At 47.0% G+C, this 57,671-nt stretch carries 48 protein-coding genes and 1 other annotated feature (1 of these 49 running past the window's edge); of the genes, 28 read left to right on the forward strand and 20 right to left on the reverse strand.

The window, feature by feature from the left end; genetic code table 11:
* Positions 1–87 precede the first annotated feature (87 nt).
* Genes KFE26_RS13100 through KFE26_RS13110 form a run of 3 tightly spaced genes read left to right on the forward strand, consistent with a single transcriptional unit; the run spans position 88 to position 2,318 of the window.
* Positions 88–1,266: an ATP-NAD kinase family protein gene (locus KFE26_RS13100; protein WP_212600659.1), complete on the forward strand. Its 1,179-nt coding sequence runs from the start codon at positions 88–90 to the stop codon at positions 1,264–1,266.
* A 4-nt stretch (positions 1,267–1,270) separates the two neighbouring features.
* The gene (locus KFE26_RS13105; protein ID WP_011788898.1) at positions 1,271–1,555 is read left to right on the forward strand and encodes a YfcL family protein; all 285 of its coding nucleotides are present in this window, start codon (positions 1,271–1,273) and stop codon (positions 1,553–1,555) included.
* The gene (locus tag KFE26_RS13110; RefSeq protein WP_212600660.1) at positions 1,545–2,318 is read left to right on the forward strand and encodes an RNA methyltransferase; all 774 of its coding nucleotides are present in this window, start codon (positions 1,545–1,547) and stop codon (positions 2,316–2,318) included. The genes KFE26_RS13105 and KFE26_RS13110 overlap by 11 nt, the downstream gene beginning before the upstream one ends.
* Positions 2,319–2,414: 96 nt before the next feature.
* Here the strand turns inward: KFE26_RS13110 and mnmC are convergent, their stop codons facing one another.
* Complete coding sequence (gene mnmC / locus KFE26_RS13115) at positions 2,415–4,448, reverse strand: FAD-dependent 5-carboxymethylaminomethyl-2-thiouridine(34) oxidoreductase MnmC (protein WP_212600661.1); 2,034 nt, start codon at positions 4,446–4,448, stop codon at positions 2,415–2,417.
* Between the two features lie 138 nt (positions 4,449–4,586).
* On the opposite strand from mnmC, the gene fabB reads away from it, so the two are divergent.
* The 9 genes from fabB to purF all read left to right on the forward strand — a co-directional run bounded on the left by fabB (position 4,587) and on the right by purF (position 16,869).
* Complete coding sequence (gene fabB, locus KFE26_RS13120; RefSeq protein WP_212600662.1) at positions 4,587–5,798, forward strand: beta-ketoacyl-ACP synthase I; 1,212 nt, start codon at positions 4,587–4,589, stop codon at positions 5,796–5,798.
* A 160-nt stretch (positions 5,799–5,958) separates the two neighbouring features.
* On the forward strand, positions 5,959–7,089 hold the full coding sequence (locus tag KFE26_RS13125) for a 4-phosphoerythronate dehydrogenase (protein WP_212600663.1): 1,131 nt from the start codon (positions 5,959–5,961) through the stop codon (positions 7,087–7,089).
* Positions 7,090–7,091: 2 nt separating this feature from the next.
* The gene (locus KFE26_RS13130) at positions 7,092–8,108 is read left to right on the forward strand and encodes an aspartate-semialdehyde dehydrogenase (RefSeq protein ID WP_212600664.1); all 1,017 of its coding nucleotides are present in this window, start codon (positions 7,092–7,094) and stop codon (positions 8,106–8,108) included.
* Between the two features lie 177 nt (positions 8,109–8,285).
* Complete coding sequence (locus KFE26_RS13135; protein ID WP_212600665.1) at positions 8,286–11,723, forward strand: FimV/HubP family polar landmark protein; 3,438 nt, start codon at positions 8,286–8,288, stop codon at positions 11,721–11,723.
* A gap of 102 nt (positions 11,724–11,825) precedes the next feature.
* Positions 11,826–12,611, forward strand: coding sequence for a tRNA pseudouridine(38-40) synthase TruA (truA, locus tag KFE26_RS13140; RefSeq protein WP_212600666.1), 786 nt, complete (start codon positions 11,826–11,828; stop codon positions 12,609–12,611).
* Positions 12,612–12,655: 44 nt separating this feature from the next.
* A complete protein-coding gene (gene folC / locus KFE26_RS13145) occupies positions 12,656–13,927 on the forward strand; it encodes a bifunctional tetrahydrofolate synthase/dihydrofolate synthase (protein ID WP_212600667.1) in 1,272 nt (423 codons plus the stop codon).
* Positions 13,920–14,693, forward strand: coding sequence for an SPOR domain-containing protein (locus tag KFE26_RS13150; RefSeq protein ID WP_212600668.1), 774 nt, complete (start codon positions 13,920–13,922; stop codon positions 14,691–14,693). Before folC ends, KFE26_RS13150 begins: the two co-directional genes overlap by 8 nt.
* Positions 14,694–14,808: 115 nt before the next feature.
* Positions 14,809–15,297, forward strand: a complete 489-nt coding sequence (locus KFE26_RS13155) for a CvpA family protein (protein ID WP_028761030.1) — start codon at positions 14,809–14,811, stop codon at positions 15,295–15,297.
* Between the two features lie 57 nt (positions 15,298–15,354).
* Positions 15,355–16,869: an amidophosphoribosyltransferase gene (gene purF, locus KFE26_RS13160; protein WP_028761029.1), complete on the forward strand. Its 1,515-nt coding sequence runs from the start codon at positions 15,355–15,357 to the stop codon at positions 16,867–16,869.
* Between the two features lie 126 nt (positions 16,870–16,995).
* On the opposite strand, the gene KFE26_RS13165 is transcribed toward purF, so the two are convergent.
* On the reverse strand, positions 16,996–18,474 hold the full coding sequence (locus KFE26_RS13165; protein ID WP_212600669.1) for a sodium:alanine symporter family protein: 1,479 nt from the start codon (positions 18,472–18,474) through the stop codon (positions 16,996–16,998).
* Between the two features lie 266 nt (positions 18,475–18,740).
* Positions 18,741–19,028, reverse strand: coding sequence for a hypothetical protein (locus KFE26_RS13170; protein ID WP_113940721.1), 288 nt, complete (start codon positions 19,026–19,028; stop codon positions 18,741–18,743).
* 166 nt (positions 19,029–19,194) lie between these two features.
* Here KFE26_RS13170 and KFE26_RS13175 point away from each other — a divergent pair, with 166 nt between their 5' ends.
* Positions 19,195–21,294, forward strand: a complete 2,100-nt coding sequence (locus KFE26_RS13175) for a DNA topoisomerase III (protein WP_212600670.1) — start codon at positions 19,195–19,197, stop codon at positions 21,292–21,294.
* A 209-nt stretch (positions 21,295–21,503) separates the two neighbouring features.
* On the opposite strand, the gene KFE26_RS13180 is transcribed toward KFE26_RS13175, so the two are convergent.
* Positions 21,504–22,793, reverse strand: a complete 1,290-nt coding sequence (locus KFE26_RS13180) for an alpha/beta fold hydrolase (RefSeq protein ID WP_212600671.1) — start codon at positions 22,791–22,793, stop codon at positions 21,504–21,506.
* Positions 22,794–23,048: 255 nt separating this feature from the next.
* On the opposite strand from KFE26_RS13180, the gene KFE26_RS13185 reads away from it, so the two are divergent.
* From KFE26_RS13185 to KFE26_RS13230, 10 genes are all read left to right on the forward strand, one after another.
* Positions 23,049–23,693, forward strand: coding sequence for an MBL fold metallo-hydrolase (locus KFE26_RS13185; RefSeq protein WP_131523516.1), 645 nt, complete (start codon positions 23,049–23,051; stop codon positions 23,691–23,693).
* Between the two features lie 145 nt (positions 23,694–23,838).
* The gene (locus KFE26_RS13190; protein WP_028761018.1) at positions 23,839–25,578 is read left to right on the forward strand and encodes a methyl-accepting chemotaxis protein; all 1,740 of its coding nucleotides are present in this window, start codon (positions 23,839–23,841) and stop codon (positions 25,576–25,578) included.
* A 322-nt stretch (positions 25,579–25,900) separates the two neighbouring features.
* Entirely contained in the window at positions 25,901–26,917 is a 1,017-nt protein-coding gene (locus tag KFE26_RS13195; RefSeq protein WP_212600672.1) for an XdhC family protein, read from the forward strand.
* Positions 26,917–27,684, forward strand: coding sequence for a nucleotidyltransferase family protein (locus KFE26_RS13200; protein WP_212600673.1), 768 nt, complete (start codon positions 26,917–26,919; stop codon positions 27,682–27,684). Before KFE26_RS13195 ends, KFE26_RS13200 begins: the two co-directional genes overlap by 1 nt.
* 3 nt (positions 27,685–27,687) lie before the next feature.
* Positions 27,688–28,191 (forward strand): (2Fe-2S)-binding protein, encoded by a 504-nt coding sequence (locus KFE26_RS13205; protein WP_212600674.1) that lies wholly within the window; start codon positions 27,688–27,690, stop codon positions 28,189–28,191.
* 1 nt (position 28,192) lies between these two features.
* Positions 28,193–30,439 (forward strand): molybdopterin cofactor-binding domain-containing protein, encoded by a 2,247-nt coding sequence (locus tag KFE26_RS13210; protein WP_212600675.1) that lies wholly within the window; start codon positions 28,193–28,195, stop codon positions 30,437–30,439.
* A gap of 260 nt (positions 30,440–30,699) precedes the next feature.
* Positions 30,700–31,191, forward strand: a complete 492-nt coding sequence (locus tag KFE26_RS13215; protein ID WP_028761013.1) for a DUF1097 domain-containing protein — start codon at positions 30,700–30,702, stop codon at positions 31,189–31,191.
* A gap of 104 nt (positions 31,192–31,295) precedes the next feature.
* Entirely contained in the window at positions 31,296–32,750 is a 1,455-nt protein-coding gene (locus tag KFE26_RS13220) for a methyl-accepting chemotaxis protein (RefSeq protein WP_212600676.1), read from the forward strand.
* A 494-nt stretch (positions 32,751–33,244) separates the two neighbouring features.
* Positions 33,245–33,613: an SMI1/KNR4 family protein gene (locus tag KFE26_RS13225; RefSeq protein WP_212600677.1), complete on the forward strand. Its 369-nt coding sequence runs from the start codon at positions 33,245–33,247 to the stop codon at positions 33,611–33,613.
* 187 nt (positions 33,614–33,800) lie between these two features.
* The gene (locus tag KFE26_RS13230) at positions 33,801–34,226 is read left to right on the forward strand and encodes an SMI1/KNR4 family protein (RefSeq protein WP_131523523.1); all 426 of its coding nucleotides are present in this window, start codon (positions 33,801–33,803) and stop codon (positions 34,224–34,226) included.
* A 992-nt stretch (positions 34,227–35,218) separates the two neighbouring features.
* Here KFE26_RS13230 and xthA read toward each other — a convergent pair.
* From xthA to KFE26_RS13310, 16 genes are all read right to left on the reverse strand, one after another.
* Complete coding sequence (gene xthA, locus KFE26_RS13235; RefSeq protein ID WP_212600678.1) at positions 35,219–36,031, reverse strand: exodeoxyribonuclease III; 813 nt, start codon at positions 36,029–36,031, stop codon at positions 35,219–35,221.
* Positions 36,031–36,330, reverse strand: coding sequence for a YciI family protein (locus tag KFE26_RS13240; protein WP_006082200.1), 300 nt, complete (start codon positions 36,328–36,330; stop codon positions 36,031–36,033). The genes xthA and KFE26_RS13240 overlap by 1 nt, the downstream gene beginning before the upstream one ends.
* Positions 36,330–36,875, reverse strand: coding sequence for a septation protein A (locus KFE26_RS13245; RefSeq protein WP_028761007.1), 546 nt, complete (start codon positions 36,873–36,875; stop codon positions 36,330–36,332). The genes KFE26_RS13240 and KFE26_RS13245 overlap by 1 nt, the downstream gene beginning before the upstream one ends.
* 113 nt (positions 36,876–36,988) lie before the next feature.
* The gene (gene fhuF / locus KFE26_RS13250) at positions 36,989–38,053 is read right to left on the reverse strand and encodes a siderophore-iron reductase FhuF (RefSeq protein ID WP_212600679.1); all 1,065 of its coding nucleotides are present in this window, start codon (positions 38,051–38,053) and stop codon (positions 36,989–36,991) included.
* A gap of 123 nt (positions 38,054–38,176) precedes the next feature.
* Positions 38,177–40,399, reverse strand: coding sequence for a TonB-dependent siderophore receptor (locus KFE26_RS13255; protein WP_212600680.1), 2,223 nt, complete (start codon positions 40,397–40,399; stop codon positions 38,177–38,179).
* Between the two features lie 96 nt (positions 40,400–40,495).
* The gene (locus KFE26_RS13260) at positions 40,496–42,424 is read right to left on the reverse strand and encodes an IucA/IucC family siderophore biosynthesis protein (protein ID WP_212600681.1); all 1,929 of its coding nucleotides are present in this window, start codon (positions 42,422–42,424) and stop codon (positions 40,496–40,498) included.
* 9 nt (positions 42,425–42,433) lie between these two features.
* Positions 42,434–43,144 carry a GNAT family N-acetyltransferase gene (locus tag KFE26_RS13265; RefSeq protein WP_212600682.1) on the reverse strand — a complete coding sequence of 237 codons (711 nt, stop codon included), beginning with the start codon at positions 43,142–43,144 and terminating at the stop codon, positions 42,434–42,436.
* 2 nt (positions 43,145–43,146) lie between these two features.
* Entirely contained in the window at positions 43,147–44,661 is a 1,515-nt protein-coding gene (locus tag KFE26_RS13270) for a lysine N(6)-hydroxylase/L-ornithine N(5)-oxygenase family protein (protein WP_212600683.1), read from the reverse strand.
* 731 nt (positions 44,662–45,392) lie between these two features.
* Positions 45,393–45,677, reverse strand: coding sequence for a DUF2798 domain-containing protein (locus KFE26_RS13275; protein WP_212600684.1), 285 nt, complete (start codon positions 45,675–45,677; stop codon positions 45,393–45,395).
* A gap of 71 nt (positions 45,678–45,748) precedes the next feature.
* Positions 45,749–46,180, reverse strand: a complete 432-nt coding sequence (locus KFE26_RS13280) for a glycerate kinase (RefSeq protein WP_212600685.1) — start codon at positions 46,178–46,180, stop codon at positions 45,749–45,751.
* 246 nt (positions 46,181–46,426) lie between these two features.
* On the reverse strand, positions 46,427–47,248 hold the full coding sequence (gene trpA, locus KFE26_RS13285) for a tryptophan synthase subunit alpha (protein ID WP_212600686.1): 822 nt from the start codon (positions 47,246–47,248) through the stop codon (positions 46,427–46,429).
* Between the two features lie 5 nt (positions 47,249–47,253).
* Positions 47,254–48,444 carry a tryptophan synthase subunit beta gene (trpB, locus tag KFE26_RS13290; RefSeq protein WP_198780365.1) on the reverse strand — a complete coding sequence of 397 codons (1,191 nt, stop codon included), beginning with the start codon at positions 48,442–48,444 and terminating at the stop codon, positions 47,254–47,256.
* 179 nt (positions 48,445–48,623) lie between these two features.
* Positions 48,624–50,102 carry a bifunctional indole-3-glycerol-phosphate synthase TrpC/phosphoribosylanthranilate isomerase TrpF gene (gene trpCF, locus KFE26_RS13295; RefSeq protein WP_212600687.1) on the reverse strand — a complete coding sequence of 493 codons (1,479 nt, stop codon included), beginning with the start codon at positions 50,100–50,102 and terminating at the stop codon, positions 48,624–48,626.
* A 6-nt stretch (positions 50,103–50,108) separates the two neighbouring features.
* A complete protein-coding gene (gene trpD, locus KFE26_RS13300; protein WP_028760998.1) occupies positions 50,109–51,155 on the reverse strand; it encodes an anthranilate phosphoribosyltransferase in 1,047 nt (348 codons plus the stop codon).
* On the reverse strand, positions 51,152–51,775 hold the full coding sequence (locus tag KFE26_RS13305) for an aminodeoxychorismate/anthranilate synthase component II (RefSeq protein ID WP_212600688.1): 624 nt from the start codon (positions 51,773–51,775) through the stop codon (positions 51,152–51,154). The genes trpD and KFE26_RS13305 overlap by 4 nt, the downstream gene beginning before the upstream one ends.
* A gap of 9 nt (positions 51,776–51,784) precedes the next feature.
* On the reverse strand, positions 51,785–53,428 hold the full coding sequence (locus tag KFE26_RS13310) for an anthranilate synthase component 1 (RefSeq protein WP_212600689.1): 1,644 nt from the start codon (positions 53,426–53,428) through the stop codon (positions 51,785–51,787).
* Between the two features lie 97 nt (positions 53,429–53,525).
* Positions 53,526–53,633: a sequence feature (Trp leader region), on the reverse strand.
* Positions 53,634–53,843: 210 nt separating this feature from the next.
* Between KFE26_RS13310 and rnm the strand changes: the two genes are divergently transcribed.
* The 5 genes from rnm to rluB all read left to right on the forward strand — a co-directional run.
* The gene (rnm, locus tag KFE26_RS13315; protein ID WP_105253095.1) at positions 53,844–54,704 is read left to right on the forward strand and encodes an RNase RNM; all 861 of its coding nucleotides are present in this window, start codon (positions 53,844–53,846) and stop codon (positions 54,702–54,704) included.
* On the forward strand, positions 54,701–55,321 hold the full coding sequence (locus tag KFE26_RS13320; protein WP_028760994.1) for an L-threonylcarbamoyladenylate synthase: 621 nt from the start codon (positions 54,701–54,703) through the stop codon (positions 55,319–55,321). Before rnm ends, KFE26_RS13320 begins: the two co-directional genes overlap by 4 nt.
* 159 nt (positions 55,322–55,480) lie before the next feature.
* Positions 55,481–56,269, forward strand: coding sequence for a ScpA family protein (locus tag KFE26_RS13325; protein WP_212600690.1), 789 nt, complete (start codon positions 55,481–55,483; stop codon positions 56,267–56,269).
* 3 nt (positions 56,270–56,272) lie between these two features.
* Positions 56,273–56,869 (forward strand): SMC-Scp complex subunit ScpB, encoded by a 597-nt coding sequence (scpB, locus tag KFE26_RS13330; protein ID WP_011788946.1) that lies wholly within the window; start codon positions 56,273–56,275, stop codon positions 56,867–56,869.
* Positions 56,862–57,671 carry the 5' portion of a 23S rRNA pseudouridine(2605) synthase RluB gene (gene rluB / locus KFE26_RS13335; RefSeq protein WP_028760991.1) on the forward strand. 66 nt of this gene lie beyond the right edge of the window, so only the first 810 of its 876 coding nucleotides appear in the window; it begins with the start codon at positions 56,862–56,864; its stop codon lies beyond the right edge, outside the window. The genes scpB and rluB overlap by 8 nt, the downstream gene beginning before the upstream one ends.

The raw sequence follows: 57,671 nt of genomic DNA on the forward strand, positions 1-57,671 counted from the left end.
TAGCAATATCAATCACGATTAAAAGCATCTATTAAGATACTAAAATATAAAGATAAAATACCAAGATTGCGTTAAGTGAGGTAAAAGGTGATTCGGTTTCGTTTAGGGTTAGTGATCAATCCATTGGCTGGCTTAGGTGGCAGTGTTGGCCTTAAGGGCAGCGATGGCGTTGCCGAAGAGGCGCTTGCCTTAGGCGCTGAACCCAAAGCCGCCTTGCGTATGATGCAGGCCCTCGAGGTTATTCGTGATTATAGTGATGACATTGAAGTCATTACTGCTTCAGGCATCATGGGTGAAGACGCCGCTAAAATACTCGGTTTTACCACGCGAGTGGTGTATCAAACTCCGGATAAAACTCAGGCACTGGATACGCAGGCCGTTGTGCGTGCGCTGCTGGATGAACCGCTGGATTTACTCCTTTTTGCCGGTGGCGATGGCACGGCCCGCGATGTTTACTCCGTATTTGAACAAGCCACTATCGACGACAAACTCCCTGTGCTCGGTGTGCCTGCTGGGGTGAAAATTCATTCCGGCGTTTACGGCATTACGCCCCATGCGTCTGGCATGGTGGTCAAGATGTTACTCGATGGCGAACTTGTCAGTTTGATGTCCGCCGATGTAATGGATATTGATGAAGTGGCTTTTCGCCAAGGCACAGTGCGCGCTAAACGCTTTGGTGAGCTCTTAGTGCCCGCCGAGCCGCGTTATGTGCAAGCGGTGAAGATGGGCGGCAAGGAAGTCGATGAACTCGTGCTGGCCGATATCGCCGCCGATGTGATCAATCAAATGGAAGATGAACTGTACATCATGGGCTCTGGCAGTACGGTTGCCTTTGTGATGGAAGAGTTAGGCCTCGATAATACCCTGCTCGGTGTTGATCTTATTCAAAATAAAAGTTTAGTCGGCAGTGACTTAACCGCGAACAAATTACTCGAACTGACCCAAGATAAGCCGACTAAGTTGGTGATCACTCTGATTGGCGGTCAAGGCCATATCTTAGGGCGCGGTAATCAACAATTGTCGCCCGAGCTCATTCGGCGCATCGGAAAAGACAATATTATTATCCTTGCCACAAAAACTAAGCTAAAAGCACTTGATGGACGACCACTAATTGTGGATAGTGGCGACCCTAAATTAGATAGCGAGCTTGGCGGCTATTATAAAGTGACGACGGGCTACCATGATTACGTCATGTATCAGGTGGCCAATCCAGATTTATTGGTCGCAGCAGATGTGTCGGCCAATCCAGTATTAATGGAGAGTTAGACCCATGTTAGAGCATTACGAAGACGCATTAGAACAGTGGATCGCCAGCGTTGTTAGCCATGGTGATGACGATGCTTTGTTTGCTTGTGGCTACTTACAGGGCCATGTGGCCGTAGTGTTGTCCCAATTGGAAGCGCAGGGTGAAACGGATCTTGATGCTTTAATGCTAAAAATGACCGACTGTCTAGCACTCGCGCGCCAAGAATTAAACGATGCCGATTATGCCTTGGTTGAACAGGCATGGGCACAGCTGCAGGCAAAGATTATAGGCGAATTGGATGTTGCCTAGCTCCCAGCCGATGACTGACAACGAGCACGTGACTAATACCGAAGTAACGAGTGTAGAAATGCCGAGTGCTGAATTAGCCTGTGAGCAAACGCTCGATGCTAGCGCGGTATTTATCGGTTTAGTGAATCCTAAAACGCCCGTTAACGTCGGTGGCATTATGCGCGCATCGGGTTGCTATGGCGTCGATGGCGTATTTTACACTGGCAGGCGCTACGAGTTAGCCGCGCGTTCAGGTGCAGTGCAATACCATGTCGATACTAAAGATGCTGGCGAGCGCATTCCGCTCACGGGCGTCACTTCATTGTTAGCTGCGATTCCGGCGGACACTCAGCTTATCTGTGTCGATTTGGTGGTGGGCGCGACGCCGCTGCCGGATTTTGTTCATCCCGCGAAAGCCTTTTATGTGTTTGGTCCTGAAGATGGCACCATTGGCCAAGAGATTATCGATAAAGCCGATGCCGTAGTGTATGTGCCTACGGTCGGGTGTATGAATCTTGCGGCTTCGGTCAATGTGTTGCTATACGACAGATTGGCTAAATCCCACCGTGAGGCTGCAAGCCTGACATCGAGCCTAGCATCTGGTCTACCTTCGAACTTAAGCGGCGATGCGCTCATCCGTCAGAGTCGTGATAACAACAATCGTACTCGGGTGAAAGGGCCCAGAGCGCCGCGAAAACCTCGACATGTTGAATCCAGTAGTGTCGGGTCTAGCAGCCTTGAACCTAGCAGCATTGATAACGCGATAGCCATCACAGCAGCTTAATTGGTTTAAAAATAATATTTTTAAAAAGGGATTAAGCCATGGCTTAATCCCTTTTTTATAGCGCTAAAAAACGTTATTTTTCTAGCGATTGATTGTCTAGAGCGCTTTGCCCTTGAGCAATTTTCGCAGCCACATGCGATTGGGGTTGAGTTTACACAGAGTCGCTTTATCGAGTGGTATTGGTTCGCCGCAAAGCTGCGCCGCGAGACATTCGGCGGCCAGTGGCCCAGAACTTAACCCCCGTGAGCCTAACCCACCAAGAATATACAGCCCTTGATGCACCGGCGCTGGCGTGGTTTGCCAGTAGTGGCGACTCTCTTTAGTGAGTTGATGTTGCGCATAATCTTTAATAATTTTAGGCACATCGGGCGCGCAGCCCATCATAGGGAAATGATCCCGCGTGACCATACGCACGCCAACGCGAGCATTGTTGCCACTCATGTCGATATCATCAAGCCAGCCTTGGTCAGGATAACTTTCATGCATTTTGGCGAGATTTTCTTGCTGCTCCTGCGGGCAAAAATCTAAATGCTTAGGTTCTTTAACGTAACTCGCGCCAAGACAGTGGAGTCCTTGGTGACTCGGGGTTAAATAACCGTTGGCGCACAGCACAGTCGCGAGTTGACTCAATTGAAACTGAGCGGGCACATGGCTGACTTGGCCGCGAAAAGGGCTAATTTGTAATTTGTTGCTGGCATCAAATTGCGTGAGCGCTGCGCCATTGGCGAGCACAAGTTGTGCAAAGGGGCCAAAGCGATGCTTAGCGGTGATTAAATACCAACCTTCACTTTGATGCTCAATTTCAAGGATCTCAGTCTCCAAATGGAGTTTGACCTCGGTAAGCTGCTGCGCTTTTTGTATTGCGGCTTCGGCATATTCGTACGGACAAACCCAGCCAGCCAGCGGATAGAAAAAGCCTGATTTGTCAATATTAATGTTCGCAAGAGAATTGGCCAGTTTCGCATCGACTCGATAGGCTATTTCACTTGGCCAGTTCTGGCTTTGAATAATTTTATCGAGTCGTAATTGGCTGCGTTCATCGTGGGCAGTTTGCAATACCCCGCAAAAATCATGGGAAATCGGGGTTTGATTTGGGGCGGGGACAGATGTCAGCGCCTGTACTCTACGTCGACTAAATAAAAATGCCTGCTGGAAGAAGCGGCTTAATTCATCATTTTCCGGTGTCAGCAGCGGATAAATCGCCCCTTGGCGATTGCCCGAGGCGCCTTGGCCAAGCTTGGCATCTTTACAAAAGAGCTGCGTACTTTTGCCGCGTTCCGCCAAAGACAGTGCCAAATGCGCCGAGGCTAACCCGCCGCCTATGATGGCAATCGAGCTGGGCGCGTCCGAGGGTAAGATTGCAGCCATAGGATTAAAGGCATAGGCTTTAGCATCTTGCTGGCGTAAGACGTGGCGCTCGTGTAACAAAATGGCATCAGGCTGATGGTTTGTCTGTATTTCAGCGTAGGTAAAATCCCTCACCTCAAAGCCACAGGCTTGGAAACGGCTCACAGGTGTTTCGTTTGATTCGTTTAATCCAATAGCTGCAACAGTGGCGCCATCGTCACTGAGTTTTGCCATCTGCCAATGGATCTGCTGATTTAACCCATTTTGTAGATGGGGCAATACCAGCCAGTGCTGAACGGGGTGAAGCGGAGAATGGATAAGTGAACTGAGCTGGGATTGAATATCACCAAAGTGCAGGTCGATTGTGGTACGACCGTCATCAAAAATTAATCTCTGGCAACCTATAATAGCCGTCGGCTCTGTATGAAGTAAGCGTTGGGCAAGTGGCTCAAGTTCAGGCACTTTGGTTAAACTGGCGGATTGATCCCAAAGTAATTTAAGTTCGTAAGCATTAATCGGATTGGGTTCGAATACGTTAAGGAGTAATCGTTGGTTAGGGTTCGTCTGAGTGCGCCACCAAGATAAGAGTTCAAGCCCGTTGCCTAAACCTATTTGCCCTAATACTAAGAGTTTTTGCTGTGAATGAGCCTCAAATACCCGCTGCTGATAAATGCTCAACTTGCTGAGATAGTGTGCATCAGTGTGAGCTGTTGCGGGATAAAGGTTGATTAATTGCGGGTAATCGCGCTTAATTTGGCAAGGTTTATTGGGCTCTGCAGTCAAAGAAATTTACTCTCGGTCTCATAATTGGCATTATTTTACTCGCCTTTATGGAAAGCTGACCACTTAATTGAGTCAAAACAGATACTATTGGCTCAGCGAAAAGTAGGTACTGACATGTACACAATGGATAGCAATAAAATGAAAAGAGTCGTGATCACCGGAATGGGTGTTGTTTCAAGTATCGGTAATAACAAGCAAGAAGTGACCGAGTCACTGAAAGCGGGCCGCAGTGGTATTACGCATTCAGCTCAGTTTGAAGAGATGCAATTACGTAGCCATGTATGGGGTGACATCAAGTTAAACCCTGCTGAGCATATCGATCGTAAGGCATTGCGTTTTATGGGTGATGCGGCAGCTTATGCCTACATTGCTATGCAAGAAGCGGTTGCCGATGCCAATTTAACTGAAGAACAGTATTCAGATCCGCGCGTAGGGCTGATTGTGGGTACAGGCGGCGCATCATCGTCTAACCAAGTACAATCTGCCGATACATTGCGTGAAAAAGGCGTTAAACGCGTAGGTCCGTATATTGTGCCTCGCATCATGTCGAGCACGGCCAGCGCTTGTTTAGCAACGCCATTTAAAATTAAAGGCATGAATTATTCTATCAGTTCAGCCTGTGCAACTAGCGCCCACTGTATTGGTCATGCCGTTGAACTTATCCAAATGGGTAAGCAAGACATGGTGTTTGCCGGTGGTGCTGAAGAAGTGGATTGGACACTGACCATGGGCTTCGACGCTATGGGCGCACTGTCAACCAAGTACAATGCCACACCCGAAAAAGCCTCTCGTACCTATGATGCAGACCGTGATGGTTTTGTGATTTCTGGTGGCGGCGGTATTTTAGTGGTTGAAGAGTTAGAGCATGCTCTGGCTCGCGGCGCAAAAATTTACGCTGAAGTGATTGGTTATGGCGCGTCTTCAGACGGTTATGACATGGTGGCGCCATCGGGTGAAGGCGCTGTGCGTTGTATGCAAATGGCGATGATTGATGTCGATACCCCAATCGATTACATCAATACTCACGGCACTTCAACGCCAGTGGGCGACGTGCGTGAATTAGAAGCGCTACGTGAAGTTTTCAAAGACAAGTGCCCACCGATTGCATCGACTAAGTCTATGACAGGTCATGCATTAGGCGCCGCAGGCGTACATGAAGCGATTTACAGCTTAATCATGATGGAAAACAGCTTTATTGCCCCAAGCATCAATATCGAAAATCTGGACGAAGCGGCGAAAGATATGCCTATCGTGCGTGAGTATCGTGATGCTGAGCTGACTACAGTCATGAGTAACAGCTTTGGTTTTGGCGGTACAAACGCCACGTTAGTGATGCGCAAATTCAAATAAGTTTGTTTATCAAACACGATAGAAGGGAAGCTTAGGCTTCCCTTTTTTATGGGCGTTTTTTGTAAACCTGTTGCATCGACAAGGATTTATCCCATTAGTCTTGTTAGAATACCGAGCATCTTGATGCCTTCCATTCCCACTTTTTTTAGATCAGGTGCCCATGAAGATTTTAGTCGATGAAAATATGCCCTATGTTGAACCGCTATTTGGCGATCTCGGGGAAATTATTCCTGTTAATGGCCGCACGTTAACCGCAGCGCAAGTGCGCGGTGCCGATGTGTTATTAGTGCGCTCAGTCACCAAAGTGAATGCCGAGTTGCTCTCGGGCAATCATCAACTGAAGTTTGTCGGCAGTGCCACTATAGGCACAGATCATGTGGATTTAGCCTACCTTGCCGAGCGTAATATCCCCTTCTCTAATGCACCAGGTTGCAATGCGACTGCGGTTGGGGAGTTTGCTTTTATCGCTATGCTGGAGTTAGCACAGCGGTTTGATTCGCCGCTTAAGGGTAAGGTCGTCGGCATAGTGGGCGCGGGCAATACCGGTACTGCAACAGCTAAATGCTTGCAAGCCTACGGTATTAACGTGTTGCTTAACGATCCCATCAAAGAGAAACAGGGCGATCCGCGCAGTTTTGTGAGCTTAGAAACTATCATGGCGCAGGCCGATATCATCAGTTTGCATGTTCCCATCACGCGCACGGGCGAGCATAAAACCAAACATTTGTTCGATGAGGTGCGCTTAAAGGCGCTCAAACCCAATACATGGTTAGTTAATTGCTGCCGCGGTGATGTGATAGATAACAAAGCACTTGTCAGAGTTAAACGCCAGCGTGATGATCTCAAACTTGTACTTGATGTGTGGGAAGGCGAGCCAACACCGATGCCTGAACTGGTGCCACTGGCTGAATTTGCCACCCCGCATATTGCAGGTTACAGCTTAGAAGGTAAGGCGCGCGGCACTTTTATGCTCTATCAAAAGCTGTGTCAGTTACTTAATATTGCTGCCGATAAAAGTCTGCTGGATCTCTTGCCAAGCTTTAACATTAAGGCGGTCGAACTTGCGACCGCGCCGAATGAAAAAGCGTTATTACAGCTCGCGCGTTTTGTCTATGATTTGCGCGATGATGACAAGATGTTCAGAAATACATTCTTAAATGAGAATGGCTTCGACACTATGAGAAAAAATCACCAACATAGACGCGAATTTAGTGCATTGGCGCTGGCTTATGACGGTCAATCTGAGGTAGATTGGTTGTCCAATTTAGGTTTTTCAGGAGTCGGTCAGTAGCTATGTCACAGGAATTTAATGTTGTCGTTTTAGGTGCATCGGGCGCAGTGGGTCAAACTATGATAGAGATCCTCGAAGAGCGTAATTTCCCGGTTGCCAATTTGTACCCTTTAGCCAGTAGCCGCAGCGCCGGTGAAACGGTCAGCTTTCATGGCAAACAAATTACCATTCTCGACGTAGAAACCTTCGATTGGACCCAAGCTCAAATTGGTTTCTTCTCTGCAGGTGGTGATGTTTCCGCCAAATGGGCACCGATTGCCGCTGAAGCAGGCTGTGTTGTGATTGATAACACCTCTCACTTTAGATACGACATCGATATTCCTTTGGTTGTACCTGAAGTGAATCCGCATGCTATCGCTGATTTCCGCAATCGCAATATCATTGCTAACCCAAATTGCTCAACCATTCAAATGCTGGTGGCACTTAAGCCAATTTATGATGCCTATGGTATCAGCCGCATTAATGTGGCAACGTACCAGTCAGTATCGGGCACAGGTAAAAAAGCCATTGAAGCATTAGCGCATCAGTGCACTAAATTACTGCAAGGTTTACCTGCTGACGCTGAAGTCTATCCAAAACAAATTGCTTTTAACGTATTGCCACAAATCGATAAATTTATGGATAACGGCTATACCAAAGAAGAAATGAAAATGGTCTGGGAAACCCAGAAGATTTTCGGTGACGATGAGATTTTAGTGAATGCGACTGCCGTACGTGTACCTGTGTTTTATGGTCACTCAGAAGCCATTAATATCGAAACTCGTCAGCCTGTCGATGCCGAAGACGTTAAAGCTTTACTGCGTAATGCCGAAGGAGTGGTATTGTTTGAATCCGATGATGATTATCCAACAGCAGTGACCGATGCCGCAGGAACCGATCCGGTTTATGTGGGGCGCATTCGTAAGGATATTTCTCATTCTCACGGGATTAACTTGTGGGTCGTGTCAGACAATATTCGTAAAGGCGCAGCCTTGAACAGTGTGCAAATTGCCGAGATCTTAGTGAGAGATTATTACTAAGCATTAGATTGCATTTGATGCCCATTGAAAAGCCTGCTGTCAGCAGGCTTTTTTTGTTTTACAATTGTGAACAGTAGCAGGGCGGGGATTTCTGGTTTATAGTAATCTCAATAAATACAATTGCCTAAAGCCTGTTATCAGTGAGATAACTTTATAGCGCTTCAAAGGGAAGGATTGATGAAATTTCGCACTTCGTATCTTGTGGGTCTAATGGCCACTGTTTTAGCTGTTTCTTCTACCGCTTATTTTATTGATCCCGCCGTTGCTGCAGATACACCAAGATTAAAACCCTTAAAAATCATGGGGCCAGACGGACAGATCCGTCAAGTTAACCATCAATATGGTCCAACAACATCGAAAGACACTTTTTGGAGCATAGCGCAAAAAGTCCGTCCTGATGCCAGTGTTAGCGTCTATCAGGTGATGGCCGCCTTATACGATGCTAACCCTCATGCGTTTAACTCTGCCAGTTATAACAGCTTAGAACGCGGTATGATCCTGCTCATTCCGTCTAAAGAAGTCATGCTGTCGATCCCCAATCGTATGGCGATAGCCAGAGCAGAGCAAAGTGATAGACAATCTCGGGCTCCGGCGAAAGCAACATCTAAACCGCCAGCTAAGGTGACGACAGCAAAAGCGCCAGTCACGGCTCCTGCGGTGATTGTTGAAACGAAAGTGACACCACCTAAAGCGGTTGCTGAAACACCTGTTCCAGAAAAGCCCAAGATGCTGAGTTCAGATGTGACAGCACGGTTAGAAGCGGCAGAAAGCAAAAATCTGTCATTAACCGATGAATTAGCCCGCACGCAAGATCAACTCTCAGTGCGCACTTCAGATGTTGAAGCGCTAAAAGTTAAAGTTGAAGAATTAAATCAACGGATTGCTGTGCTGGAAGAAACACTTCAAGCCAGCAAACTACAAAACCAAGCCTTGAAAGCCGAAGTTGAAGCTGCGCAAGTACCAGAGACGACAGCTGTTGAAGCTGAAGTAGAGGCAGAGGCACCTATTGAGCCCGATGACTTGTGGCGCAATATCCTTAACAGTCCTGTGTTATTGATTGCCGCGGCTGTGATCCCTGCCTTGTTCTTACTGCTTGCTGTGTTCTGGTTCCTGCGCCGTAAACGCAATAAAGAACGTCGTGAAATGCAGACACAAGAAGCGGTTATGGCCGCCGGTGCCGCTGGGATTGCGGGTACTGCCATCATGGACATGGATGATGACGACTTAGATGATATGGCGGTACATTTAGATTCTGACCATGCGGATTCCATCGATAGTCTTCTTGATATGGGCAGTGTCGATTTACAACCTGAGCAAGATTTGACTGACTCCCACGATCAGATGGATATGGCTTCTGAAATGTTTGTCGATCCGGGGATCTCTGCCGAACCTGAAGCAGAGGATGAAGGGCAATCTCTTGATGATCTGTGGGCAGAAGCCATGGGCGATCAGGAAGAGGATATTGTTGAGGAGAAACCTAAATCTGGCAATATTCTTGAGGAAGCCGATCTTGATGCACTATTAGCGGGCCTAGGTTCTGACGACAGCACTTCTGAAGACAGCACCGAAGCCGAAGAGGATTTAAGTGAATTAGAGCGTAACTTTGCGAGCGATTTAGCTCAAGAAGATGACAGTAATGATGTTACTTCTAAGCTGAATGATGTTGAAGTCGCAGACACTAAACCTGCCGATGAAGCCATCGCGGATGACGATGATCTTGATGCATTACTTGCCGAGTTTAGTGTTCCTGCAGAAGATACTGAGATTGCACAAGCGCCTGCACCAGACGTTGTTGCGTCTGATGATGAAGATCTCAGTGCTGCCATCGCGGCTGAACTCGGTGATGAGCTAGATGATGAACTTAGCGGAGAAGACGTTGATGATATCGATGCCTTATTAGCTGATTTCGATAAACCAACGCCAGCCGCTGAACCTGAAGTCGAGCCTGATCTTGGCGCTGAAATTGCTGCTGAACTAGATGCGGAGCTTAATGAACTGGGCGTAGAAGACACCGATGACATCGATGCCCTGTTAGCCGATTTCGATAAACCAGCAGAACCTGAAGTTGAACCTGATCTCGGCGCTGAAATTGCCGCAGAGCTAGACGCTGAGCTTAATGAACTGGGCGTAGAAGATACCGACGACATTGATGCCCTGTTAGCCGATTTCGATAAACCAGCAGAACTTGAAGTTGAACCCGACCTCGGCGCTGAAATTGCCGCAGAGTTAGATGCTGAGCTTGATGAGCTGGGTGTGGAAGATACCGATGATATTGATGCTCTGTTAGCGGATTTTGATAAACCGACGCCAGCGGTTGAACCTGAAGTTGAGCCCGATATTCGTGCTGAAATTGCCGCTGAGTTAGACGATGAGCTTAATGAATTAGGCGTAGAAGAATCCGATGATATTGATTCACTACTGGCGAGTTTTAATGCTGAGCCTGAACTCAAAGTCGATGCAGAAGATGATGATATCAGTGCAGAAATCGCCGCAGAATTAGAAGCTTCGTTACCGGAAGACATAAAAGGTGAAGCGTCAGGTGATGATGATTTAGATGCACTCTTAGCTGAGTTTGATGTGCCGGAGCAATTGGATGCCGATGAAGATGAATTCGACTTTGATATGGAAACGGCGCAGCTCGATTCAGAAGACAATTCAGTTGACGAAGATAATTTACTTAAAGGCATAGGTGCGGCTCACTCTATCGACGGCACCGATGATACTTTTACATTAGTCGAGGAACTGAGTGACGATAACGACACTGATGTATTAGCGACGGCCGCAGTCACTTTGGCTGCTGCTGCAGCCGCGGCCAGTGTTAAAGAAAAAGAATCTTCTTTCTTTAATGATTTAAAAGCCAATAAGAGCAAAGATCCCCATGTGCTCGATTGGGACTCAGAGCTAGATTTTGCGCCTAAGGCTAAGCCTGCGGCAACGCAAGCAGATGTAACGGCTAATGATGTTGAGCCTAACAAAGATGCCACAGCGCTCGATTATGCTTCTCAAGAGAAGCCCATTAATGCTACGCGTAACGATATTGATTTTAGTGAAGATTTTAAACTTGATATCAAAGAAGACGCGGATGATTTGGACCTTGAGCAAGGGCTAGACTTAAGTGACGATAACGTGCTCGCCGCTTTTACAGCCAATACAGATTATGACGATGAAGATGTGTTGACGTCGGAAGACAGTTTCTCACTCGTCGATGATCATAATCTTACCGTCGATGAAGCCTTGGCTGCACTCGATGCCCAGGAGTCGCGAAAAGCGCAGAAAAAGTTTGTTCCTGACCATGATTTAACCAGTTTTCAAAATGAAAACGGTTTTATCGACATCGACAAGTTGCTGAATGATGCCGATGAAGAGGGCGCAGATACCGATTTGTATTCGGAAGTTGACGTTGAGATGAGTGATGTCGGTGCCTTAATCGGTGATGCCGCGATGATCGATGTTGATGATGAAGAAAACTCAGTCAACGCTAAGCTGGATTTAGCGCGTGCTTATATCGAAATTGACGACAGCGACAGCGCGAAAGCCCTGCTCAAAGAAGTGCAAATTGACGGTAACGAGCGCCAGCAGGATGAAGCTGGACGTTTGCTCAAAGAGATTAGTTAATCCCGGTTGAGAGTGTTTCAATCTAACGGCGCCTTCAGCGCCGTTTTTTTTATGGGCTGCTGTGATAAAATGCGCCGCTAAATCAATTGTGAGGATAAGTGGATGCGGATTGCATTAGGTATTGAATATGACGGTAATGGTTATTTTGGCTGGCAACGTCAGGCCGAAGTCGATTCAGTACAAGGGCAATTAGAACGGGCGTTATCGATAGTGGCTAATGAGCCTATCGGCGTCTTCTGCGCTGGCCGTACCGATGCGGGCGTGCATGCCACTGGCCAAGTGGTTCATTTTGAAACCAATGCCATTCGTAATGAAGGCGCATGGACCTTAGGGGTGAATGCTAATTTGCCCGACAATATTGCCGTACGTTGGGTCAAAGAAGTCGACGACAGCTTCCATGCGCGCTTTTCGGCGACCGCCAGACGCTACCGCTATGTGATTTATAATCACACTTTTCGCCCTGGGATTTTACGCCATGGTGTAAGCCATTATCACGGCAATATCGATGCTGACAAAATGCACCAAGCGGCACAGGCACTCTTGGGTGAGCAGGATTTTACTAGCTTTCGCGCTGTCCAGTGTCAGTCGAAAACACCGTTTCGTAATGTGCATTGCGTTAATGTCACGCGCCAAGGTATGTATGTGATTGTTGATATCGCCGCGAATGCTTTCTTGCATCACATGGTGCGTAATATTGTCGGTTCATTGTTAGAAATCGGTCTAGGTAATCAGCCACTGACTTGGATGGGCGATTTGCTCGCGTTAAAAGACAGAAACCAAGCCGCAGCAACGGCTAAACCCCATGGACTCTATTTAGTTGATGTGACTTATCCAGAACAATATCAATTACCTAAGCTCGCTCTTGGGCCATTATTCATATTGGATTGAAAAGATCTTATTTGAGAGATAATCGAATACGAGGATATACGGACATGCTTACAGTACCAGCGTCAAATGCAGCATTGGAACAGTGGTTGGATTATTTGCTATCTATACATCCAACCGAAATCGATATGGGGTTAACCCGTGTCTCTAAGGTCGCGCAAACCCTGGGTCTTTTGGATTTAGGTACAACCAAGATAGTGACAGTGGCGGGGACGAACGGCAAAGGCACCACCTGCGCCATGCTCGAAAATATTCTGCGCCTATCGGGTTTGACTGTGGGCGTATACAGTTCGCCACACATGCTGAAGTACAACGAGCGAGTGCGTATCAATGGTAGCGATGTCAGTGATAGTGGTTTTGTTACGGCATTTGAGCAAATTGAAGCCGCGCGCGGCGATATTTCTCTGACCTTTTTTGAGTACGCTACGCTCGCAGGCTTGATACTCTTTAAAACCGCTAAGCTTGATGTGGTTATCTTAGAAGTCGGTTTAGGTGGACGGTTAGATGCTACCAATATTATCGATGCCGACATTAGCGTACTGACGTCGGTCGATTTAGACCATGAAAGTTATCTCGGTAATACCCGTGAGCTTGTGGGCCGTGAGAAGGCGGGCATTTTCCGCCGTGGTAAACCTGCCATTGTAGGTGAACCCAACTTGCCACACACTGTCAATGATGTCGCCAATGAGGTTGGCGCCATCTTGTATCGCGTCGGTAACGAATTCAGTTATCAAGTCCATGGCAATCTGTGGGATTTTCAAGGTCAAGTGCTCAAACTGCACGATTTAGCGTTACCAACTTTGCCATTACCTAATGCGGCGACTGTATTGGCAGTGATTGAACAGGGCTGGCCGGATATCACGCCTTCAATTATTGCTGAGGGTATTAGCACTGCTCGGTTAACGGGTCGATTAGAGCGGGTGAGTGAGCAGCCGTTAGTGTTACTCGATGTTGCCCATAATCCCCATGCGGCGCGGTTTTTGGTACAACAGTTAGCGCCAATCGTTGTGGGTAAGCGCGTGTTCGCCCTTTGCGGCATGCTGAAGGATAAAGATATTGCAGGTGTGTTGCCTGTGATCAATCCACTGATCGACACTTGGTATTTGGTCAGTCTGCACGGTGAGCGTGGCGCGAGTTCGGCCATGCTACGCAAAACATTAGCCACTGAGGCTGCTGCATTTGAGTTTGAGGACATATCTGAGGCTTGGTCTGCATTAAAAGCGCAAATTAACCCAGATGATGTGGTAATTGTGTTTGGCTCCTTTTACACTGTGGCAGGTTTTAAGTCTCAATTTATGCAGGAAGTCAGTTTTGTCTAGCCAGTTTCATAATCGTTTAGTCGGCACTGTGGTGCTGGTTGCGCTTGGGGTAATTTTTTTGCCGGATATTTTGGATGGCAAAAAAGATCGCCAAGAAGAGCAGTTTTCCGAAATTCCTTTGCGCCCGACCGTGATTGAGCAGCAAAAAGCCGACGATGATATGTTTGAAGTCTTGTCGGCCGAGGATGCTGCTGCGCTGAATGGGACTGAGGTCGCCCTAGCCGAAATGCCAGTTAATGCTGACAATGAAAAGTCTGTCGCCGCGCCAGTAATCGAAGTCGCAAAGCAAGATGTTAAGAAAGACGTTAAGCCTGATGTTAAAAAAGCAGAGCCTAAGCCTGAAACGAAACCTGAAGCTAAAAAAGAGCCGCCTAAAGCCACTGTAAAAACTGAGCCGGCTAAAAAAGCGGACGCTAAAGCGACTACTGTGGCTAAGGCTGAAAAGCCTAAAGCAGAAACGCCCAAAGCCAGTGCAGCCAAAGAGGATGCCGTTAAAGTGGTCAGCCGTGACAGCTTGAAAAGTGGCTTTACCTTGCAGCTTGGCAGTTTTAACAACGCAACGAATGTTAAAGCTTTGGTTGCACAGCTGCGTAAGAGTGGTTTTAAAGCGTACACTATTCCTGAAAACCCTAAAGATGGCGTATTAACTAAAGTGTTTGTCGGACCCGATGTGTCTGAGGCAAAGCTGAAGAAAGTACAATTTGAGGTGGAAAACCTTACACGTCTCAAGGGCTGGATTGTTCCTTTTAATCCCTTAGAATCTTAATGGTGATACAACACTCGAGACTGAAAATGATTTATTTACCTCACTAGGGGTGAGAATCGTTTCAGTCTCTGGTAGAATCGCGCCGTCTTAAAGCCCATGTCGGAAAGCCATCTCAATGGTTTGGATTGATTACGCTATCATATTCGTCATCGGATTATCGACTCTCATCAGTCTGATCCGTGGATTTGCCAAAGAAGCCATGTCCTTAGTGGTATGGTTTGCGGCTTTCTTTGTTGCCAGCCAATTTTACCAAGATCTTGCCGTTCACTTAACACAAATGAACGATGAGATGCTGCGTAATGGCGTTTCTATTGCCATCCTCTTTATTACCACTTTGGTACTCGGTGCCTTAGTTAACTATATTCTCGGACAACTTGTTGTCAAAACCGGATTATCTGGCACTGACAGGCTTTTGGGCTTGTGCTTCGGTGCTATTCGAGGCGCGCTTATTGTGAGCGCCTTGTTGTTTTTCATGGATGCTTTTACAGGCTCTCCCAACTCCCAATGGTGGAAAGATTCTGTGCTAGTACCCGAATTTGGCGTTGTTATTCAATGGTTTTTTGACTATTTGGAAAATACCTCCAGCTTTGTACCCAAACTATAAGAAAGAAAATAAAATAATCCTAAGTGATAGAACATCTTACAATGAGGAAGCTTACCCATGTGTGGTATCGTCGGAATAGTTGGCCAATCATCGGTTAATCAGACCATTTATGATGCACTGACAGTGTTGCAGCACAGAGGTCAGGATGCGGCAGGTATTGTGACCATTGATCGTGGTGCTTTCAGACTACGTAAAGCCAATGGTTTGGTTAAAGACGTTTTTGAAGTCAAACATATGCAACGCCTACAAGGTAATGCTGGTATTGGCCATGTGCGTTATCCAACTGCGGGCAGTTCAAGCGCATCTGAAGCGCAGCCTTTCTATGTTAACTCGCCATTTGGGATCTCATTAGCCCATAACGGTAACTTAACCAACACAGTCGAATTAGCCGAAGGGCTGATCAAAAAACGTCGTCATGTGAACACCACTTCGGATTCTGAAGTCTTGTTAAACCTGTTGGCCGACGAACTGCAAAAAACCACGAGTTTGACCCTGACGTCGGAAGAAGTGTTCGATGCGGTCGCTAACGTACACCAACAAGCTCGTGGCGCCTACGCGGTTGTTGCCATGATTATTGGTCAAGGCTTAGTTGCGTTCCGTGACCCATTTGGTATTCGTCCTTTAGTATTAGGTAAGCACGAAACCGCCACTGGCACTGAATACATGGTGGCTTCTGAAAGTGTGGCACTTGATGCCGTTGGCTTTGAAGTGATGCGTGATGTGGCACCGGGTGAAGCGATTTATGTTTCAATTGACGGCCAGCTGTATACCCGTCAATGTGCAGCCGAGCCTAGCTATGCACCTTGTATCTTCGAATTCGTCTATTTTGCCCGTCCAGATTCGACGATCGACAAAGTGTCTGTATATGCAAGTCGCGTCAACATGGGCGCTAAGCTTGGCGAGAAGATTAAGAAGGAATGGTACGATCACGATATCGACGTGGTTATTCCTATTCCTGAAACCTCTTGCGATATCGCGCTGGAAATTGCCCGTTGCATGGATTTACCGTACCGCCAAGGTTTTGTGAAAAACCGTTATATTGGCCGTACCTTCATCATGCCTGGTCAACAGGAGCGTAAGAAGTCAGTGCGTCGTAAGTTGAATGCCATTAACACTGAGTTCAAAGGCAAAAATGTCCTGTTGGTGGACGACTCTATCGTTCGCGGTACGACCTCTGAGCAAATCATCGAAATGGCCCGTGAAGCAGGTGCTAAGAAAGTGTACTTTGCCTCTGCCGCACCGGAAATTCGTTTCCCGAACGTGTACGGTATTGACATGCCAACGTCGAATGAGCTTATTGCCCACGGTCGTGATGCCGATGAAATCGCCAAGTTAATTGGTGCTGATGGCATTATTTTCCAAGACTTACCCGATTTAATTGAAGCGGTAAGAATGGAAAATCCTGCGATTAAACGTTTCGAAACGTCTGTATTTGATGGTCACTACATCACGAACGACGTTGACCAAGCTTATTTAGATCACTTGACGCAACTGCGTAATGACGATGCCAAAGCCGATCGAAATAAAGATATCGGCACTAACTTAGAGCTGCATAACGTCTGTCACCCATAAGGATTGTGGGTAATTCAGTATCGTAAAGTTTGTGTCCTTTTTGTTCTAAACGATACAAAAAAGCCAGTGAGAAATCACTGGCTTTTTAATGGCTTATATTTGCTTAACGGATCATCGTGATAACGTCTACGTATTTATGCGTTGCGCTGTTTCAGTCATTACATTTTCTTCAGCGTGCTTACGTTCAACCCAGTAATCCGCATTTTTAATACCCAATTTTACCGGATCGAAAAGTGGCTCTATGCCAAGTGCCTGCTGTGATTCATAATCTTTAAGGCAAGTGAATGCGGTTTTCCTCAATAGAATAATGGCAATAATATTGAGCCATGCCATGAGTCCAACACCAATGTCACCCATTCCCCAAGCCATATCAGCCGTTTTAACTGTGCCGTATACGGTTGAGCCAATGATCACTATTTTGAGAACGACCATGAACCAAGGATGATTTACTTTACGGTTAATATAGGCAATGTTGGTCTCGGCAATGTAGTAATAAGCCACTATGGTCGTAAAGGCGAAGAAGAACAGTGCGATAGCCACAAAGATATTGCCAAATCCTGGCATCATACTTTCCATTGCCGTTTGTACGTAGCCTGGTCCTGCAGCGACTCCGGCAATGCCGGTATAGAGCGCCGCACCGTCAGGGCCCTGAACATTATACAGTCCTGTAATAAGCAGCATGAAACCAGTTGCAGAGCAAACGAATAAGGTGTCGATATACACAGAAAAAGCTTGAACTAACCCTTGTTTGGCTGGATGGCTTACCGCCGCTGCAGATGAGGCATGTGGCGCTGTACCTTGACCCGCTTCGTTGGAGTAAATACCCCGCTTTACCCCCCACATGATGGCTAAGCCTAAAATGGCACCAAAACCCGCATCAAAGCCAAAGGCACTTTTGATAATTAACCATAAAATACCCGGTAGCTGGCCAATATTTAGCGCTATGATGACACAAGCCACTATGATGTAACCCAGTGCCATAAAGGGGACGACGGCACTGGCAAAGTGAGCGATACGTTTTACACCGCCAAAAATGATAAAGCCAAGAAGCATAGCCAGTATGGCTGCAGTCACATTAGGATCTATGTTGAAAGCGGTTTTTAAACTTGAACCAATCGAGTTAGCTTGTACGCCCGGCAGCAGGATCCCGCAAGCAAATATGGTCGCAATTGCAAATACCCATGCATACCATTTCATGCCTAAGCCTTTTTCAATATAAAAAGCAGGTCCACCGCGATACTCACCATTGATTTTTTCTTTATAGACTTGACCTAAGGTAGATTCAACGAAGGCGGAGCTGGCACCGAGAAAGGCAACCATCCACATCCAAAATAAAGCGCCAGGACCACCAAAGGTGATTGCTGTGGCGACCCCTGCAATGTTACCTGTACCGACTCGACCCGCTAATGTCATCGCAAGTGCTTGAAAAGACGACACTCCCGCATCAGTACTCTTGCCATCAAACATCAGGCGGATCATTTCTGGCAGATGGCGCAGCTGTAAAAATCGAGTGCGAAGGGAGAAATAGAGCCCGACACCTAGGCAAAGAAAAATAAGTGCAGGGCTCCAAATTACACTATTGATCGCGTTGACAATCTCATTCATAGACTCCGATTCCTTTATTGTGTTGTTTTAGCAGAGTTTTTAGGTTTACGGTTATTCAACAGATGTTGAGTTAGGACATTCACTTTTGATTAAGACATTTTTGTAAATATCCAAGATACTCAACATAACTATTTTTTAGGGAGCTTCATAGTTAAAGTGTTAAATATTTGAAACCAATGTGTTTTGAAATTGAGTTTTAGCATGGATAAATAGAGCGGAGGGGCGAGTTAACTCGAAATACGGTAGTGATTTATTATGAATGTCAGTTATCCCATTACCCAAAGTAGCATCCACACGCCGAATAAGCTGCTTAAGCTATGGCGCGTGATTTGGTGGCTGAGTAATAGAGATACACTCACAGCAATAGGAATGACGAGAATGAATCCCCATGCTAACGGCATATCGATGATTTTCATTTGTCCCAGCCAGGTACTGGTGAGCATGCTTATTGCGAGTAACATTAAGCTATGGAATATCAATAACTGATTGAATCTTAATATTAATGCTGGAGTTATTGTCATAGCCTGTCGCGCATTTATTGCAAACTGTCTCATAGTCACTCCTTAGTTATTTACTGTATCTTATGCCTTGTTGAGAATCATTCGCAATTGAATTTACACTTAAGCTTTTACATTTAAGCTCGGTTTACTACAGAAATTTGCACTCAACTGGCGTTTGGGCTAAATTATACTGTAATTATATCCAGTGCTTGGTGTTTGTATGATTCTCTATATCGCAGAAAAACCTAGCCTAGGGCGGGCCATTGCCGATGTATTGCCTAAACCCCATAAAAAAGGCGATGGATTTATCGAAGCCGCCAATGGCGATTGTGTGTCTTGGTGCGTTGGTCACTTGCTCGAGCAAGCAGAACCTGATGCCTATAATCCCGAATTTAAGTCTTGGAAATTCGAGCATTTGCCAATAGTGCCAGACAAGTGGCAACTAAAACCTAAGGCTGCGACCCGCAGCCAACTCACAGTGCTAAAACGATTAGTCAAACAAGCCAACACGCTGGTTAACGCGGGCGATCCCGACCGCGAAGGGCAGTTACTCGTGGATGAAGTGATTGCCTATCTTGGCGTGACGGGGGACAAGCTACATCAAACCCAGCGTTTACTGATCAGTGACTTAAACCCCCAAGCTGTAAAACGGGCTCTAACGCAGCTACGCAGCAATCGCGAGTTTATTCCTTTATCCACATCGGCCTTAGCTCGCAGTCGTGCCGATTGGCTCTATGGCATGAATATGACGCGTGCGTACACCATCCAAGGTAAAAAGGTCGGTTATCAAGGCGTGTTATCCGTCGGCCGAGTACAAACGCCATTGCTTGGGCTAGTGGTGCGCCGTGATGAAGAGATTGCCCACTTTCAATCTAAGCCTTTTTATGAAGTACTGGCGCATTTGGCGACCGAGAAGCAAGAAACCTTCAGCGCCAAGTGGCAACCTAGCGAAGCTTGTCAGCCTTATATGGATGAAGAAGGACGAGTGTTAGCGAGAGGGCTAGCGCAAAATGTGGTGAGTCGCATCAGTGATAAACCAGCCTTAGTCACTCAATTAGTGGCTAAGGACAAGAAACAGAATCCACCATTGCCCTACAGCTTATCCGCGTTACAGATTGATGCGGCCAAACGGTTTGGTATGAGTGCTAAGGATGTGCTCGATACCTGCCAGAGTTTGTATGAACGCCATAAACTCATTACTTACCCACGCTCCGACAGTCGTTATTTACCCGTTGAGCAACATAACCTTGCGCCTTCGGTACTTAAGGCGATAAGTGACGGTGCTGCTGAGTTACTACAAGGTGCTGATGCACCCGAGCCCCGTCTTAAATCTAAAGCATGGGATGATAAAAAAGTGGACGCCCATCACGCAATCGTCCCCACAGCGAAGACGGCTAACTTATCTAGCTTGAGTCAGCGTGAGAGGCAGTTATATCTTCATGTTGCTCGCCAGTACTTAGCCCAGTTTTATCCGGCTTATTGTTACAGTGAAACCACAGTGCAAGTGACAATCGAGGGGGGCTTATTTAATACCAAGGCGCGTCAGGATAAATCCCTGGGCTGGAAGCAACTCTTTGCCCGCCAAGAGCCTAATGGCAGTAAGGCGAGTGGCAACAAGTCGACGGAAGAAAGCGCAGGTAAGGACGATGAGGAGAATGACGAGTTTATCGGCCAATTACCGCCTTTGAAATTGGGACAGGCTTTGCATTGTACTCGAGGCGAATTGTTGGAGAAAAATACTCAACCACCAAAGGCCTTTACCGATGCCACTTTACTCGGTGCTATGACGGGTATTAGCCGTTATGTGACCGATCCTGAGATCCGTAAAATTCTTAAAGAAACCGATGGATTAGGTACAGAGGCTACCCGTGCAGGTATTATCGAATTGCTGTTCAAACGCGGTTTTTTACAACGCTTAGGTAAATCTATTGTCTCGACAGACGTGGGGAAAGGATTGATTAACAGCTTGCCCGCGAGTGCGACTACGCCGGATATGACAGCGCTTTGGGAAGCGAGTCTGAATGGCATTTGCCATAAAGAAACCTCTTATCAAGCCTTTATGCAACCACTGCTCGGCACCTTATCCACGCTTATCCAGAATGCAGGCGCACAACTGCCAACCGCGCTTAATGGTTTACAAGGCCAAGGTTATCGTAAAACGGCAAGTAATAAATCTGGTTATCGTAAGTCGCCTTACCGCAAAGCCTCGAGTTCGGCAAAACGGGCAGGCACTACAAGTACAGCTAAAAGCAGTGTGAAGACGTCAGTGGCTAGTGCTGGCGCAAGGAGTCGAACACGCAAAATGGCTACAGAGGTTTAATCGTCACGAGTGCGTTGTGATTCTGTTGTAGGGGATATTCGACCTTAAGCTATAACGCTTTCATAGCACTGAATTTGGGCAAAAAAAGAGTAAACCAAAACGGTTTACTCATACGGAAATGGGTCGTTAAAGCTTGCCAAAATCACTCAATTGATGAGGAGCAGGCATATAATCTCAGCATTAACTTAATTAGCCCTTAAAGCTCATATTTATCTTAGGGTGTCGCCTCGGTTTAAGCTGATGAGCTTATCCAGTATGCGTTCTCCATCCATGCGGATGCCGTTGTGCTCATATTCTGATGTTAACCAATACTTTAGCCTGCCAACTTGTTTTGTGGTTTCTAAACTGTATTGCATCTCTACAAACATATCTTCACTGTAAATGGCTGCTGCAACAGGGACTCGGTTTTGTGCCAGTTGCTCTAGATTGTAAAGTGTTGGCCAATCTGATTTATGGGCAAGGATTTCTGCCGCGGCTTTAAGCGGCACTAAGTGACTAAATTGGTCAAACATCCATGGGTATATCATCTCACCTGTGAATAAAAACGGTTTACCTTGTTGATAGTTAAAGGCGGGGAATTGCTGTCTAACCCTGTGTGCCGACCATTGTGAAGCCGAGTGTTGACAGTAGATGGCTTCATGCAACAGGGCAAAAATCGGGTTAGTGTTGTAATCGAGCATTTGACCGAAATGATTTAAAAATAACGGGTTAACGACTGTCCCTGAAGCCGTGTTGATCAAGGCTTGTTCAAGCAAATAATAAACCGATTCAGGCCCTTGCTCCATTCCAATATTAATACCCAGCAGTTGCAGCATTTCAACCGTGAGGCGTTCACCCGTTGCCAAATACACTTCATTTTCAAGCAAATGTTTTGCTAAGCGAGTGACGAGATGTTGAGCATCGTGGAAGCGTTGGAAAAATTGTTTATTCTTCGCCAGTACGCGTTGATATGTCGCAAGATAGACGTCGTCGCTGCTACGGGTTAATGATGGTATGCCACCTGTGATATAGGCTTCACTGACGCCTTGAGGGGCGGCGCTTAAATAATGTAACACGCAAAATCCCCCGAAACTTTGGCCGAGAATCGCCCACTTATCGGCGGGACAAAGCTGGGCACGAATCGTTTCGGCATCACGAATGATATTGTCAGCCCTGAAATGGCTTAGGTAATCCGCTTGAGCTGCGGGATCTAAATGTTGCAGGCTTTGGTAATTAATCGGTGTTGATAAGCCTGTACCACGTTGATCGAGTAATAACACTCGATATTCTTTTAATGCGCGGCGGATCCAGCCGCTGTTGCTGGCGGGACGCATGGCCGCAAATCCAGGGCCGCCTTGAAAAAATACGATATAAGGTAGTTTTTTATCTCTGTTTTCTGGGCTACAGAGTTCTCTGGCAAACACTTGGATTTGCTCTGCAATTGGATTTTGATAGTTGAGGGGCAAGGTAAAAGTGTGTTTCTTCGCCAGCACTCCGGCGAGAATAATATCGGGTTTCATCAAACAACCTTAATGGCAGAGGATCATGTTATTGTGATTGGCAGATTGTATACCCAAATAAGCTGAAGATGCAGTAACCTAGGCTACCTGAAACGCGTATCTTCAGCTAACTTGGGTATAGACAAAATAGTTTATGTCGTAAGCTAGGATTATTTGATTAGCTTTTGGTGAAGATCAATTTTTTGGATATAAATTTGAGCCATGATGAGTTTCTTAGCGTAATCTATCGCTTATGGATAACACGAGATTGAAGCTATGAAGTATCAGATTATTCCAGTGACACCTTTTCAGCAAAATTGCAGCTTGATCTGGTGTGAAAAAACCAAGCGTGCGGCAGTCGTGGATCCCGGTGGGAATATTGATAGGATCCAAAACGAAGTGGCGAAACTTGGACTCGTCCTCGAAAAAATCCTCCTTACCCATGGGCATATCGATCATGTCGGTGGTGCAAAAGCCTTAGCGAAAGCCGCCAATGTGCCGATTATTGGCCCGCATATTGCCGATAAATTCTGGATTGATAACTTACCTAAGCAAAGCCAAAATTTTGGTTTTCCCCATTGCGATGCCTTTGAACCGGATCAATATCTGCAGGATGGCGATATTGTTAAAGTGGGCGAGCAAAGTTTATCTGTGCTGCATTGCCCTGGGCATACGCCGGGACACATTGCACTTTTCTCTGCCCAATCTAAGTTGGCGTGGGTGGGGGATATTTTGTTTCGAAGTTCTATCGGCCGCACCGATTTCCCCCAATCAAATCATCAGGATTTAATTCACTCGATCACCGAAAAACTGTGGCCCTTAGGTGCCGAGGTTGAATTCATTCCTGGGCATGGTCCTATGTCGACTTTTGGTGAAGAGCGCGAGCATAACCCCTTTGTCGCGGACCAACTTTTACTGTAATTGAGACGCCATTCAGCATTGCTTGATTTGTGAGCGATAATCACTCGCAAATCAAATGATTATTTCAACTAATAAACCAACCTTTTTTATGTTTTCTGTTTTTCCTTCTAGACTTAAAGCAGTTCTTCCGTCTACTGGGGTAAGTATGAAAACAAAAACAATGATGAGCGTGGTCTTTTCGACCATAGTCGCGAGTGCCGTGATTTCTGCGGTATTGAGCTTCAATGTTAAGTCTAAAATCGATCTCTTTAATGATGCGGCTAGCGTTCGATATCAGTCCTATCAAGTTGCCGATGAGTTAAGACAAAGTTCCGATGACCTAACGCGTCTCGCTCGAACTTACGCTGTTACGGGTGATGAAAAATACGAAAAAATGTATATGGATATTTTGGCTATCCGTAATGGTGAGAAGTCTAGACCTGAAAAATATCACCAGATTTACTGGGATTTGGTGCTGAGCTATGGCGATAAGCCAAAACCCGACGGTGCTAGCATTGCGATAAACACGCAAATGAAGTCCCTCGGTTTTTCTGATGAAGAATTCCGTTACCTTGAACAAGCTCAGCAAAACTCAGATGCGTTAGTCGCCCTCGAAGTGAAAGCCATGAATGCCGTTAAAGGTATTTTTATGGACCCCAACACCCAAACCTACACGATCAAAGGTGAGCCTAACTTAACCATGGCGAGGGAGTTATTACATAGCGACCAATACCACAGAGAAAAAGCTAAGATCATGCAGCCGATTGATGAGTTTTTTACAGCATTGGATAAACGTACCGATGGTGATGTGAATAACCGACTCGACTCCCTGCATGCAGCATTAAACTGGTCTCAACTGGTGTTATTTATCGTGATTTTAGCCGCCGTTGGCGGATTTATTATCGTTAAGAGCAGGATTGTGACTCCCTTAGTGCAGACCTGTGTTGAATTGCTCGATATTCAGCGCTCTAAAAATCTTGCGCGGCGGATCTCTGTTACGACTCAGGGGGAAATTGGCGAAATTGTTAATCAAATCAACTTGTTTATATCCTCCCTTGCCAGTTCATTATCGACGACTGATGGCATTGCAAAAGAGGTGGCTGATTTAGCTAAGCAAACTAAAGCATCAATTCAAATTTCGCGTGAAAGCTCAAATCGGGTGGCGAGAGAACTGGACGCCAGCGCCAGTGCGATGGAAGAAATGACCACGACCTTAGTGCATGTGAGTGAGAGCACCTCGAATGCTGAAAGCCGCGCCGCCGAAAATGAAACGCATGTCACTGTAGGTAAACAGACAGTATCGGAAGCGTTGAAAGCCATGTCGGTATTAGAAACTGAGTTTAGGAATACTCAAGACTCTATGTCGCATCTAGTGAACGAAAGTACCCAAGTCAGCAATGTGTTGAGTGTGATTAAGGCGATTGCGGAGCAGACGAATTTGCTGGCACTGAATGCCGCGATCGAAGCCGCACGGGCCGGTGAGCAAGGACGAGGCTTCGCAGTGGTAGCTGATGAGGTTCGCTCATTAGCCCAGCGCACTCAAGATTCCACCAAGGAAATCGATGATATTGTTGCAAGCCTTCAAAGCCGTACCAATCAAGTGGGTACATCTGTGACTCAAGCGGCGACGCTAATGCAAAAGGCGGGGGTAGAACTGCAACGTATCGTGGCAGTATTTGAGGATATTCGCCATAGTACGGAAGCGATTCATGGGATCAATACTCAGGTTGCCGCTTCAACCGAAGAACAATCCTTGGTTTCTAAAGAAATCGCTTCGAGCATGATGGTGATCCGCGATAATTCCCGTGAAGTATCACAGATTATCGAACAGATTGAATCGACATCCATTAGTCTAGACAACCAATCCCAGATACTGCGCACTAAGGCGGGCGAATACCAGTTTTAGATGAAATGTGGTTGATTTGCGAACAAACGCCACTCAGACATGGACGTCAATTCTTCCTCTTTAACTTCCCCTGAACATATTTTATGCTTCAACACTTTTTGAAATCTATTACTCCTTTCAATACGCACACGCCTTTGCTAACTTGGTTGTCCATATGTTTAATGCGAGCGTTTGACGAAGCGGTTTTATTTGCTGATAAAACTTGCGTCAAGTTTTGATGACAAATAGACGTCGATAGCTGCGTTATTAACGGTTGATCGTTTCAATAGCGATAAGCGCATTAAATTTTTTAAATCTCCCTAACCCAATGGAGTCCTTGCGGATGGATCACCAAATCGAAGATTTACTAGAGCATTGGCTACCACTAGCGGATGACGCTTGGGTGCTTGCGGTGATCACCCAAATTCAAGGTTCGGCTTATCGTAAACCCGGCGCCATGATGTTGTTTCATGAGTTCGGTCAAGGCGTGGGTATGTTAAGTGGCGGCTGCTTAGAAGCCGATCTCCGCCGCCATGCCCAAAAGGCCATGCAGACAAAGCAAGTCACGTGCGTGACCTATGATGCAAGCGATGAGTCCGATGCCAGTTATCGACTCGGCTGTGGCGGCATAGTGGATATCATGTTGATCCCACTCTTAAAAGAGAATCATGATCTTGGTTTGGTGGAGCTAGTGCAGGCTTTTCGCCACGGTCGGTCGGGTTTTTATCAATTGCCATTAGTCAAAGCGGGGACGGATGCGCGCCAATATCAAGCCGCTTTCTACCCCGAAGCGTTGACACCGTTCCCCGCCAGCGATTTTGTCCGCACGGGCATCTTCACCCAAGAGGCGGGAGAATCGCTGATCATTCCGCTGAGACCAAGATTCCACCTTGGGATTTTTGGCGGTGGTATCGACGCTAAGCCTATTGCCGCCATGGCTCATACCTTAGGCTGGCAAGTGACGGTTTTTGATGGTCGTACCGCCTATGCCAGAGCGGCGGATTTCCCCCATGCCCATGTAGTGAAACTTGCCGCTGGGGAATTAACCGCGAATCATATCGCCCAATTGGATTGTGCCGTAGTGATGAACCATAACTTGGGCTTAGATGCTGCGGCATTGAAGGTTATTCAAGCGCATCCGCTAGCCTATATTGCCTTGCTTGGTCCTGCCCATCGACGGGATAAAGTGCTTGGAATGGCAGGGCTCAGTACTGAATCTTTTTCTGGGGTATTTTCTGCTCCCGCAGGGCTTGCCCTTGGCGGCGAGTTACCGAGTGCCGTGGCGTTAAGTATTTTGGCCCAGTGCCACGGCGTGCTCCATGGCGCAACCTTAAAACATCTCGATGAGATAATGCGTTAATGACATTGCCGCCAGTACAAAAGTCTTCTGTACTAATGTCTACAGCGCCAAAGTCGGCAGCGCTAACGTTGACAGAGCAAACGCCACTTTCATCCAAGCGGCTGCTGATTGTGGTACTTGCGGCCGGCGAGAGTAAGCGCTTTGACGGGGTAAAGTTAGCGCAACTTCTACCATCACATAGCGCTACGAAAATTCGCGAACAAACCATCATTAACACTCATGTTGAGCGTTTACAGCAGCTTAGTTGCCAAGATTTAGGTTTGGATCGCAAAGACACTCATTCGCTCCAGCATACGCCTTTGTTAATCATACTCGGTGCTCATCAGTACATATTGCAGCCATTATTAGTCGATCTTCATTCCCGCCAACCCTTTGATATTTTAGTTAATCCACAGTGGCAAACAGGCTTGGCATCCTCAGTGAGTTTGGCGGCAAGCTATGCCAAAGAGCAGGGCTTTGATGCCATGCTGCTGACATTGGCAGACCAAGTGGCCTTGAGTGCAGACGATTATCGACAACTGATTTGGACATGGCATGAAACCGGTAAAGACGTTGCCGCCCATTATTTGGATGATTTAGGCGTACCAGCTATTTTTAATGCCTCTACATTACCGCAGTTCACTCACTTGAGTGGTGATCGCGGGGCGAAATCGATTCTAAAACAACAAGCACAGCAGGGAGCGTTAGTTGCTATAACACTACCCCGCGCCGCAATTGATATTGATACCCAAGCCGATCTTGCGTCGTGGTTGGCACTTAAGGAGTGAGTTATGGCAGAAGTATTATCAACCACTGCAGTTATCAAGGAAGCCAGTACCGCCGCTTCCACCCAAACACTTTCCATCAACGGTAAATCATTTACCTTAGATGCCGATCCTAAGATGCCAATCCTGTGGGCGTTACGGGATATTTTAGGGCTCACGGGCACTAAATATGGTTGTGGTGCAGGGCTATGCGGTGCTTGCACTGTGCATTTAGACGGCCAACCTGTGCGCGCCTGTTTAACCAGTTTGGGGCAGGCACAGGGAAAACGTCTGACAACAATTGAAGGGCTGGATAATCAAAAGCTTAAAAATGCTTGGGCCGAACATAACGTGCCCCAGTGCGGCTATTGCCAAGCGGGACAACTGATGTCGGCTGCGGCGTTAGTGGCGCAGCATCCGAAACCTTCTGCAGAACAAATCAACTCGGCCATGTCGGGGAATATCTGCCGCTGCGGCACCTATCCTCGGATCAAAGCCGCACTGCAAAACTATGCCAAACAGGAGGGCTAATATGAGTACTTTTACTGCCGTAGAAAATATCAGCCGCCGCGACGTGCTAAAACTGTTTGGCGCAGTGGGTGGCGGATTAGCATTAGGGGCGAGCGGACTAACATGGAGCCCCATGGCGCTGGCGCAGGATAAAGAAGCGCGGTTGAATCTGTTTATTGCCATTGGTGAAGACGACAAAGTGTACCTCACTTGCCATCGCTCCGAGATGGGACAAGGGATCAGAACCGGCATTCTGCAAGTCTTAGCCGAAGAGTTAGAAGCGGATTGGGATAAAATTGTCCCTATTCAAGGTTTAGCTGATAAACGTTATGCCAGCCAAAACACTGACGGTAGCCGCAGTATTCGCGAAAATTACGACCGTATGCGCCAGATGGGGGCGATGGCAAGAACCATGCTAGAGCAAGCCGCCGCTGCGCGCTGGAAAGTCCCCGTGAGCGAGGTGCATACCGCCGACCATAAAGTGTTGCATGCAAAATCGGGCCGCTCGGCCAAGTTCGGCGAGTTAGCGTTAGCCGCATCAGAGCAACCCGTACCTGCCGTTGAGTCATTAACCTTTAAAGAGGTTAAAGATTTCAAGCAGATTGGCGCATCACGCCAAATCGTTGATATGGATGCCATGTTAAGCGGCAGCGCGATTTATGGTTACGATATCAAACGCGACGGCATGCTTTACGCCAGCATAATACGCCCACCGGTGCTCGGGAGCGATGTGGCAAGCTTGGACGATACCGCAGCGCGTAAAGTGTCCGGGGTAGTGGATGTGTATCGTTTGCCAGCCGCTAAGGGCGCACCCGCTTTTCAGGCTTTGGGCGGCGTTGCTGTCATCGCCACAAACACTTGGAGTGCCCTTGAAGGGCGCAAAGCTTTAAAAGTCACTTGGACTCAGGCCGACAACAGTCAGCATGATTCAAGTCTCTATTTGAAAGAGTTGGTCGAGCGGGTACAGCAAAGCGGTAATGTTGTGCGCCAAGTTGGTGATGAGATCAAAAACTGGCCCGAAGCGAATACGTTAAAGGCGGTTTATACCGTGCCTTATTTAATCCATTCCTCTATTGAGCCGCCCGTTGCAACTGCCCATGTGACTGGAAAGGGCTGTGAAATCTGGGCATCGACCCAAACGCCGCAAAGTACACAGCAAAATGTGGCCGCTGCGTTGGGTATGGAAGAAGATGCGATTAAAGTGAATGTCACCCTATTGGGTGGTGGTTTTGGGCGTAAATCTAAACCTGATTTTAGTGTTGAAGCCGCGCTGTTATCGAAGCAATTCAAGTGTCCAATTAAGGTGAGTTGGAGCCGCGAAGATGAAATTCAAAACGGTTATTACCATGCTATCAGCGCCCAGTCCTATCAGGCGCTGTTTGATGCCAGCAACAAACCGACCGCGCTTTTAGCCCGTACGGGATTCCCATCGATCAGTTCAACCTTTGCTGAAGGGGTGGAATATCCCTCTGGCGGTGAGTTGGATTTAGGCTTTGTGGATGTGCCCTTTGCTTTGCCAAATTTAAGATACGAAGCGGTAAAAGCGCAGGCGCATAGCCGTATTGGTTGGATGCGCTCTGTGTGTAACATTCAGCACGGTTTTAGTGTCGGCAGTTTTGTCGATGAAATGGCTCATCGTTCTCAGGTTTCTTGCCCTGCAATGTGGCGTAGCCTGTTAGGTGAAGCAAGGCGTGAGACCTTTACCGACCAACAGTTTAAATATGGCAACTATGGCGAAGATCTTGATCGTCATCCCGTGGACGTCAGTCGCTATTTTGGGGTAATCGACGCGGTCGAAAAAGCCCAAGCTAAGGCGCCCAAGGCGGGTGAAAATCAGGGCTGGGGTTTTGCTGTACACCGCAGTTTTGTGAGTTACGTCGCTGTGGCTATGTTGGTGGAAGTGAGTGAGGATAAACAGCTTAAAGTGCTTAATGCCATCGCAGCCATAGATGCGGGCACGATAGTTAACCCTGATAGGGTAAAAGCCCAGACAGAAGGTGCGATTGTATTTGGCTTGAGTTTAGCCTTGATGGGGGAAATCACTTACAAAGAGGGCAAGGTGCAGCAATCGAATTTCCACGATTATCCTTTGCTGCGACTTCCCCAAACTCCCGATATGGAGATCATCATTATTGAGTCTGATGCTGCGCCAGCGGGCGTGGGTGAGCCGGGTGTGCCGCCCGTTGCCCCGAGTTTAACCAATGCGATTTTTGCGGCGACGGGGCAGAGGATCCGCGATCTTCCCGTGAATAAACTATTGCGAGTGTAAGTGTCGGCAAGAGGGTTAACTGAAAGCCGTTTGAACAAAAAAGCGCCTAATAAGCGCTTTTTTCGTTTTTTTACCACAAAAAAATTGCTTGTTAGCGATTTTACGGGCATTAATGCCGAAAATTAGCAATAGATCAGGTTTTTGTTACCAAAATAGAGGTAATTTAACCAATATGTTTACCCAAGCTACCTCAAAATACACATTTTAGAGCGCCCAAGGGTATTAAACTTCCGTGAATAGAATTACTAAAGGGGTCATCCATGGAAAATCGTTGGCAAGTCGCTATTTCTGCCGGCCTATTGGCGGCTATTTGGTGTGGCGTCGCAGATGCCTTTCATCTGGTCACTTGGATCGGCTTTTTAGGTTGTAGCACTTTTTTTGCTCAACCTAAGGCTGGCTTTCAGGGCGTGATGATGGCGTGGTGCACAAACCTGTCCGGTGTATTTTGGGCTTGGCTCATTATCTCGGGTAGCAGCTTTTTTATTTCGCCCGTATTTGGGTATATTTTTACCGGCATAGCCACTTCGGCCATGTGTTTACAGGCAAGTTATCAAAAGCTTAGCTTTATTCCTGGCGCCTTTATTGGCTGTTGCACTACCTTTGCTATGGCGGGTGATGTGGCCAATGTCGTGCCGTCGTTGATCATTGGTGGCTTATTAGGTTTTAGCATGAGCTTGTTAACGGGGCAGTTGGTTACTCTGACACAAAAGTGGTCTGCCGCCACACGTAACCAAGTTGCTAGCGCTGATTAGCATAATACCTGCTCAGATCTTATGACTGACATAGTTGTCGTGACAATCTGAGCTATACTGCTGATTTAGTGCCAAATAGCATTTTGTTCTTAGGAATTATCAAGATGAAACAAATCCAGTTTCGTACCATTGATGCCATATTGATCAAGTTCAGTCTCAACGGAAAGTTTTGGGTAGTGTGTTCTATGGTGGCGCTGATCACGGCCGCCGTGGCGCTTGTCAACTATCAACATGCGCATCGTAACCTTGAGCAGGCCTCTATCGCTCGGGTTCAAGCTAGCGTCGATACCTTAGCGCAAGTTGCAACGGCGCAAAAGCTACAAGCTGACGCCTTATCTCAATTTGCCAGCCAATACGGGTTAACTGTAACTTCAAGGCAAAGTGATGCGCAGCGTCAAGGGGATAAAGTGACGGCCAGCGCCAGTGTTGTGTCAGGCCAAGCCTTACAACTGACGCAGAATGTCCATGAGTGGGAAGCCGATGCGCGTAGCGATGCTAACTTTATGTTCTGGTTAGCGTTAGTGGGTTTGTTGCCTTTATTCCAACTGAGTTACTGGATTTCAACTTCACTCGGTGGTGGATTATGGGACATGTACTTAGCCATCAAACGCTTAGCCGATGGTGATTTGAGCTTTAGATTAAACTTCTTTGGTACTGACGATTTCAGTTTGATTGCCCGGGAAATCGATCGCTGCGCCGACAATATGAGTGAAATGGTGTCAGCCATTGGCAAAAATGCACAGACCTTATCATTGGCATCCGATGAATTTAATCAACAGGCGGCCACCAGTGATAAACTAATTGGGTTCCAACATCAATTCCTCGATTCCGTTGCCGTGGCGATGGCGCAGATGACCTCAGCGATTGAAGAAGTCTCTGTTAATGCGAGTAATACTTCGTTGCAAACCAAGGAAAACTCAACCCAAATGTTGGCCAGTCGTGGGCGTATTAGCCACACAGTGGAAAGTATTGGTTTACTCTCAACTAAGATTGGCGCGGCGTTTTCATCGGTGGAACAATTGTCTAAGGATGCGGCGAGTATTGATGCTGTAGTCACAACCATTAACAGTATTTCCCAGCAAACCAATTTGTTAGCCTTAAATGCGGCCATTGAAGCGGCCCGTGCCGGTGAGCAAGGTCGTGGCTTTGCTGTGGTAGCCGATGAAGTGCGTACCTTAGCGGGTCGAACTCAACAGGCCACGGTAGAAATTCAGGCCATGATTGAAGGCTTACAGTCTGGCACGAGTCGTTTATCTAGCATTACCATGGAAATAGTCGATCAGGCAGATGAAGGCCGCAGCGCGATTATCGCCGTCGGTGACGATGTTCAAGGTATGGCGCAATCGGTGAATGCGGTATTTGATATGAGCAGCCAAATTGCCGCCTCGGCGGAAGAGCAGAGTGTCGCCGCTCGCGACATTGCTGGACAATTGAATGAAATCCGCCATCAGTCGGAAACCATCAAACAAACGGCCCAGCGCAGTGTGACCTTAGCCAACGATCTGCACCATGCCTCGGTCGAGTTAGATGGCATTTTAAAGCAGTACCGCACGAGTTAATGTGTCACCTTTAATGTGAGTCGTCGGCATGGGGTGTTGAGCAATAACGCCCGATACTGAGTCTCATGTTAAGTAGTAACGTATCATCCGAAAATGGCGGAAATCTTAGATTTCCGCCATTTTAATTTGGAAGTACCCAAAGAACTATTTAGTTATATTGCCCCATTCCGTTCTATCAGCGTGACATTATCTAAATTGACGGTCATAGATTTCAGGGGAGAAAGTTATGTCTGAAAATGTCCTTTTTGCGGAGGGTATTTCACTGTGGTTGAAATGGTTGGCGGTGGAAATCTGTGTTTTGCAAAAATAGAATTTTAGGAAATTAATTGTTTCTATGTGAATGATTATGTTAACCTTTATTGGCAATATCTAAGAGGGATATCAAGCAATTTTAAATTGTTCGTTGATGATAAACGCTCACCAGAGTATCACTTGTTCGCCTCGGTCAATTAAAATTGGCTTGGGACGCCGCTTAACGTTAGGCAACAATAATTATGAATAACGATCCATTTCGAAACCCGACAGATACCGAAATAACCAGCGCTGAAAGCAAACTGGGCATCAGTTTTCATGACGACTACCGATCATTTTTGAAGTCTGGCAGCGATGTTGCAAACGCTACCTTTGAGCCTGCGGTAATTTTACCTGGCTCTGGTCATCTTGATATCTTTGACATTGCTGAAACAGCCTGGAATGTCATTGGTCTTCCAAGAGACCTTTTGCCATTCATCGAGGATAATGGCGACTATTTCTGCATAGCAAAGACGGGTGAGATAATTTATTGGTCTCACAACGGCAGCACTAAGGAAGAATGGTCGAATCTTTCTGCATGGCACAAGCAGGTTTGTGTAGACCTTGAGTAACTGTGATAGCCTAACTCGCGGTTCAAATCGTTCGCTCCGCTCTCAGGGATGGGCTAAAGTCTGCACCTTAGCCAAACGTTAACCCATACAAGCATTTAAAGCGGGACTGCTAACAGTTTGCTCGACTTCGCTTCGCTACACAATTTTAGCAAACGATTATCAGCCCCTTAAATGGGCGTTAAGCATTATGAGCAAATATCGAGATAAATTCGAATATCCGGAAAATCCAGCAAGTGCTGAAGAAATTCAGGCTCTTGAGAAATGGTTAGGAACAGATCTTCCGAGTGAGTATAAGAAGTTTTTGCTTGAAACTAATGGGGCAGAAACTCCGATTGGCGTGCAAGAACCAGATGACTCAGTTGTGCTCTGGAGCGCTAAAGAGATATCCGAATTAACAGAAGCCTATTGCTACGAGCAATACTTGCCTGGGTTGGTTGCTATTGGTTCAGATGGTGGGGGAGAGTCAATTGTCTTCGATACCACACATAATATAAGTTCAGAAGACTGGCCAGTTTATAGGGTACCTTTCGGCGATTTAACGAAAGAGTCTATGGTATTGTTGGCGGAAAATTTCAATGAGTGGGTTTCCAGTGGTTATTCGCTCAAGTTCTAAAATGTTTAACAAGGCCAGTCAATCTGACCTCCGTAAACTGTCTTCTTTTTTGCAAAAAGACGTAAAAAAGCTTCCAACTCACTCCGGCAGTTGCTGGCGGCGTTATGTTTAAAGCGGTAGAAATTAGAAAGAGGGCATCAATATGTCAGGAGAGCGAATATCGGGTGATGGAGAACGAGAACGATGTCCTGTACATGGGCATACGAGAAGGCTATCTAGCAAAGAAATTAATGAGATTAAGCACGCTGTAGAAGTTGCTAACTCACAAGCTAAACGTAAGGGAGTTACACCTAAAGATCCTCAAATTGGTCTTTTCAGTTGTAAATGTAATTGCTTCTATGTGAAAGTTGAATAATGGTCCATCAATATGTTGATAGTATTATCAGAATGCGAACATAACAAATTGCTGTATCTGAAATTTTTCCGTTCCTTCTTTTTTGTTTGATAACACAAAAGCTTCTACTCCAAAAATGCAGCTGAGCAAGGCGTTACACCATAGAAATTTCTATGCGAAATTCACTTGTTATAGCTGATGACCTAATACGCTTTTGTCCCAAAGCATGCTACCTATTTCTTTAAAAACAAACAGGTTTCGCCAATGCTAAACAGGTGAGCCTTGGTGATTTGCGAGACGACCTTCCGCCCCATGGCCGCTCTTTGGCGTCCATGCCATCGCGGCATTTGTGAATCCTTTCACATCAGATGGGGCGGTCGAGCATCCACGGATGGACTGGCTGCGAGTCGACGAGCAAATACCATGGCAAGCATGTGTGAGTGGACATCAGCAAACGCTAAACTCCTCACAACTAAAATTATTGGTCCCCAAACACTCGTCTTCAAGACATATCTGTCCAAAAGTGAATTACGTTCAGTATCACACCTGACTCATTGACTATTCATCGAACGATAAAGATAAAATATGTTTCGCCCATAAAAAAACATCGACCTAAGCCGATGTTTTATGTCTACTAAGATGATCGAACGTTAGCTGATTAAGCCTCTTTGAACGTGCTCCAGATGGGCGCGTGATCTGAGGGTTTATCTATGCCGCGCAGATCGTAATCGACATCGGATTCGACTAAACGTGCTGCCAGTGAAGGCGTTGCTAAAACCACATCAATTCGCAGGCCGCGGTTGTCATCGAACCCTTTGCTGCGGTAATCGAACCAAGAATAACGTTCGATGCGCTCTGGGTGTAATTGACGGAAAGTGTCGACTAAACCCCAGTCTTGCAAGGTTTTCAACCACTCACGTTCTTCCGGTTGGAAGCTACATTTGCCGGTTTTTAGCCAACGCTTACGATTGACTTCACCTATACCTATGTCTAAATCGGTCGGCGAAATATTGATGTCACCTATGATGGCGATATCTTCATCGTTGCTGTGATTTGTCTGCAAGTAGTGCATTAAATCCTGATAAAACTTACGTTTAGCAGGATATTTTGTTGGGTGGTCTATGCTTTCGCCCTGGGGGAAATAGCCGTTGAACACAGTCAATGGACGACCATTCGCTTGGGTAAATGTGCCGATAATCATGCGGCGCTGGGCATCTTCATCATCGCTTGGAAAACCCTTTTGCAGTTTTTCTGGTGCGACTTTAGACAGCATGGCAACACCATAGTGAGCTTTACCGCCGTGGTAATGCACTTGATATCCCATAGCTTCGACTTCGGCTAATGGAAACGCCTCATCGTGCACTTTGGTTTCTTGCAGGCCGATAATGTCGGGCTGGTGGCTATCGATTAAGGCTTGCAATTGATGCAAGCGTGCCCGCAGACCATTGATGTTAAAGGACACTATTTTCATTAAGGCAGGACTCGTTTAAAGGGTTTAACCACAACACTTTTGTAAACGCCCGCTTCGATATAGGGATCGGCATCGGCCCAGTGTTTTGCTGCCACTAAGGATTCAAAATCTGCGACAACCAGTGAACCACTAAAGCCTGCATCACCAGGGTTTTCACTGTCGATGGCTGGGTGTGGGCCAGCGATCAGTAAACGACCTTCATCGGCGAGGGCTTGTAGGCGAGCTAAATGGGCTGGGCGTGCGGCTAAACGTTTTTCTAAACTATTCTCAAAATCTTGAGCTGAAATCATATACCACATTATTTGAGTTCCTTGCGTTGATCTTCGGGAAGGTGTTTATAAAGATAAAATACGGTCAGGACAGTATTAATTAAGGTTAAAGCGGTTAAACCAAACACTTTAAAATTGACCCAAGTTTCTAATGGCAAACTAAAGGCGACATAAATATTGACTAGGCCACAAGCGGCGAAAAAGATCACCCAATACCAAGTTACGCGAGCCCAAATTTTGTCGTCTACTTGCATTTCTTTGCCTAACATCGACTTTAATATCGATTTATTGAGCAATTGACTGACACCTAAGGCGATGGCAAACAAACTATAGATGATGGTCACTTTCCACTTGATAAAAGAATCATCGTGAAACACTAAAGTGAGTGTGCCAAACACTGTCACCATCGCAAAGGTGATTAAGTGCATCTTTTCAAGTTTCTTATATAACGCATAGGTCACGATCAATTGAAGCGCGGTGGCTGCGATCAATGCGCCGCTGGCGATATAAATATCGAAAAATTTATAAACGGCAAAAAAGATGACGAGGGGCAGGAAATCAAGCAGTTGTTTCATAAATAATCATGTTAAAGAGACATGGGCTTGAGTGTAGCATGTGCAACATAAGGGCAAAAGCACCATGGGCCTAGGATTGCGATCTTGCCCATTAAATGGGTTTAATGGGCAAGTTAGACTTGTGCTTGTTTGGCGGCGTTTGTCTTAGCGTTAGGGCGACTTAGTAGTGGGCAATCGTGGCATTGGCCAGTGTTGGCGAGTTGATACCTTAGGCAGCAAGTACGGCGAATGCATTGGATGTTTGTGCTGTCTTCTTTGGGTTCAACAATCAAATTGATGCTGTTATACAGTGGATTTTGGGTGCCATCAAAAAAGGTCGTTCGGCGAAACAGAGCTTGCTTAAGTTGCTGACTTTGTTGCTGAGATAATCCCAACTCTCCTAGATACCAGTGGATCAGATAGCCTAAGTGACTCCAATATAATTTAGCGGGCACGGGGCTCAAAGTGAGTAGGCGCTCAACACTCGGTTGCAGTAAGTTTAAGATAAAGCCTTGTAGGGCGAGTTCTTTATCAACTGGCGGCTTATATGAGGTTAATGGCGAGTGTACCTTAGTGTCTGTCTTGAAACTTGGCTTAGTGTTTATTTGGGAAAGTGGCTCGATGTCGTGGTGTTTTTTAAAGGCCAAAGCGGTATTTGGCTGGGGTTTTGCGATGTTAAATTCAAATTTTGCCACTCGGCCACTGGCGTGTACCTGCATAAAAACGGACTGTGGCTGCCAGTGAATAGGCTCGAAATCGGCTTTTTTTGCGTTAAAAATCCACTCCATCACAGGCGGAACTAAAAGGCCAAAATACCATTGACCCCAAAGTGAATGCAGCGCTTTGCGAGTGTCTTTTCTACTGGCCGTAGCGCTTTTACTGACTAAGGCGCTTTTACTGGCGAAAGCGGGCGCTCGGCTGGTTGCAGCTGTTTTACTAACCTCGGTTTCAACCTGAGTTTCTGCGCTAGGATGTGCGATGGCAAAACGTGCAATGAGTTTTTGATAAGTATCGACGTTACTCCATTCATCAAAACTGAGCCCTGTAGGTGACTGCGTTGCGCGAAGGTGCTCGCCATAGAAGGGTGCCCGTTGATGTAACAGCTGATTGAGTGACAAAATAGTTTGATTCAACGCGTTGTGGCTTGGCGCTGTATCGCACAATGTTTGCAGTCTGGTGTCTCTCCGTTGGCTTGCCATAGTGACTCCTTAATGGCTGTGATTGATTGCCGCGGTTATCGATAAGTCCATGTAAATGATTACCTTGCGAGCCCAAGATTTGGGCTCACAAGGTTTTTCGAACGATCTCAATATAAATCTGACTTAGAAGCGATAGTCTAAGGTTAAGCTGGCACTTCGCGGCGTACCGTATTGGAATTGGCTGTATTGACCGACTTGGCTGTAGTAGCTTTTATCTAAGGCGTTGTGCAGGTTTGCGCTGAGCTTAAGTTGCTCGGTGAAGGCGTAACTCGCCATTAGACTCGCTAGCGCGTAAGAGCCTTGTTCTACTTCGACTTTAATCGTGTCTATACCATTGCCTACAGGTTTATCGGCATCTTGGTAGACGCGGCTCTGCCAGTTAACCCCCGCACCAATTTGCAATTTATGCCAATCACCACCAAAGGTATAAGTAGTGAAGAGTTTTAACTGCTGGCGTGGTGACGTGGTATTGATGCGTTTGCCCTTAGGATCTTCGGTGGTGAACTGGGTGTAGCCTAAGTAAAGATTCCAGTCATCAGTGATTTTACCCGTAGATTCAAATTCGAATCCCTGTGTTTTTGTACCGTTTACGCCTTCATACACTTGCGTAGTGGTACCTGGGATCACATCGCTTGTGCTGACTCCGACATTGTCTTGTCTGATCTCAAACACCGACAGCGACATATCTAAGGCCTCATCGAATAAACTCGCCTTAATTCCGCCTTCGTAGTTTTTCCCTTTGACCGGATCTAGATAGCTTTTATCGATTTTTTGCTTAGTTTGTGGTGCAAAAATATCCGTATAACTGGCATAGAGCGAATATTGATCGGTCAGGGCGTAGGTGAGGCCGAAGTAAGTAGTGAGTTCGTTGTTGATGCTAAAATCATAGCGGCTGCCAAAGTTATCTTGGTCGGTTTCCCACTCATTGAGGCGTAATCCGACGAGGACAGCTAACGCGTCGCTGAGATTAAGCTGAGTTGCTACATAGGCTGCACTCTGTTTGGTTTCGCCAAATGAACCCGTGGTATAAGTTTCCTTCCATTGGGGTTTTGGATATTGGAAGTTCGGATCGCGAAAATCCCCCAAAGGCGGTACTGCCGCAGTGGGATAATAGTAGGGATTGGCGAACTCTTGGCGTTGGCCATTCCAGCCAAACATCAATTGATGTTCCTGACCAAAGAGTTGGTATTGTCCTTCGGCGCGCAAATCCACATTGTGTTGGGTGCGACTGCCGTCGACATAGGCGATAGAGCCTGCAGTGGCGCCGATATTGGTTACTGGATCAGGATATCCCGTGGCCCATAGTACATCGAACTCCAATGAGTTATCGCCGTAGGTGTAAGTCCCTTTTAGGTTCCAACCGTTATCTAATCTGTGTTCGAGACTCGCAAAAGTGTTGAGGCCTTGGGTATGCGCCGAGCCCCAATCGGGCGCCGTTGAAGTGGCACGATCATAATTAGTGCGACTGCCATCGCTGTAAAATAGCGGTAAACCGCCCGACATAGTGCCGCTCGGTGTAGCATCTTGGTAATCGACACCAAGGGTGAATAAGGTGCTATCGCCAATATCGGTTTCGACTATGCCGTATAGCGTAGTGCGCTGCTGCTCGTACCTGTCTTGGAATGAATCTTTATCCTGATAGGCGGCCACCACGCGACCGCGCACAGAACCCGAGTCATTTAAGCCGCTGGAAACATCGACCATACCGCGCACATTATTCCATGAGCCCACACTTAACGATGTGTTGCCCATAAACTCTTGAGTCGGGCGTTTACGGATAAGGTTAATGGCCGCCGAGGGATTACCGGCTCCCGTCATGAGGCCAGTCGCGCCGCGTACCACTTCTACTCGCTCGTAGATGGCGGTGTCGATCAGATTATCCCCATAGTTGAAGCGGGTGTCGTAGGTGGTGGGTACGCCATCGTACAAAATGCTGGTTACGGCAATGCCGCGGGCACTAATACTGTATCTGTCGTTATCCATTGGGCGGGCATTGATCCCCGCGACGCTGGTCATGGCATCAATCACGCTATTAAGCTGTTGATCATTCATCATTTGGCGGGTGATTGACGTGACCGACTGCGGTGTTTCTAGATAGGATAAATCGAGCCCAGTTGCCGTGTTCATCGCTTGGGTTTTATAACGGTTGTCGTGTAAGTCCTTAGCGCCAATGACATTGATGACTTCAATTTCTTTCTGGTGCTTTTTAGTCTTACTATCCGCATCGACAGTGTCAGCTGTGGCATGGGGAACCGTAGCTAACATGGCTGAGCACAGCAATAGCTTCGGGTTAACGAGGGCTTGCCGACAGACGAGTGCGATGCTGGAGAGAGGAAAAGTCTTCATAATGTTGATCTTTAATTCCGTTTAGGTTGGGGGTTAAACAAGCTGGGCCAACATTGGCCCATGCTAAAGTTTCGGGGTTATCCACTTTGTGGTGTGTTAACGTTTCCTTTGCTCAGCGCTGCTAAGCATAGGGCGCTTAAAGGCATGGCTTTGTCTAAAGGCCGCCAAGGGATTGTCGATGCCGCCGGCGAAACGCAGGTTTTTCTCCCTGTCGGCGAGGTCTATCATTTGTTGGTTATTATTCAATTGGATACGATTGAGGCACGTACGTACAAAGCTGTCCTTAAACAGATCGTATTGGGCAAACTTGTCGGCCAAATGTGGATGCTGGGCTTGGTAATCACGTACATTGTCCGCCACTAACTCCCAGAATTGGCTTTCACTGACACTGGTTTGCTCATCGAGCAGCGGTGCTAAATAGCGGAAAATACAGTCAAAAATATCCAGTAAGATGTAGTTAAGTTTCATCTCTTCTTCAAGGCTCACCGCAAGGCGTTTTACATCATCAGGTAGCGGCTTCGCGCCATTGAGTACCGCGACTTCTTCGCCTATGTCTTTCATCAAAATCTTGACTGGCACATATTCATCGAGCACTAAGATCAGGTTTTCACCGTGCGGCATAAAGACCAGATCGTAGGCGAAAAAGGCATGTAACAGCGGCGATAAATACAGGTTTAAGTAGCGACTGACCCAATCCTTTGCTGGTAAGCCTGAGGCGGCTATCAAGGCTGCAATAAGGGCCTTGTCTTCATGATCCGTATGCAGTAGCGCAGCCATGGTCATCAGATTTTGTTTAGGCTCAATGTGTGGCAGTGGGCTTTCGCGCCACAGGGCAGAGAGCATTTTTTTGTAGGCGCTATCTTGGGTGAGCGCCTGCTCGTAATAATGGTGGTGGTAACCTATGGCGGCAATTTCCTTAAGGATCACAAAGCCTTGTTGGGCAAAGTAAGGATCGTTTTCAACCAAGTTTGCAACCCACGCATTAATTTGCGGTGTGCAGCTCATGTAAAGAGGCGATAGACCACGCATAAAGCCCATATTTAGGATAGAAAGCGCGGTTTTGACATAGCACTTTTGCGGTGATGCAAGATTGAAGAAAGTGCGTATCGATTGCTGCACTTGGTATTGCTCATTGCCTTCACCAAGATAAACCAGATCGCCGCGGGCTATGTCGCCGGCAAAGACGCGGGCGATTTTTTCGCGCCACTGCCAAGGATGCACAGGCATAAAGTAGAAGTCCTGTGGATCATGCTGCTGGGTTTTAAGATGCTGCTGAAAATCATCGAACTGCTGGCCAAGCTCCTTCTTTAATAATGCGTCGTGACTCAAGTTTTCGAGGGCGGCAAACGTGGTTTTGTTTTTGCGAACTCCAAGCCAGACTAACTGCATCGGCATCGCGCTTTCTGGGGCAAATTGACGGTAATCCTGCATATCAAAACCAATCCGGCCATTATTGGCGATAAACACCGGATGACCTTCTGTCATACCCGCTTCTATGCTTTGATAATCGGCTCGCGCCAGTGTGGCTGCGGGAATCGCCTGATGCGCTAACTTGTATGCCTTACTGTAAAGGGTGCTAGTGATTTCCTCTAAATACGTGGGCAGTAAGGTTTCACTGATCCCTAAGTCATTTTTAAGGGAAATGATCAGCGACATTGCATCGAGGGTTTGTTCTTTGCCTGCAAGTGAAACGCGGATGGTATCGGCATCAATCGCGAGATGATCTAGCTGATAATGTCGTGCGCTAAAATAATAAGTGCTGTCTTTGAGCCTGAGTTCATAGTGATTGAGCCCCGCTTTTTGCCCGTATAGGGTCGGCGTAATGAGCTTCTCGTGGGTGAATTCGCAGAGGATTTTCTTCACTAAATGACGATTAGCCGCTTGCCAATAGGCGGAGGTTAAATGCTCTGGCATAGAAGTCGATGTTGTCGATAGCGCCGGGCTTTGTTGAGCATGTACTGCTTGATCATGATGATCTTGCGTTGGCAATGGATTTATTAATAAGGCTTTTGTGGGTAAGTTCATCTAATTCACCTAAAGAGTCGATAATGTCATGGGAGAGGTTGCAGATGCCGCGAGCGAGCTTGGCTTTGCTAGGGTTGGGCTTGCTAAGTATTGTTCTGCTAAGTTTGGCTGGGCTGAGGTTGTTTGGGCTAGGCTCGTCAAAGAGGGCGTGCTCGATGGTTGAAGGCGCTGGGCCGCAGTGCAAAATCCGAGGAAAGCAGCTTTAGTGTTTAATTGAATCGCTTTTTCATAGCGAATGCCTATCAGGCTATTTAAGCGATGAATTTTGCTATTGAGTTGATCGGGTTCAACCACGAGGCGATTAAAGGCTAGTTTTTCAAGCACGAGCTGCGCTATCGCATCCATCACTTTCAAGGATAAGCCGCTGACGGGTTTGCCATCTGGCGGCGCGATAATCAGATGCATACCACAATCACCCGGCGCAACACGATAGTGCTGACCAACTTCATCGTGGACGGGATCGTAGAGTTCCACCATAAATAGCGCTTTGGCCTGCCATTCACCTATCAAGGCAAACTTGTGTTCTGTTGTTGCTAACAGATTTTTTATGGCATCAAGGTTCAAGCCCTGCATACCCCAAAACTTGGCGTAATCTTGGTTAAACCAAGACTGTAGTGTTGGAATGTCTTGTGTAAGGTCTAACGCTCTGAACTGGAAACCATTAATGCTCGAAATAGCGGATAGTTGCGTTAAACAATGGTTGCTAAATTGGCTTGCCATTATTATGCCTCCTGGTTCGGCGCCATTAAGACCGGCATATTGGTTCCCGCGCCTGAACTCACGGTTGAACTTGCGCCAGAACTTGGAATCTTGGTTGGAGGGATAGTTTGTGGCGCATCAACTTGAGTTTTTCTGTGCGGCGCCTTAGGAAAATGTCTTGGATTAAGATCCAGCGTGTTAATTGCATTGGCGCCGCAGGGCTGATGACTGGCAAGTTTGGCCGGATCGAAGGTTTGAAACGCGATATGTTCCTCAATGTGGTAGGGCGCATAACCGAGCACGGCTTTTAAGATGGTGCCGTTGCGATAACAGCCCATACCCAGATCTGGAGAGCTTATTCCATGGGTATGCAAACCGACATTCTGGACAAAAATATCCCCTCGAATATCTATGCTGTAATCACGCTGCACGCTAAGTTGTCCGGCGTCATCGAATTCGACTTGTTGTTTAATACCACTGATAAACTCGGGTAAACGATAGTGGTAACCTGTGCCTAAAATGACGGCGCCCGTTTCTTGCTCAAAGGTGTGATTTTTTTCATTGTGGTGGAAATGCAACTTGAGCATATTGGCTTGGGGCTCGATATGAGTCAGCGCCGCATTCGTCATCAGTCGGCATTGAAAATCGGCCAATAGGCGCTTTTGATATAACAAATCGTAAATGTCGTTTATCAGCTCAGAATTTATTCCTTTGTAGAGTTGTTTCTGGCTGGCGATCAGTGAGCATCTTTGATTAGGGGTCAACTCGTGGAAGTAATCGACATAATCTGGCGAGGTCATCTCTAAAGTAAGCTTGGTATATTCCAAGGGATAAAAACGCGCTGATCGTGTCATCCAATTGAGTTGATAACCATAAGTATCAATCTCTTGCAGTAGATCGTAAAACACTTCCGCCGCACTCTGGCCACTACCAATTATTGTGATGGCACTCTGACTCTGCAGGTAGGTTTTTTGCTGCATATAACTGGCGGTATGCATGACCCGTGCATCTTGGATTGGGCAATCCTTTGGTAGATAAGGTTCAGTGCCAGTGCCTAGCACTAGCTTTCGGCATTGATAGGTATGGGTTTTACCACTGCGCCTATCAAAACCTGTAACTCGATAAATACTTTCACCTGCGTTGTAATCCACTTGAGTGACCTTAAAACCAAATTTAAGGTTGCTGAGTTGTTGGCTCACCCATTGGCAATACAAGTTGTATTCGTGGCGGGGTAAAAAGAAATTCTCACGAATATAAAAGGGATAAAGTCTGCCCGTTTGCTTGGCAAAATTAAGGTAACTGTAGCGGCTGGTGGGATCGGCCATAGTCACCAGATCCGACATAAAGGGTGTTTGCAATCTTGAGGATTTGAGTAGCATGCCTGGATGCCAGTCAAAACTGGTTTTAGCATCTAAAAATAAGCAGTTAAAGCCGTCAATAGGTTCTGATAAGGCGGCGAGGCCAAGATTGAATGGGCCAATGCCTATGCCAAGTAGATCAAAGATTTCGCGATCCATTTCCCTTTGCTGTGTACTCACTTACGCCTCCTTGGCAACATGCTACTGCGTGTTGCCGATCCAGTAATCAGTTACCTAAGGACGCAAACCAAAGTGAATGCGGTTATCAAAATAGACTGTTTGGCTATTTATCTTGCGTTGTTCAACTCGCTATTTTTAGCTCAGTCCTTAGGCCATTTCCTGCTGTCTCTGTCCCGACAACGGTAGGTAAATTAGCATGTGAAAATATTCAAATGCAAACCATTCTCATTTAGGTGGGCTGTGGGTTAATACTTTTAACTGATGAATAAGGGGGGCGGATACGGTTAATGGTACAAATAAGTAAGTGATAAAGGGGTGATAATTAGGCAGCGTTTTGAGGATGTATCATTTAGGGTTTTACGAGCTCTATTTTTATAAAATATATAAATACAGTGGGTTACATTAATGCTTGAGTTGGTTCGAGAGCAGAGGAAAATTGATTTAGGTTGGAGTCATGTCATCCTTATACAATAAACATAGGTGCCGCTAAACGGTCAGTGTAAATCCATTGTAAAGCGTGGACAGGGGGCTCAATGAGCGCTTTTTTTAATATGATTGGTATGATGTAGGTCGTACTGTTTTAGTTTAAGTGAATATTGGCAGGGTAACAGATCGAGCAATTATCGATGTGATTTTTAGTCGCTGTACGCATAAGAGAAGGAGTTCAAGATAAAGCCGTCCTAAAACGGCTTTGAAATAAAATAGTTAAATCGGAAGATTAAGTCGTAAAACTAGCGTAAATCGACAAAATGAGCTGTGATTTTACGCACCAAAGGTAACACCATCAGCAGTGTCGGAAAGGCGACAACCCATGAGATCAGCCAAGCGCCGAGCCAGAGTTCGAGAAATTGCGGTGAAGCGCCAACGCCATTGAAAGTGCTGATCCCAGAAACGATACAACTCATGAGAATAGAGAGAAAAAATGGCATCACCACAGTGGCATACTTTGCCGGTAATTTGGGTGTCCCCAAAAAAGTACGAGGTTTGTCATCGGGTAAAGATTTAGAAATGGTCATCGGATCCTCTAATGGATATGTATCAGGCGAATGATTTGTTACAGGCTAGCACTATACCTTTTTTTATCGACTCAATTCATCCAATTTGTTACCCAAAGCTCGCCTGTTACATTAACCCAATGGCCTAGCGAGATAGGGGATTTCCCAAGTTCATTATCAAAGGGGAGCGGTAGGTTTGATTGCAACAGGTAAATTGTATCTTCGGGTGTTTGGCTGATGTCGATGATTTGTCCTGAAGCTTCAAAGTGACAGTTATGCAACGGGAATTTCAGATGCTGGTGTGGCGTTTGTTTCATCATATCAGCTTGAAGACTTGCACTTGCTAATCGGCCAAGCAATTCAACTGTGACCCATTGGTTAACCGGAAAGCGAATTTCGGCCTGCTGATCGCTACCTTGGTAGTAAAACCAAATTGGCGCACCATTATCGCATTTACCTGCAACTTCACCTTCAAAACCACAGCCCCAAGGCGTTAATTCGAGAATATAGATCCGATACTGCATAAAAAGTCCGTTTTTCTTCGATAGAGCATTCTATCGAGGAACTGTGACTAAATAAATACGCTGTCAGTGTAGTACTGGGTGAGTGTCAGTATTGCCTTGATAGATTGTGTTTGAGGGAGATAAAGGCTGAGTAAACATAGAGCTTGGTAAATATAAACAAAATAAGCGAGGCGACGAGTCTACCTCACTTATTTTATTTGTAATTGAATTCTTGATTTATATTGGATTATTTAAATCAAGACTCGCTTAGGTTGCAGCCTTCATTGCGCGAGTAAATTCCCCAAGCGTTGCAAGTAGCTTAACTTCATCGTGCTGGTGGGTTTCGATGATTTTTACTACGGCAGAGCCAGAAATCGCCCCCGCAGCGCCCGCTTTGATGGCGGCGCTTACCTGTAAAGGCTCGGCAATACCAAAACCGAGGAGCGGTGGCGGGGCGTTAAAGGCTTTTAATTTAGATAAAATTTCCTCTACCGGCACGCCAGCTTTCGTGTCTGTGCCTGTGACTCCCGCGCGGGATAAGAGATAGGTGTAACCTTCACCACTTTTACTCACTTGCTCAAGGGTTTCACTGTCGGCATTGGGCGGCGCGATAAAAATCGGCGCAATACCATGGGCTTTAGCGGCTTCGCTAAAGGGTGCGGATTCTTCCACTGGCACATCGGCGATAAGCACTGAATCCACACCCGCTTGCTGCGCTTTGGCGTAGAATGCATCTATGCCGTTAGCAAAGACTAAGTTCGCATATAGCAGCAAACCGATTGGCATTTCTGGATATTTAGCACGCACTTGCGCCAGTAATTCAAAACACGCCGTTGGGGTCGTGCCTGCGGCTAAAGAACGCAGGTTAGCGCCTTGGATCACTGGGCCATCGGCCAAGGGATCGGAAAATGGAAAGCCCAGTTCTAAGGCATCGGCGCCGTTTTGCACTAAGGTATCGATAATTTTTAGCGATAACTCAGGACTAGGATCGCCAAGGGTAACGAAGGGGACAAAAGCGCCACGGCCTTCGGCGTTGAGTTTGGCAAAGGTGGCTTGGTAACGGCCAGTGTTGGTAGACGTGTCACTCATGTTTATTATTCCTCTTTACCATTCAAAATGTCAGAAACGGTGAAAATATCTTTGTCGCCACGACCGGAAAGATTGACCACTAAAATGGTTTCTTTGGTGCACTCGCGCGCCATTTTGACGGCATAGGCGATAGCATGCGCCGATTCTAATGCGGGGATAATCCCTTCACAGCGTGCCAATTGTTGGAAGGCTTCTAAGGCTTCATCATCGGTAGCCGATTCATAACGGGCGCGGCCAGTGGCATTAAGATGCGCGTGCTGCGGGCCAACGGAGGGGAAGTCCAATCCGGCTGAAATCGAGTAGGATTCTTCGATTTGACCTTCGCTATCTTGCATCAAAGGCGCTTTCATGCCGAAGAAAATCCCTGTCTTACCGTGTTTAAGCGGCGCGCCGTGCATTGGCGTGTCTATGCCTTTACCCGCAGGTTCGACGCCAATCAGTTCGACACTTGGCTCGTCGATAAAGTCAGCAAACATGCCGATAGCGTTGGAACCGCCGCCCACACAGGCGATAACCGCATCGGGCAGGCGACCTTCACGCTCCAGCATTTGTTTTTTGGTTTCTTCGCCAATAATGCGTTGGAATTCACGCACTATGGTTGGGAACGGATGTGGCCCCGCAGCGGTGCCCAGAAGATAGTGGGCCTTTTCGTAGCTGCCAGACCAGTCGCGCATCGCCTCGTTACAGGCATCTTTTAAGGTGGCAGAACCTGAGGTGACAGGAATGACTTCCGCGCCCATCAACCGCATTCTAAATACGTTAGGTGATTGGCGCGCAACGTCCTTCGCGCCCATATAGACTTTACATTTCAAGCCTAATAGCGCGCAGGCAAGGGCGGTGGCAACGCCGTGTTGTCCTGCGCCAGTTTCTGCAATAATTTCCTTTTTACCCATACGCTTAGCAAGCAGTGCTTGGCCTAACACTTGGTTGGTTTTATGGGCGCCGCCGTGGAGTAAATCTTCCCGTTTAAGGTAGATTTTCACCATAGGATTTGGGCTTAAATTGCGGGTTAAGGTCAGTGCTGTTGGGCGACCCGCGTAGTTCTTCAGTAAATCGGTAAACTCGGCTTTAAAGTCTTCATCTTCCTGCGCTTCCACAAAGGCAGTTTCTAATTGCTTAAGGGCTGGCACTAAAATCTGTGGCACATACATGCCGCCGTATTCGCCGAAATAAGGGTTAAGCTTTAACGTTGACATACCTTTTTCCTTATCTTATCAATCAGTTTGTCAGTGGCTTCGATTGTGCTAACAGCGTCTTGGGGTTAACCGCATCGTTATCTATTTGGCCACTGGCATTAATAGGTTCATATTGTTTGTTGAGCATCACGCTTGTCGAGCACCAACAGCATCTAGGGCTTCTTGCTTAGCGCAATAGGCTAGAGACGTAAATGGGCAAAAGCCGTTTGGATCAGTTGCGCCGATTTAATTCCTGCGGCGGTTTCTAGGCCAGAATTAAAATCTAAACCGTAAAATCCTTGGGCATTGGCACTGGCCGCATTGTCGGCGTTGAGTCCGCCCGCCAACATGGCATAGGCCTTTTGTGGGCAGAGGGATTTCACATCAATGCTTTGCCAATTAAAGGCTTGGCCCGAGCCGCCAAATTGATCTGACGTTTTACTATCAAAGAGATATCGCGATGCTCCCTGAGGTAAGTTACCAAGCTCACCCGTTTGCGCATCGACGCTGACGGCTTTCCAAATTTGAGTAGTGAGTCCCGCTTGCTCAAGTCGCTCTGCAAGTTGTGCGATTTCAAGTTCAGTTTCAGTGCCATGCAGCTGTACGGCAGATAACTGCAAACTGGCTGCGGTATCCGTAATGGTGCTTGGCGCGGCATTAACAAACACGCCGACGAATTCAATGGCGGGAGCCGCGGATGCGCGATATTCCCTGAGCAATTGTTCAGCGGCGTTAAGGGTTAACGCGCGCGGGGATTTTTCAGCAAAAATCAGCCCGGCATAGACGGCGCCTGCCGTTGCTGCGGCGCGAATATCTTCCATGCGGGTGAGGCCGCAGACTTTATTGTGACCGAAGATCAATTTACGGCAGGCTAAGTCAATATCAGCCTCGGCCATAATTGAGCTGCCGACGAGGAAACCATCAACCAGTGGACTCAGGCGGCGTACTTGCTGATTGTTGTAGATGCCTGATTCGCTGATCACCACGCGGTCGCTGCCAATGTGTGACGCTAAGGCTTCTGTGGTGGCGAGATCGGTACTTAAATCCCTTAAGTTACGGTTGTTGATGCCGATAATCGGCGCATCTAATGCGATGGCGCGCTTAAGTTCTTCTTCGTTACTGACTTCGGTCAGTACATCGAGTTGATACTTAGCGGCTTCTTTCGCTAGGCGGTGATATTGCGCATCATCGAGTACGGATAGCATCAACAGAATGGCATCGGCGCCTTGGTGGGCGGCGAGTTTAATTTGGTATTCATCGACAAAAAAATCTTTGCACAGAATAGGTTGGTTCACCCGAGCGCGCACCTTAGGGATATAGTCCATATCCCCTTGGAAAAACTGCTCATCGGTTAATACCGAAATGCCCGCCGCATATTTTCCGTAAGTATCGGCAATGGCTTCTACATCAAACACATCGCGGATAAGCCCTTTGGACGGGCTGGCTTTTTTACATTCTAAAATGTAACCCGCCTTGGGCGCCTTGAGTGCAGCAAATAAACTGCGGTCAGAGATTTTTGGCGACAAGCTTGCCTCGGGGAAACGCAGCTTCAGGGCGGCAATATGGGCCGCTTTGGTATCGACTATACGGGTTAACACATTACTTTTTGGCATAGGGTTTGTTTCTGCCTGTGGCTGAGTTCTCATATCTTGGCTATTTGTTATCAGTTCTTGAGTCATTGCCACTTATTCCTTTGTTTCACTGCTGACTTTAGCTAATTGGCTTAACAATTCAAAGGCTTTACCGCTTTGTATGGTACTGAGCGCAAGTAAGGTTCCAGTTTTCACTGAATCAGCAATCCCACACACATATAAAGCACAACCGGCATTAATGGCGACCGCATTGGCATGCGCATCTGTGCCGTAACCTTTTAAAATTGCCTCGGTGATCAAGGCATTCTGCGCGGGTTCGCCGCCTTCTAAGTCACTGATTTGTGCTAAAGGCACACCTAAATCGGCGGGCGTGAGTTGATACTCTATGATGTCGCCGTCTTTTAATTCGGCCACTTGGGTGTTGCCGTGCAGCGCGACTTCATCTAAACCGCTGCCGTGCACTACCATAGCGCGTTTTGTGCCAAGCGCCTTTAATACTTTTGCTATTGGTAAGACTAACTCAGGGCTATACACGCCAAGTAACATAAATTCGGGGCGGGCGGGATTGATAAGTGGCCCTAACACATTGAATAAAGTGCGCGTTTTCAGTGCTTGCCTGACCGGCCCCGCATGCTTTACTCCGCCGTGGTAGTGGGGCGCAAATAAAAAGCACAGGTTCAATGCGTCGAGGCAACGACTGGCGGTGTCTGGTGACATCGTTAAGTCGATACCAAACTGCGCCAAAAGATCCGATGAACCCGATTTACTCGACACGCTACGATTGCCGTGTTTGGCGACCTTGGCGCCCGCCGCCGCGGCAACAAAGGCCGCAGTGGTGGAAATATTAATGGTATTAAAGCCATCGCCACCGGTGCCAACTATGTCAACGATGCCATTGCTAAGGTTATCGCCATTCGAGTAGGGAAACGTCTTGGCGGCGGCGCGCATCGCATCGGCGGCGCCGCTGATTTCATCAATGGTTTCGCCGCGCATCTTGAGCGCGACTAACATTCCAGCCATAGTGGCTTCACTCATTTCACCGCGAATTAACGCGCTAAAAATCTCAAAGGTGTGCTCGCGACTTAAACTCTTACCTTGGTATAAAACGTCGAGTAAAGGCTGAATATTGTTTGTACTCATGCGGTTACTCCTGTTGTCATCTCTTGGGGTAGAAATGTCATCTCTTGGGTAAGAAAGGCCAAAGTTTGAATGAGCAGTGTGCTGCCCAACGTTGTCAGAATTGATTCTGGGTGGAACTGAAAGCCAACGGCTCTGTGCTCAGGGTGCAAAATCGCCATCGGCATAGCGTCTGTGGTTGCAATCACTTGCAAGCAATCCGGTACTTGAGTGGCGACGAGACTGTGATAACGGGCAACGGGCAGGGGAGAGGGCAAACCGACAAATACGCCAGTACCGTCATGGAAAGTCGGGCTTGCCTTGCCGTGCACCACAAAAGGTGCGCGCGCTACTGTGCCGCCGTAATATTCCACCATGGCTTGATGCCCAAGGCAGATACCCAGCATAGGCACCTTACCCGCAACTTTGGCGATAAGCGCCATCATAGAACCTGCCTCATGGGGCGCACCAGGACCGGGTGATAACACTAGGGCTGCAGGCTCTTGTTCGTTAAGCAGTTTTTCGGCGATATAGTCGGCGGCAACATCGTTGCGGTAAATCACCACTTCACAACCTAGACTGCGAAATTGATCCACTAGGTTATAGGTAAAGGAGTCAAAGTTATCGAGTAGATAGAGTTTCATATTTGGCTCCTATTTATATTGCACTGAAGAGGATTGAGCTGACGATTCATTGACTAGCAGTCCAGCGCCCATCTTGATGGCTGAAATCACGGCTTGGGCTTTTTGACGGGTTTCATCTGCTTCGCTTTGTGGATCCGAATCAAATACCACACCAGCGCCCGCTTGAATAAAGGCGGTGCCATTTTTAACAAAGGCGGAGCGGATAACGATGCAAGTGTCCATGTCACCAAGGGCATTAAGGTAACCCACAGCGCCACCATAGCTGCCGCGGCGGGCTTTTTCTGCTTGGCGTACCAGTTGTGATGCACGTACTTTTGGTGCGCCCACTAATGTGCCCATATTCATACAAGCCTGATAAGCATGCAGGGCATCTAAATCTTGGCGCAGTTGACCCGTTACACGGCTGACGAGGTGCATCACGTGGGAATAACGGTCAACTTTTAATAGTTCGGCGACTTTGCGGCTGCCGCTTTGGCTGATGCGTGCGATATCGTTGCGAGCTAAATCGACCAGCATTAAGTGTTCCGACAGTTCTTTTTTATCTAAACGCAGTTCAAGTTCAATACGGCTGTCTAAGTCAAAATCAATCTCGCCCGTGGCGGTTTTACCGCGTTTGCGGGTGCCTGCAATCGGGTAGACTTCTACCTGATTACTGCTGGCATCAAATTTGAGCGCACTTTCTGGTGAGGCACCAAAAAGCGTGAAATCTTGGCCTCTGAAATAAAACATGTAAGGGCTAGGGTTAGTCAGGCGCAGGGCACGATAAGCCCCTAAAGTATTCGGGCAAGGCAAACTAAAGCTACGGGATGGCACTACTTGGAAAATATCGCCCGCAATAATGTGTTCTTTCAAATCGATAATGGTTTGTTTGAACACCTCATCGGAAATATTGACTTGCTCAGTTGCGTCGATGGCGACCAGTGTCGGTATATCGGCAGGTGAATTACCCAGAGTTTTACATTGTGTGCTTAACTGCTGAACTCGTTCGCTTAGCGCTGCGGTGATGGCGGCATACTGGGCTGAATCACGACTGAAATTATGGGTAATGATGTCGGCTTGTTTCAGTTTATGGTCGATAAGGATTAAGGTTTCAGCGAGGTAAAATAAGTAGTCAGGGCAATCGTTATCGCGGTTCGGTACGGCAGGCAGTGGTTCGACGGTATCAATCAAGTCGTATGCCAGCACGCCACCTAAAAACAGATCCTCAAAGGCGGGCTTGGTCTGGCTGTCAGTATGGGCGCCAGAACCAATCTGCTGGATAAACATCCGTAGGCCATCGAGTGGCGAGGTCGATTTTAAGCGTGCATCTTCATCCTGCAGCTGAGTGTCTTTTTGCAGTGTGATCACTAAGGTCAAGTTATCTCTGGCGACATTGACAGCAGTACTGAAAAAGAGCGCGATGGGAGCAAGTAAGCTCGCGCCATTGCCGGTCAGTGCGGTGAAGGTTAGCTGATAACCGTCACAGCGGATCATCATGGCGGCATGGGTCATTACCATGCTTTTTAAGTGATCTTTACTGTCGATTTCGGCCGATTCGAGCAACATAGTATGGGGCGCATCTTGGGTGATGTGCTGATATAAGCGTAGTGGATCGCTGTGGTAGGTTAATGCCGCCTTGAGTGTGCTTGAGCGTGCGAATGTCTGTTTGGGCATGTTCATATTCCAGCTACCTTATAAAATGTCTTTAACATCATGAGTTATCTCGCTTTCTTAATTTTTTACCCGAGTCTGCCGACATTTTTCGCACCTAACAAAAAAGCCCGCATTTCTGCGGGCTTCTTGTTGATTCTGGTCACTTTCAAATGAGCACAGAGCTTCACACCACCCGCTACGTTGGGAAGTGCCACCACCAAATGATGTTTAATGAAGCGTTAATGTGTGTCATTCAAAAGGGTCTCGCTAATTCAGTAATTGGTGTATAGAAAACCTTAGCTGGAGCTGAATGTCAATTGAATATTTTTCACTTCCTGCGATTTATTCGCTGCAATGATGCATAAAATTGATGTTACTTAGCCACAAAATACGAGATAGCAGCGCATTTGTTAACAAGTTCGCGTACAATAGTGCCATGAATACTCAAAGCATATTGGCTGATCTACACAGCCACACGACCGCATCAGACGGTCAATTAACGCCGTCTGAATTGGTGGCAAGAGCCCTTGAAAAGGGTGTGCAGTTATTTGCCATTACCGATCACGACACAGTGGCTGGTTTACCTGAAGCCCGTGCCTTTAATCAGGCACAAGCTACTCCATTGAAATTGATTTCTGGCGTGGAAATCTCTACTCGCTGGAACAGTTACGATATCCACATAGTGGCGCTTAACTTCGATGCTGATAATCCAGCGTTATTAGCATTTTTAGAAAACCAGCGTGAATTACGTGAATTACGTGCTCAAGAAATTGGTCATAGATTAGCTAAAGCTGGCATTGAAGGTGCCTACGAAGGTGCTAAGGCGTTGGCGGGTGATGCGGCATTGAGCCGTGGACATTACGCTCGCTGGATGGCTGAAAATGGTCATGCTGTGGATATGCCGAGCGTCTTTAAACGCTACCTTGCCCGCGGTAAAACTGGTTATGTGCCTAATAATTGGGGTGATATGGCCAGTGCCATTGATATCATCCATAACGCAGGTGGATTAGCCGTGTTGGCGCATCCCAGTGGTTATAAGTTATCGGCTAAGTGGCTTAAGCGTTTAGTGCGTGAATTTAAAGAAGCCGGTGGAGATGCCATGGAAGTGGTGCTTGGCCAGCAAACATTAGACGACAGGGCCAATCTTGTGGCGCTGAGTGTCCAAAACCAGTTGCTTGCATCGATAGGGAGTGATTTTCACTTTCCGAGCAATTGGATAGAATTAGGTAAAAATCTGTATCAGCCCCAAGGTATTGATTGGGTCTGGCAATCGGAATCTTGGATGGAACGACCATGAGTCAGTTTTTTTATGTACATGAAGTAAATCCGCAAACGCGGCTTATTAGTCAGGCGGTTGCCGTATTGAAAAGCGGCGGTGTGATTGTTTATCCCACCGATTCGGGCTATGCCTTAGGCTGCCTGATTGGTGAGAAAGACGCGATGACGCGGATGGCGAGAATTCGTCAAATTGAGAACGATCATAACTTTTCCTTGATGTGCCGCGATTTATCAGAGCTTGCGACTTACGCTAAAGTGGATAATCAGGCGTATCGCATCCTAAAAAGTTGCACGCCTGGGCCTTATACGTTCATTTTCAAAGCGACTAAAGAAGTACCGCGTCGCTTACAAAATGACAAGAAAAAGACTATAGGTATTCGTGTGCCCGACAATGTGATCGCACTGGCGTTGCTTGAAGCCTTAGATGCGCCGCTGATGTCGACCAGTTTAGTGATGCCGAATGCAGAATTTGCCGAGTCTGATCCTGAACAAATTCGTGATTTGCTCGAGCATCAAGTGGATGTGATTATCCACGGTGGTTATTTAGGCGAAAAGCCAACGACTGTGATTGATATGTCTGAAGATGGCGCCGAGATTTTACGTGAAGGCGCGGGTGATATCACGCCGTTCCTCTAAATCTGCCACATTAGATTTATCGCTAATGGATGCGGGTAAGTGATTCGGATAGTGGTAGTCAACATTTGGCAGTTTTATCGTCGTAGATTTACAGGTATAATCGCGCGTTTGGCGTTAGCCTAGGTTGGATAGCGCAGTGTTAACGGAGCAAGATAGCGGATGCAGGGCACGCAACAAAGTTTACCCTTAGCCGTTATTCGTGGTCAGGCAATGACCGAAATGCCGCTGGATTTGTTTATTCCGCCGGAGGCATTAGAAGTATTCCTCGAGTCCTTTGAAGGGCCATTGGATTTGCTTTTATATTTGATCCGTAAGCAAAAATTAGACGTTGTCGATTTACCCATTCAGCAAATCACCGCGCAGTATTTAGAATATATTACGTTGCTGACTCAGGCTCGAATTGAACTTGCCGCCGATTACTTAGTGATGGCGGCAACGCTTGCCGAGATTAAATCCCGTTTGCTGCTGCCGCGTATGGTGGCCGAAGATGAGGTTGAGGAAGATCCACGGGCACAGCTTATTCGGCAGCTTAAAGCCTATGAAGTGATTAAAGAAGCGTCGCAAAAACTCGATGATTTACCGCGGCTCGAGCGGGATGTATTTCAAGCCAAAGCAGTGGCAGCACCCGACATTAAGCCGTTAATGATCCCGCCAGAAGTCTCGTTGTTTGAAATTGCCCGCGCCTTTGGTGATGTACTCAAACGTATCGATGCCTATGAAGATCATCACGTTAAGCGTGAACAGTTATCGACCCGTGAGCGTATGAGCCAGATTTTAGCCATGTTGAACTCGGAAGGTTTTACTGCATTTGAACGTTTATTTACCCTAGAAGAAGGCCGTGCCGGCGTGGTCGTGACCTTCTTAGCTTTGATGGAATTAGTCAAAGAATTATTGGTCGAATTGTACCAAACAGAGCCGTTTTCAACTATTTACGTTAAGGCCTATTAATTGATGCAGATAAATCCGACTCAATTAAAACAGCTTATTGAAGCGAGTTTGTTTGTATTGGGGAAACCCTTGTCGGCGAAAATGTTGAAAGACACTGTATTGGTGGATTTCACGGTTTCCAGAGACAAAATAAAAGCTGCATTGGATGAGCTGCAGCAGGATTATCAAGACAGAGGTGTGCAACTTGTGAAAGTCGCTGGAGGTTATCGCTTCCAGACCTTAGAAGTCTTGAGTCCATTTTTGCAGCCCCTGTGGCAAGAAAAGGCGCCTAAATATTCGCGTGCGACATTAGAAACCTTGGCGGTGATTGCTTATCGTCAACCAGTGACTCGCGGCGATATTGAACAGGTGCGCGGTGTGGCTATAAGTAGCCATATCATAAAAAGTTTGTCAGATAGACATTGGATTAAAGTAGTTGGCCATAAAGAAGTACCGGGGCGACCCGCGTTATATGCCACTACCTTAGAATTTTTAGCATATTTTGGCTTAGACACCTTAGCGGATTTACCGCCGTTGTCGGATACTGAGTCATTGCAGGCGGTTTTTTCAGGTTTGAAATCAGCGCCAGAACAGTCAGAAGAGCAAAATACTAATGAGTGAAAAATTGCAGAAAGTCTTGGCCCGTGCAGGCCATGGCTCCCGTCGTGAGATGGAGGCATGGATTGCTGCAGGCCGAGTTAGTATTGATGGTGAAATTGCTAGCCTTGGGGATCGTATTGAAGCTGATGCTAAAGTGCGTATCGATGGCAGAGCCATTTCGTTAAAGTCTGCCGAAGATGTGATTTGCCGTGTGCTGGCATATCATAAACCTGAAGGCGAAATTTGTAGTCGTAAAGATCCTGAAGGCCGTCCAACGGTATTCGATCGCTTGCCTAAAGTGCGTGATTCACGCTGGGTAGCGGTTGGTCGTTTAGACATTAACACCTCAGGCTTATTGTTGTTTACGTCAGATGGTGAGTTGGCTAACCGTTTAATGCATCCATCGAACGAAGTCGACCGCGAATACGCAGTGCGTACCTTTGGCGAAATCCCTGAGGCGACAGTGCAACGTTTACGTACTGGCGTCATGTTAGAAGACGGCCCTGCGCAGTTTGATAGCATCAAACCAGCGGGCGGCGAAGGCATGAACCAGTGGTGGCATGTGTGTTTACGCGAAGGTCGCAACCGTGAAGTGCGCCGTTTGTGGGAATCCCAAGAAGTGCAAGTGAGCCGTTTGATCCGTATTCGTTATGGTATGGTCGAACTGCCAAAATCACTGCCTCGCGGTGGCTGGGTTGAATTGCCCGTAGAGCAAGTTAACTACTTGCGTAAGCTGGCAGGTCTTGAGCCCGAAACTCGTACTATGCTCGCCGCTGATAAACACAGCGTAGCCCGTGCTCAGGTGAAGAGTGCTAAAATTCGC

The organism is Shewanella sp. M16, assembly GCF_018224605.1.
Classification (GTDB): Bacteria; Pseudomonadota; Gammaproteobacteria; order Enterobacterales; family Shewanellaceae; genus Shewanella; species Shewanella oncorhynchi.

Bases quoted from the DNA above. Each gene is read 5' to 3' on its own strand.
- fabB (WP_212600662.1), top strand. From the start codon at position 4,587: ATGAAAAGAGTCGTGATCACCGGAATGGGTGTTGTTTCAAGTATCGGT.
- KFE26_RS13200 (WP_212600673.1), top strand. From the start codon at position 26,917: ATGACATTGCCGCCAGTACAAAAGTCTTCTGTACTAATGTCTACAGCG.
- KFE26_RS13130 (WP_212600664.1), top strand. From the start codon at position 7,092: ATGTCACAGGAATTTAATGTTGTCGTTTTAGGTGCATCGGGCGCAGTG.
- KFE26_RS13165 (WP_212600669.1), bottom strand. From the start codon at position 18,474: ATGAATGAGATTGTCAACGCGATCAATAGTGTAATTTGGAGCCCTGCA.
- KFE26_RS13175 (WP_212600670.1), top strand. From the start codon at position 19,195: ATGATTCTCTATATCGCAGAAAAACCTAGCCTAGGGCGGGCCATTGCC.
- KFE26_RS13125 (WP_212600663.1), top strand. From the start codon at position 5,959: ATGAAGATTTTAGTCGATGAAAATATGCCCTATGTTGAACCGCTATTT.
- KFE26_RS13210 (WP_212600675.1), top strand. From the start codon at position 28,193: ATGAGTACTTTTACTGCCGTAGAAAATATCAGCCGCCGCGACGTGCTA.
- KFE26_RS13305 (WP_212600688.1), bottom strand. From the start codon at position 51,775: ATGAAACTCTATCTACTCGATAACTTTGACTCCTTTACCTATAACCTA.
- truA (WP_212600666.1), top strand. From the start codon at position 11,826: ATGCGGATTGCATTAGGTATTGAATATGACGGTAATGGTTATTTTGGC.
- KFE26_RS13180 (WP_212600671.1), bottom strand. From the start codon at position 22,793: ATGAAACCCGATATTATTCTCGCCGGAGTGCTGGCGAAGAAACACACT.
- KFE26_RS13265 (WP_212600682.1), bottom strand. From the start codon at position 43,144: ATGGCAAGCCAATTTAGCAACCATTGTTTAACGCAACTATCCGCTATT.
- KFE26_RS13310 (WP_212600689.1), bottom strand. From the start codon at position 53,428: ATGCCCAAACAGACATTCGCACGCTCAAGCACACTCAAGGCGGCATTA.
- KFE26_RS13255 (WP_212600680.1), bottom strand. From the start codon at position 40,399: ATGAAGACTTTTCCTCTCTCCAGCATCGCACTCGTCTGTCGGCAAGCC.
- KFE26_RS13325 (WP_212600690.1), top strand. From the start codon at position 55,481: ATGCAGGGCACGCAACAAAGTTTACCCTTAGCCGTTATTCGTGGTCAG.
- trpB (WP_198780365.1), bottom strand. From the start codon at position 48,444: ATGTCAACGTTAAAGCTTAACCCTTATTTCGGCGAATACGGCGGCATG.
- KFE26_RS13280 (WP_212600685.1), bottom strand. From the start codon at position 46,180: ATGCAGTATCGGATCTATATTCTCGAATTAACGCCTTGGGGCTGTGGT.
- rnm (WP_105253095.1), top strand. From the start codon at position 53,844: ATGAATACTCAAAGCATATTGGCTGATCTACACAGCCACACGACCGCA.
- KFE26_RS13135 (WP_212600665.1), top strand. From the start codon at position 8,286: ATGAAATTTCGCACTTCGTATCTTGTGGGTCTAATGGCCACTGTTTTA.
- KFE26_RS13245 (WP_028761007.1), bottom strand. From the start codon at position 36,875: ATGAAACAACTGCTTGATTTCCTGCCCCTCGTCATCTTTTTTGCCGTT.
- KFE26_RS13220 (WP_212600676.1), top strand. From the start codon at position 31,296: ATGAAACAAATCCAGTTTCGTACCATTGATGCCATATTGATCAAGTTC.
- KFE26_RS13230 (WP_131523523.1), top strand. From the start codon at position 33,801: ATGAGCAAATATCGAGATAAATTCGAATATCCGGAAAATCCAGCAAGT.
- KFE26_RS13205 (WP_212600674.1), top strand. From the start codon at position 27,688: ATGGCAGAAGTATTATCAACCACTGCAGTTATCAAGGAAGCCAGTACC.
- KFE26_RS13215 (WP_028761013.1), top strand. From the start codon at position 30,700: ATGGAAAATCGTTGGCAAGTCGCTATTTCTGCCGGCCTATTGGCGGCT.
- KFE26_RS13260 (WP_212600681.1), bottom strand. From the start codon at position 42,424: ATGAACTTACCCACAAAAGCCTTATTAATAAATCCATTGCCAACGCAA.
- KFE26_RS13170 (WP_113940721.1), bottom strand. From the start codon at position 19,028: ATGAGACAGTTTGCAATAAATGCGCGACAGGCTATGACAATAACTCCA.
- KFE26_RS13110 (WP_212600660.1), top strand. From the start codon at position 1,545: ATGTTGCCTAGCTCCCAGCCGATGACTGACAACGAGCACGTGACTAAT.
- trpA (WP_212600686.1), bottom strand. From the start codon at position 47,248: ATGAGTGACACGTCTACCAACACTGGCCGTTACCAAGCCACCTTTGCC.
- xthA (WP_212600678.1), bottom strand. From the start codon at position 36,031: ATGAAAATAGTGTCCTTTAACATCAATGGTCTGCGGGCACGCTTGCAT.
- trpCF (WP_212600687.1), bottom strand. From the start codon at position 50,102: ATGACTCAAGAACTGATAACAAATAGCCAAGATATGAGAACTCAGCCA.
- KFE26_RS13240 (WP_006082200.1), bottom strand. From the start codon at position 36,330: ATGTGGTATATGATTTCAGCTCAAGATTTTGAGAATAGTTTAGAAAAA.
- trpD (WP_028760998.1), bottom strand. From the start codon at position 51,155: ATGAGTACAAACAATATTCAGCCTTTACTCGACGTTTTATACCAAGGT.
- KFE26_RS13155 (WP_028761030.1), top strand. From the start codon at position 14,809: ATGGTTTGGATTGATTACGCTATCATATTCGTCATCGGATTATCGACT.
- KFE26_RS13185 (WP_131523516.1), top strand. From the start codon at position 23,049: ATGAAGTATCAGATTATTCCAGTGACACCTTTTCAGCAAAATTGCAGC.
- KFE26_RS13320 (WP_028760994.1), top strand. From the start codon at position 54,701: ATGAGTCAGTTTTTTTATGTACATGAAGTAAATCCGCAAACGCGGCTT.
- folC (WP_212600667.1), top strand. From the start codon at position 12,656: ATGCTTACAGTACCAGCGTCAAATGCAGCATTGGAACAGTGGTTGGAT.
- KFE26_RS13225 (WP_212600677.1), top strand. From the start codon at position 33,245: ATGAATAACGATCCATTTCGAAACCCGACAGATACCGAAATAACCAGC.
- KFE26_RS13105 (WP_011788898.1), top strand. From the start codon at position 1,271: ATGTTAGAGCATTACGAAGACGCATTAGAACAGTGGATCGCCAGCGTT.
- purF (WP_028761029.1), top strand. From the start codon at position 15,355: ATGTGTGGTATCGTCGGAATAGTTGGCCAATCATCGGTTAATCAGACC.
- fhuF (WP_212600679.1), bottom strand. From the start codon at position 38,053: ATGGCAAGCCAACGGAGAGACACCAGACTGCAAACATTGTGCGATACA.
- KFE26_RS13190 (WP_028761018.1), top strand. From the start codon at position 23,839: ATGAAAACAAAAACAATGATGAGCGTGGTCTTTTCGACCATAGTCGCG.
- KFE26_RS13195 (WP_212600672.1), top strand. From the start codon at position 25,901: ATGGATCACCAAATCGAAGATTTACTAGAGCATTGGCTACCACTAGCG.
- scpB (WP_011788946.1), top strand. From the start codon at position 56,273: ATGCAGATAAATCCGACTCAATTAAAACAGCTTATTGAAGCGAGTTTG.
- KFE26_RS13275 (WP_212600684.1), bottom strand. From the start codon at position 45,677: ATGACCATTTCTAAATCTTTACCCGATGACAAACCTCGTACTTTTTTG.